49 protein-coding genes, 3 tRNA genes and 2 pseudogenes (2 of these 54 only partly in view) are annotated in these 57671 nt (G+C 63.0%); 31 read left to right on the forward strand and 23 right to left on the reverse strand.

Features of this window, described 5'->3' with window-relative positions; translation table 11 throughout:
- The 6 genes from M9955_18700 to M9955_18725 all read left to right on the forward strand — a co-directional run.
- Positions 1–218, forward strand: partial view of an AI-2E family transporter gene (locus tag M9955_18700; protein MCO5083675.1) — the final stretch only. The gene continues 973 nt to the left of window position 1, outside the view; 218 of the gene's 1191 nt are visible here — the last part of the coding sequence; its start codon lies beyond the left edge, outside the window; the stop codon is at positions 216–218.
- A complete protein-coding gene (gene hdaA / locus M9955_18705; GenBank protein ID MCO5083676.1) occupies positions 215–916 on the forward strand; it encodes a DnaA regulatory inactivator HdaA in 702 nt (233 codons plus the stop codon). The genes M9955_18700 and hdaA overlap by 4 nt, the downstream gene beginning before the upstream one ends.
- Positions 917–953: 37 nt before the next feature.
- Positions 954–1211, forward strand: coding sequence for a glycine zipper domain-containing protein (locus tag M9955_18710; GenBank protein ID MCO5083677.1), 258 nt, complete (start codon positions 954–956; stop codon positions 1209–1211).
- A 156-nt stretch (positions 1212–1367) separates the two neighbouring features.
- Positions 1368–3413 carry an NAD(+) synthase gene (locus tag M9955_18715; protein ID MCO5083678.1) on the forward strand — a complete coding sequence of 682 codons (2046 nt, stop codon included), beginning with the start codon at positions 1368–1370 and terminating at the stop codon, positions 3411–3413.
- Positions 3414–3509: 96 nt separating this feature from the next.
- On the forward strand, positions 3510–3815 hold the full coding sequence (locus M9955_18720) for an ETC complex I subunit (protein MCO5083679.1): 306 nt from the start codon (positions 3510–3512) through the stop codon (positions 3813–3815).
- Positions 3816–3832: 17 nt separating this feature from the next.
- Positions 3833–3909 (forward strand) — tRNA-Arg (locus tag M9955_18725).
- Between the two features lie 17 nt (positions 3910–3926).
- Here the strand turns inward: M9955_18725 and M9955_18730 are convergent.
- The 4 genes from M9955_18730 to M9955_18745 all read right to left on the reverse strand — a co-directional run bounded on the left by M9955_18730 (position 3927) and on the right by M9955_18745 (position 11721).
- Positions 3927–4997, reverse strand: a complete 1071-nt coding sequence (locus tag M9955_18730; GenBank protein ID MCO5083680.1) for a putative zinc-binding peptidase — start codon at positions 4995–4997, stop codon at positions 3927–3929.
- 124 nt (positions 4998–5121) lie between these two features.
- Positions 5122–6003 carry a transglutaminase family protein gene (locus M9955_18735; GenBank protein MCO5083681.1) on the reverse strand — a complete coding sequence of 294 codons (882 nt, stop codon included), beginning with the start codon at positions 6001–6003 and terminating at the stop codon, positions 5122–5124.
- Between the two features lie 7 nt (positions 6004–6010).
- Positions 6011–8410: a circularly permuted type 2 ATP-grasp protein gene (locus tag M9955_18740; GenBank protein MCO5083682.1), complete on the reverse strand. Its 2400-nt coding sequence runs from the start codon at positions 8408–8410 to the stop codon at positions 6011–6013.
- Between the two features lie 2 nt (positions 8411–8412).
- Positions 8413–11721 (reverse strand): transglutaminase family protein, encoded by a 3309-nt coding sequence (locus M9955_18745; protein ID MCO5083683.1) that lies wholly within the window; start codon positions 11719–11721, stop codon positions 8413–8415.
- On the opposite strand from M9955_18745, the gene M9955_18750 reads away from it, so the two are divergent.
- A complete protein-coding gene (locus tag M9955_18750; protein MCO5083684.1) occupies positions 11693–11914 on the forward strand; it encodes a hypothetical protein in 222 nt (73 codons plus the stop codon). The two genes, M9955_18745 and M9955_18750, sit on opposite strands and share 29 nt — an antisense overlap.
- Here M9955_18750 and M9955_18755 read toward each other — a convergent pair.
- On the reverse strand, positions 11891–12322 hold the full coding sequence (locus M9955_18755) for a nuclear transport factor 2 family protein (GenBank protein ID MCO5083685.1): 432 nt from the start codon (positions 12320–12322) through the stop codon (positions 11891–11893). The two genes, M9955_18750 and M9955_18755, sit on opposite strands and share 24 nt — an antisense overlap.
- A 149-nt stretch (positions 12323–12471) precedes the next feature.
- On the opposite strand from M9955_18755, the gene mtnK reads away from it, so the two are divergent.
- Complete coding sequence (mtnK, locus tag M9955_18760; GenBank protein ID MCO5083686.1) at positions 12472–13755, forward strand: S-methyl-5-thioribose kinase; 1284 nt, start codon at positions 12472–12474, stop codon at positions 13753–13755.
- 41 nt (positions 13756–13796) lie between these two features.
- Here mtnK and M9955_18765 read toward each other — a convergent pair whose 3' ends face one another.
- The 4 genes from M9955_18765 to M9955_18780 all read right to left on the reverse strand — a co-directional run bounded on the left by M9955_18765 (position 13797) and on the right by M9955_18780 (position 20758).
- Complete coding sequence (locus M9955_18765; GenBank protein MCO5083687.1) at positions 13797–14813, reverse strand: ABC transporter permease; 1017 nt, start codon at positions 14811–14813, stop codon at positions 13797–13799.
- A 36-nt stretch (positions 14814–14849) separates the two neighbouring features.
- Entirely contained in the window at positions 14850–16316 is a 1467-nt protein-coding gene (locus M9955_18770; protein ID MCO5083688.1) for a sugar ABC transporter ATP-binding protein, read from the reverse strand.
- Positions 16317–16409: 93 nt separating this feature from the next.
- Entirely contained in the window at positions 16410–17444 is a 1035-nt protein-coding gene (locus M9955_18775) for a sugar ABC transporter substrate-binding protein (protein ID MCO5083689.1), read from the reverse strand.
- Positions 17445–17770: 326 nt separating this feature from the next.
- A complete protein-coding gene (locus tag M9955_18780) occupies positions 17771–20758 on the reverse strand; it encodes an Rne/Rng family ribonuclease (protein MCO5083690.1) in 2988 nt (995 codons plus the stop codon).
- Between the two features lie 734 nt (positions 20759–21492).
- Here M9955_18780 and M9955_18785 point away from each other — a divergent pair.
- From M9955_18785 to prfB, 3 genes are all read left to right on the forward strand, one after another.
- Positions 21493–22629 carry an N-acetylmuramoyl-L-alanine amidase gene (locus M9955_18785; GenBank protein MCO5083691.1) on the forward strand — a complete coding sequence of 379 codons (1137 nt, stop codon included), beginning with the start codon at positions 21493–21495 and terminating at the stop codon, positions 22627–22629.
- A 205-nt stretch (positions 22630–22834) separates the two neighbouring features.
- Positions 22835–25273 carry a penicillin-binding protein 1A gene (locus tag M9955_18790; protein ID MCO5083692.1) on the forward strand — a complete coding sequence of 813 codons (2439 nt, stop codon included), beginning with the start codon at positions 22835–22837 and terminating at the stop codon, positions 25271–25273.
- 140 nt (positions 25274–25413) lie between these two features.
- A protein-coding gene (gene prfB / locus M9955_18795; protein MCO5083693.1) for a peptide chain release factor 2 occupies positions 25414–26545 on the forward strand; the annotation gives its coding sequence in 2 pieces (ribosomal slippage) (positions 25414–25479 and positions 25481–26545; 1131 coding nt in all).
- Between the two features lie 37 nt (positions 26546–26582).
- On the opposite strand, the gene M9955_18800 is transcribed toward prfB, so the two are convergent.
- Together M9955_18800 and M9955_18805 are read right to left on the reverse strand one after the other, a co-directional pair.
- Positions 26583–27857 carry a M23 family metallopeptidase gene (locus M9955_18800; protein ID MCO5083694.1) on the reverse strand — a complete coding sequence of 425 codons (1275 nt, stop codon included), beginning with the start codon at positions 27855–27857 and terminating at the stop codon, positions 26583–26585.
- 267 nt (positions 27858–28124) lie between these two features.
- Positions 28125–29318 (reverse strand): peroxiredoxin, encoded by a 1194-nt coding sequence (locus M9955_18805; GenBank protein MCO5083695.1) that lies wholly within the window; start codon positions 29316–29318, stop codon positions 28125–28127.
- Here M9955_18805 and M9955_18810 point away from each other — a divergent pair.
- On the forward strand, positions 29301–32150 hold the full coding sequence (locus tag M9955_18810) for a DUF3971 domain-containing protein (GenBank protein MCO5083696.1): 2850 nt from the start codon (positions 29301–29303) through the stop codon (positions 32148–32150). The genes M9955_18805 and M9955_18810 overlap by 18 nt on opposite strands.
- A 7-nt stretch (positions 32151–32157) precedes the next feature.
- On the opposite strand, the gene tyrS is transcribed toward M9955_18810, so the two are convergent.
- On the reverse strand, positions 32158–33408 hold the full coding sequence (gene tyrS, locus M9955_18815) for a tyrosine--tRNA ligase (GenBank protein ID MCO5083697.1): 1251 nt from the start codon (positions 33406–33408) through the stop codon (positions 32158–32160).
- A gap of 92 nt (positions 33409–33500) precedes the next feature.
- On the opposite strand from tyrS, the gene M9955_18820 reads away from it, so the two are divergent.
- Positions 33501–34655, forward strand: a complete 1155-nt coding sequence (locus M9955_18820; protein ID MCO5083698.1) for an anhydro-N-acetylmuramic acid kinase — start codon at positions 33501–33503, stop codon at positions 34653–34655.
- Positions 34656–34892: 237 nt separating this feature from the next.
- On the opposite strand, the pseudogene M9955_18825 reads toward M9955_18820, so the two are convergent.
- The 3 genes and pseudogenes from M9955_18825 to M9955_18835 form a co-directional block, all read right to left on the reverse strand.
- Positions 34893–35033, reverse strand: a pseudogene (locus tag M9955_18825) (DUF1508 domain-containing protein).
- A 168-nt stretch (positions 35034–35201) separates the two neighbouring features.
- Positions 35202–35855, reverse strand: coding sequence for an FMN-binding negative transcriptional regulator (locus M9955_18830; GenBank protein MCO5083699.1), 654 nt, complete (start codon positions 35853–35855; stop codon positions 35202–35204).
- Between the two features lie 13 nt (positions 35856–35868).
- The gene (locus M9955_18835) at positions 35869–36543 is read right to left on the reverse strand and encodes an alpha/beta hydrolase (GenBank protein MCO5083700.1); all 675 of its coding nucleotides are present in this window, start codon (positions 36541–36543) and stop codon (positions 35869–35871) included.
- A 222-nt stretch (positions 36544–36765) separates the two neighbouring features.
- Here M9955_18835 and M9955_18840 point away from each other — a divergent pair, with 222 nt between their 5' ends.
- The 6 genes from M9955_18840 (at position 36766) to M9955_18865 (ending at position 43494) form a co-directional block, all read left to right on the forward strand.
- Positions 36766–37926, forward strand: coding sequence for a cysteine desulfurase (locus tag M9955_18840; protein MCO5083701.1), 1161 nt, complete (start codon positions 36766–36768; stop codon positions 37924–37926).
- A gap of 157 nt (positions 37927–38083) precedes the next feature.
- Positions 38084–39604, forward strand: coding sequence for a Fe-S cluster assembly protein SufB (gene sufB / locus M9955_18845; protein ID MCO5083702.1), 1521 nt, complete (start codon positions 38084–38086; stop codon positions 39602–39604).
- 56 nt (positions 39605–39660) lie between these two features.
- Positions 39661–40419, forward strand: a complete 759-nt coding sequence (gene sufC / locus M9955_18850; GenBank protein MCO5083703.1) for a Fe-S cluster assembly ATPase SufC — start codon at positions 39661–39663, stop codon at positions 40417–40419.
- Positions 40420–40424: 5 nt separating this feature from the next.
- Entirely contained in the window at positions 40425–41693 is a 1269-nt protein-coding gene (gene sufD, locus M9955_18855) for a Fe-S cluster assembly protein SufD (GenBank protein MCO5083704.1), read from the forward strand.
- 167 nt (positions 41694–41860) lie between these two features.
- The gene (locus M9955_18860) at positions 41861–43102 is read left to right on the forward strand and encodes a cysteine desulfurase (GenBank protein ID MCO5083705.1); all 1242 of its coding nucleotides are present in this window, start codon (positions 41861–41863) and stop codon (positions 43100–43102) included.
- Positions 43103–43107: 5 nt separating this feature from the next.
- Positions 43108–43494, forward strand: a complete 387-nt coding sequence (locus M9955_18865) for an SUF system Fe-S cluster assembly protein (GenBank protein ID MCO5083706.1) — start codon at positions 43108–43110, stop codon at positions 43492–43494.
- A 51-nt stretch (positions 43495–43545) separates the two neighbouring features.
- Here M9955_18865 and M9955_18870 read toward each other — a convergent pair whose 3' ends face one another.
- The gene (locus M9955_18870; GenBank protein MCO5083707.1) at positions 43546–43860 is read right to left on the reverse strand and encodes a DUF1236 domain-containing protein; all 315 of its coding nucleotides are present in this window, start codon (positions 43858–43860) and stop codon (positions 43546–43548) included.
- Between the two features lie 174 nt (positions 43861–44034).
- On the opposite strand from M9955_18870, the gene sufA reads away from it, so the two are divergent.
- Both sufA and M9955_18880 read left to right on the forward strand, forming a co-directional pair.
- Positions 44035–44418 (forward strand): Fe-S cluster assembly scaffold SufA, encoded by a 384-nt coding sequence (gene sufA / locus M9955_18875; GenBank protein MCO5083708.1) that lies wholly within the window; start codon positions 44035–44037, stop codon positions 44416–44418.
- A 76-nt stretch (positions 44419–44494) separates the two neighbouring features.
- Entirely contained in the window at positions 44495–44752 is a 258-nt protein-coding gene (locus tag M9955_18880) for a DUF2171 domain-containing protein (protein ID MCO5083709.1), read from the forward strand.
- A gap of 34 nt (positions 44753–44786) precedes the next feature.
- On the opposite strand, the pseudogene M9955_18885 reads toward M9955_18880, so the two are convergent.
- Positions 44787–45285 (reverse strand): annotated as a pseudogene (locus tag M9955_18885) (GFA family protein).
- A 68-nt stretch (positions 45286–45353) separates the two neighbouring features.
- On the opposite strand from M9955_18885, the gene M9955_18890 reads away from it, so the two are divergent.
- The gene (locus M9955_18890; GenBank protein ID MCO5083710.1) at positions 45354–45677 is read left to right on the forward strand and encodes a TfoX/Sxy family protein; all 324 of its coding nucleotides are present in this window, start codon (positions 45354–45356) and stop codon (positions 45675–45677) included.
- A 25-nt stretch (positions 45678–45702) separates the two neighbouring features.
- Here M9955_18890 and M9955_18895 read toward each other — a convergent pair whose 3' ends face one another.
- Both M9955_18895 and M9955_18900 read right to left on the reverse strand, forming a co-directional pair.
- Positions 45703–47250, reverse strand: coding sequence for a DEAD/DEAH box helicase (locus M9955_18895; GenBank protein MCO5083711.1), 1548 nt, complete (start codon positions 47248–47250; stop codon positions 45703–45705).
- 173 nt (positions 47251–47423) lie between these two features.
- Complete coding sequence (locus M9955_18900; GenBank protein MCO5083712.1) at positions 47424–48194, reverse strand: NAD kinase; 771 nt, start codon at positions 48192–48194, stop codon at positions 47424–47426.
- 198 nt (positions 48195–48392) lie between these two features.
- Between M9955_18900 and M9955_18905 the strand changes: the two genes are divergently transcribed.
- Both M9955_18905 and M9955_18910 read left to right on the forward strand, forming a co-directional pair.
- Positions 48393–48467, forward strand: a tRNA-Thr gene (locus M9955_18905).
- 89 nt (positions 48468–48556) lie between these two features.
- Complete coding sequence (locus tag M9955_18910) at positions 48557–49213, forward strand: hypothetical protein (protein ID MCO5083713.1); 657 nt, start codon at positions 48557–48559, stop codon at positions 49211–49213.
- Positions 49214–49234: 21 nt separating this feature from the next.
- Here M9955_18910 and M9955_18915 read toward each other — a convergent pair whose 3' ends face one another.
- The gene (locus tag M9955_18915; GenBank protein ID MCO5083714.1) at positions 49235–50104 is read right to left on the reverse strand and encodes a DMT family transporter; all 870 of its coding nucleotides are present in this window, start codon (positions 50102–50104) and stop codon (positions 49235–49237) included.
- Positions 50105–50248: 144 nt separating this feature from the next.
- Positions 50249–51577 carry a DNA polymerase IV gene (locus tag M9955_18920; GenBank protein MCO5083715.1) on the reverse strand — a complete coding sequence of 443 codons (1329 nt, stop codon included), beginning with the start codon at positions 51575–51577 and terminating at the stop codon, positions 50249–50251.
- A 68-nt stretch (positions 51578–51645) separates the two neighbouring features.
- On the opposite strand from M9955_18920, the gene M9955_18925 reads away from it, so the two are divergent.
- The gene (locus M9955_18925) at positions 51646–52221 is read left to right on the forward strand and encodes a GNAT family N-acetyltransferase (GenBank protein ID MCO5083716.1); all 576 of its coding nucleotides are present in this window, start codon (positions 51646–51648) and stop codon (positions 52219–52221) included.
- Positions 52222–52236: 15 nt separating this feature from the next.
- On the opposite strand, the gene xth is transcribed toward M9955_18925, so the two are convergent.
- Positions 52237–53034, reverse strand: a complete 798-nt coding sequence (gene xth, locus M9955_18930; protein MCO5083717.1) for an exodeoxyribonuclease III — start codon at positions 53032–53034, stop codon at positions 52237–52239.
- A gap of 211 nt (positions 53035–53245) precedes the next feature.
- On the opposite strand from xth, the gene M9955_18935 reads away from it, so the two are divergent.
- Positions 53246–53321, forward strand: a tRNA-Trp gene (locus tag M9955_18935).
- Positions 53322–53370: 49 nt separating this feature from the next.
- On the opposite strand, the gene M9955_18940 is transcribed toward M9955_18935, so the two are convergent.
- Entirely contained in the window at positions 53371–54714 is a 1344-nt protein-coding gene (locus M9955_18940) for an aminopeptidase (GenBank protein MCO5083718.1), read from the reverse strand.
- A gap of 197 nt (positions 54715–54911) precedes the next feature.
- On the opposite strand from M9955_18940, the gene secE reads away from it, so the two are divergent.
- From secE to rplJ, 5 genes are all read left to right on the forward strand, one after another.
- A complete protein-coding gene (secE, locus tag M9955_18945) occupies positions 54912–55115 on the forward strand; it encodes a preprotein translocase subunit SecE (GenBank protein ID MCO5083719.1) in 204 nt (67 codons plus the stop codon).
- A gap of 27 nt (positions 55116–55142) precedes the next feature.
- The gene (gene nusG / locus M9955_18950) at positions 55143–55682 is read left to right on the forward strand and encodes a transcription termination/antitermination protein NusG (GenBank protein MCO5083720.1); all 540 of its coding nucleotides are present in this window, start codon (positions 55143–55145) and stop codon (positions 55680–55682) included.
- Positions 55683–55842: 160 nt separating this feature from the next.
- Complete coding sequence (rplK, locus tag M9955_18955) at positions 55843–56271, forward strand: 50S ribosomal protein L11 (protein ID MCO5083721.1); 429 nt, start codon at positions 55843–55845, stop codon at positions 56269–56271.
- Positions 56272–56275: 4 nt separating this feature from the next.
- Positions 56276–56977 (forward strand): 50S ribosomal protein L1, encoded by a 702-nt coding sequence (rplA, locus tag M9955_18960; protein ID MCO5083722.1) that lies wholly within the window; start codon positions 56276–56278, stop codon positions 56975–56977.
- A 376-nt stretch (positions 56978–57353) separates the two neighbouring features.
- Positions 57354–57671, forward strand: partial view of a 50S ribosomal protein L10 gene (gene rplJ, locus M9955_18965; protein MCO5083723.1) — the 5' portion only. 201 nt of this gene lie beyond the right edge of the window; the window shows 318 of its 519 coding nt (coding positions 1–318); its start codon is at positions 57354–57356; its stop codon lies beyond the right edge, outside the window.

The following is a 57671-nucleotide window of genomic DNA, read 5'->3' on the forward strand; positions in this document are numbered from 1 at the left end:
TTGCCCTGTTCGCATTCGGCGCCTTGTTCGGCTTCGTCGGCCTGCTCATCGCGGTGCCGGCTGCGGCGGCCGTCGCCGTGCTGGTCCGCTTCGCCATCTCGCGCTACCTCGAATCGCCGCTCTACAAGGGACACAGCGAGGTTGACGGCGTGGTGATCGAACCTCTGCCGCCAGTCCGCCGCAGGAGCAAGAAGGCGGGCCCGCCGCCTCCGCCATGACGCAGGATCGTTTGCAGCCCAGGCAGCTTCCGCTCGAACTCGGACATGCGCCGGCATTTTCGCGCGATGATCTGATCCTGTCCCGCACCAACGAGGCCGCGGTGGCTTTGATCGAACGCTGGCCGGACTGGCCTTCGCCAGTGGTTGTCCTCGCAGGCCCCACCGGTTCGGGGAAGTCGCATATCGCTGCGATCTGGAGGGAAGAAGCACGGGCAACCGCATTGGACGCCAGCGCGCTTGACGCCCTTGCCATCGAGGCGGCGCGCAGGGGACCGGTTCTGATCGACGACGTGGACGGCGGCGGGATCGACGAGGCCGGCTTGTTCCACCTGATCAACACGGTGCGTCAGGAGAGCGGGCATCTTCTGCTCTGTGCGCGGCAGTTTCCCGCCGCATGGGGCGTGACGCTTCCCGATCTCGCATCCCGGCTCAAGGCTGCCGCAACCGTCGAGATCGGTGAACCGGACGATGCGCTGCTATCGGGCGTCATCACCAAGCTCTTCGCCGACAGGCAGATCGAGGTCGAGCCGCATGTCGTGCAGTTCATCGTGCGGCGCATCGAGCGCTCGCTGTCGACCGCCATCAAGACCGTGGAGGCGCTCGACCGGGCCGCGCTGGAAACGAAGTCCCGTATTTCCCGGGCTCTTGCAGCGGACATCATCTCCGGAATGGAACGCACGGGGAACCAATCTCCGTGACAGGCGTTTCGGCTGGTGTTCAGCAGGAGGTCATTCCATGAAGAGTTTCATCGTCGCGGCTGTCGTTCTCGGGTCTGTGGCAATGCTCAGTGGGTGCAGCCAGACCGAGAAGGGCGCTGCGATCGGCGCTGTGGGTGGTGCGGCAGTCGGTGCAGCAGTCACCGGAAGCGCTGAAGGCGCCGCGGTCGGCGGCCTGATCGGCGGCACGGCGGGCGCCCTTATCGGCAACGCCAACGAACCGGGCAAGTGTTACTATCGCGGTCGCGACGGGCGGCGCTACATCGCCAACTGCTGATCTGCTTGCCGGCGATCGACCGGATGGTATTTGAAGCGCCGCGGATGGTCTCCGCGGCGCTTGTGCGCTGAATGGCTGCTGAGCCAATCCGCCGAAGTTGCCCACTCTGCCAAAATGTGAACAAGTGCCCTCCGCAAGACCATGCCGGACAGGGCGATGAAGGACTTCCATTCCCTCTACAGTCACGACTTCCTGCGCATCGCATCCTGCGTACCCCGCGCACAGGTGGCCGATCCTGAATTTGCCGTTGAGGAGACGTTGCGCCTCGCGCGGGAGGGCGATGCCGACCATGTCGGCCTCATGCTCTTCCCGGAACTCGGCATCTCCTCCTACGCGATAGACGACCTCTTTTTTCAGGACGCTCTTCTGGAGGCCGTGGAGCGTGCGCTCGCCGATCTCGCCAAGGCCTCCGAGCAGCTCTTTCCAGCGCTGGTGGTCGGTGCGCCGCTACGCCGCGACGGACGCCTCTACAACGCCGCCGTGGTGATCCATCGGGGCAAGATCCTCGGCGCGGTGCCGAAATCCTATCTGCCGAACTATCGCGAGTTTTACGAGCGACGGCACTTCACCGCCGGCGCCGATGTGGTCGGCCTGGAAATCACTATTGCCGGGAAGGTCGTGCCGTTCGGGACGGATCTCCTGTTCCGGTCGGAAGGTTCCGTTCCTTTCACGTTCCACGCCGAAATCTGCGAAGATATCTGGATACCGATCCCCCCTTCGACCCGGGCGGCAATGGCGGGCGCGGAGGTGCTGCTCAATCTGTCGGCCAGCAACATCACAATCGGCAAGGCGGACGCGCGCCGTCTTCTCTGCGCCAGCCAGTCGGCGCGGGTGATCTCGGCCTATGCCTATTCCGCGGCCGGGCCTGGCGAATCGACCACCGATCTCGCCTGGGACGGCCATGCCGCGATCTTCGAGAACGGCGATGCGCTTGGCGAAACCGAGCGTTTTCCGAAAAACGGCACATTCGTCACCGCCGACATCGATCTCGGCCGCTTGCGGCAGGAACGCATGCGCATGAACACCTTTGGCGACAGCGTGCAGCGGGAACTGGGTCCTGACCACGCGTTCCGCACGGTGATGTTCACGCTCGATCGTCCAGCCACGACCGTGCCGTTACGCCGGCGCGTCGAGCGGTTCCCCTATGTTCCTGCCGATCCGTCACGTCTGCGCGAGGATTGCTACGAGGCCTACAACATCCAGGTACAGGGTCTTGCCAAGCGCCTTGCCGCCACCGGCCTGAAACATCTGGTCATCGGGGTGTCTGGCGGGCTCGATTCGACGCAGGCGCTCATCGTCGCCGCACGCGCCATGGACCGGATCGGTCTCGACCGGAAGAATGTGCTGGCCTACACGCTGCCCGGTTTCGCCACCTCGGACAGCACGAAATCCAACGCATGGGCGCTGATGAACGCGCTCGGCGTCACCGGGGCGGAAATTGACATCAGGCCCACCGCCCGGCAGATGCTGGAAGACCTCGGTCACCCCTTCGCCAAGGGAGAGCCGGTCTATGACGTGACCTTCGAGAACGTGCAGGCCGGCCTGCGCACGGATTTCCTCTTCCGCCTCGCCAATCAGAAGGGCGGGCTGGTGGTCGGCACCGGCGACCTGTCGGAACTGGCGCTCGGCTGGTGCACGTTCGGCGTCGGCGATCACATGTCGCACTACAATGTCAACGGCTCGGTGTCGAAGACGCTTATCCAGCATCTGATCCGCTTCGTCGCGCGCTCGGGCGACGTGAGCGCGGAGACGGCGCGGATTCTCGATGCCATCCTTGCAACGGAAATCTCACCCGAGCTGGTTCCGGCAGACGCAACCGGCACAATCCAGTCCACGCAGTCGATTGTCGGTCCCTATGCGTTGCAGGATTTCAACCTGTTCTATCTCAGCCGCTACGGTTTCCGTCCGTCCAAGATCGCCTTCCTGTCGCATCATGCGTGGCATGATGTGGAAAGCGGTGTCTGGCCGGTCGATCTGCCGGCAGCCGACCGCCGCGCCTATTCGCTCGCTGAAATACGGGGCTGGCTGGAAGTGTTCCTGAAACGCTTCTTCACCAACCAGTTCAAGCGCTCGACACTGCCGAACGGCCCGAAGATCACCTCCGGCGGCTCGCTCTCGCCGCGCGGCGACTGGCGTGCGCCGTCCGACAGTTCTCCGAAAGTGTGGCTTGAGGAGCTGCGCCGGAACGTTCCCAAGGGCTGAGGCCGCGAAACCCCTGACGATCGGGCGCATTGACGAATGCGCCGCATTGCGCGATGGCTCAACTTAACGAGCAATCGCAGCCAAGGATAGACGCTGATGTCCGCGCGTATCTACAGCCCCGCAAAAACCGCCATGCAGTCCGGCAAGGCCAAGACCGGCCATTGGGTGTTGGAGTTCGATCCCGAGCAGCGCCGCAAGATCGATCCCCTGATGGGCTACACGACGTCCGGCGACATGAAGAGCCAGATCCGCCTCACTTTCGATACCCGGGAGGAAGCGATCGCCTATGCCACGCGCGAGGGCATAGCGTTCCGCGTGCAGGAGCCGAAGGAGGGCAAGCGCCGTCAGATTTCCTATTCCGACAATTTCCGGTATGACCGGAAAACGCCCTGGACGCACTGACCCGTCCCGGGTCCGACGGTCCCGTAGCTCAGCTGGATAGAGCAACAGCCTTCTAAGCTGTGGGTCGCAGGTTCGAGCCCTGCCGGGATCGCCATTTTACCCGAAACCGGATTATTGGTCGCGCACCGAGCTGATGAGTTCGTGGACGAAGCGCAGCTTGACGATGACAGGTTCGGACAGCACGAACGGATAGAAATCCCGCTGGCCCATGCTGCGGTTGATGCTGTTCATCGCCACCGTGACCGGCACCAGCGCCTCGACAAGTTGATCCATGGTCGCCGCGCGATAGGGCCGGAAGTCGAGTTCGGTCGACAGCACTTCGGAGTCGGCGGCGCGCGGCTTGATGCTGATGCCGAAGGCGCGCGCCGTTTCCAGCGCATCGACGATATGCGTGTAGTGCGCCCAGGTTTCGGCAAAATCCTCCCACGGATGCGCGACGGCATAGGCGCTGATAAAATTCACCTGCCAGCCGGGCAGGGGGCCTGTGTCGTAGTGCCGGCGAAGCGCCGCGTCATAGTCTTCCGTTTCATCGCCGAAGACGGCGCGGAAGGCATCCAGCCGGCCGCCGTCACGCACGAGCTTGTCCCAGTAGTAGTGGCCGATCTCGTGACGGAAATGGCCGAGCAGCGTGCGGTAGGGCTCGCCCATCTGGGTGCGGCGGAACTCGCGCTCGGCGTCGTCGGCCTCGGCTATGTTCATGGTGATGACGCCGTCGGCATGGCCGGTCAGCGGCTTGAAGATCGTGCCGTCGGGATTGTTCACATCGGCGACGAAGTCGAAGACCAGCCCGCCATTCGGGTCCTCGATGCGGTCGCGGATTGGCAGGCGCCATAGCATCAGCGAATAGAACAGATGCCGCTTCGCCGCCTCGAGCTTCGCCCAGTTGGCGTGATTGCCCGGGATGGAAAGGTCGGGGATCAGCCGGTTGTGACGGCAGGCCACGCACATACCGGAGGCGTGGCCATCGTCCACCAGCCAGTTGCAGACGTCGAGGTCGGCGTTGCCGCAGAAGAGATAGGAGCTTCCGGGCTCCGCCAGCGCCGTCCATCTCTCGCCGTCAGGGGCCACGGCCGTCATGGTGAATTTGGACGGCAGGTAGCCGAGCCTGTGGCCGCAATGGACGCAGGCGGAATTGATGAAATGAACGATGTTATGGCAATTCTGACACTCGAAGAGTCTCAAGGCGATCCCTCACGAAAACTGCGTTCGGCGAACTTTCGTCCGTCGGCGCGAAGCCGTCATCAACGCGCTTGCCGTGCGGCGGTTGCCCGGACGCCCGATTTCTTGCGCCGTGCGATGATACGCCTCAACCCAGCGGAATGACGTCCACCGACTGCTCCGTCTTCTGGTCGCCCGACGTCCAGAGAACGCCCTTGACCGGCGCGACATCGGAATAGTCGCGTCCGCGCGCGACGACGACATGGTCCTGCCCGACCAGAAGCGCGTTGGTCGGGTCGAACTCGATCCATCCGGCTTCCGATCCGCACCACGCCTGCACCCAGGCATGCATAGCGTCCGCACCCTCCAGACGGGGCTTTCCCTTCGGCGGTTCGGTGCGCAGGAAGCCGCTTACATAGCCGGCCGGCACGCCGATCTCGCGCAGGCAGGCGATCATGATGTGCGTGAAATCCTGGCAGACGCCCTTGCGCGCCGCGAACGCTTCTTCGAGCGGCGTGTCGACCGTGGTGGCGTCGCCGTCGTAGGCAAGGTCGGCGTGCAGCGCGAGATTGAGCGCCCGCACCGCCTCGAAAGTGCTCATTTCGGGTCTGACATGGGCATGCGCATAGTCCGCGATCGCAGTGCTCTGGCCCACCAGAGGCGATGCGCCGATGAAATGATGCGGCGAACGCGCATCGAGAGTGCGCACTGCAGCGACTTCGTCCGGCAACGCCGATAGAAGGGGCGAGAGATCGAATTCGCTGGCTTCGGCATAGCGTTCGACGCGCGCACGGACGGCGAATTCCACCCTGTCGTGGCTGTCGCCGAAAATCACTTCGGTCGTGCGGTTGCCGAAGAAATCGTAGCTATCCATGCGCTCCTTGGCGGCCGGTCTGGTGTCGAAGGAACCGACAATCAGCCGCTGCCCGGCAGAAGCGCCGTCCATCGGCATCAGGCGCAGAAGATGGCGTCCCCCATTGGCGGAGCGATCATATTCGGAGGCGATGGTGAGTTTGATTTCGTAGAGCATCGACCGTTCACAGCAGATAGGCGTCGGTCAGCAGGTCGGAAATTTCCATCAGCCGCCGGCCGTAGTCCCGAAGCTCGCGGATATCGACTTCCTCCGGGCGCTGCACGGCAAGATCGGTATGCAGGCGCAGCACCGCGCGCGAGAGAAGCGAAAGATGGCCGCCCTCTTCGGCCTGGGGAAGCCTCGCCACCTGGTCCCGGATCTCGGTCAGGTGATAAAGAACCGCGCGCGGGTTGAGCTCGTCGAGCGCCAGAAGATCGACCACCGTCGCGCGGGTCGTGTTCACGGCGTAACGGCGGCGGTGGGACATCGTGCTGTCGCCGACCTCGATGGCGAGGTCGAGCGAACCGCTGGGCGCCTTCCTGTCGGTCAGGCTGGCGAGTATCGCGCACATGGCGACGGCGCGTTCCAGCGAGCGGCCGATGCTGAGGAACCGCCAGCCGGTGAAGCGATACATGTTCTCGTGCACCAGACCGGAAAAGCCCGTGATCTTGCGCAGGAGCACGCCCATGGCGCGTGCATTGTCGTGACCGGGGGTCACCGTCCGCGCCAGCTTGGCGGCGGTATCGGCGAGATCGTTGAGCGCCATCCAGCCGTCGATCGAAAAACGGTCACGGATCTTGCCGGCGCTGATGAGCGCCGAAGCGAGATCGGCGCGCAGGGCGCCCGGAATGCTCTGCTCAGGGTCGATGCCGGATTGTTCCATCAAGGCGGCGAGATGGGCGATCAGCGGCGTTTCCGTGAACCCCGCCTCCGCCAGCCTGATATGATAGGCGCGCAGCAGCCTGAGCGTCCCCTCGGCGCGTTCCACATAGCGTCCGAGCCAGTACAAATTGTCGGCCGCGCGGCTCGGCAGGCTACCGTGTTGGGGCCGGACATAGGGAGCGGTCTCCTCGGGAAGCATCGTTTCCGGTTTCACCGGACTGTCGCTCACCACCCAGACGTCGGCCACCGAGCCGCCGCGCTGCATGGCCATGGCGCTCGGGTCCTGCGACTTGCCGATGCGTGCGAAGCCGCCCGGCATGACCTGCCAGCCTTCCGACGTACGGGCAAGGAAGATGCGCAGGCTCGCGGGACGGGGTGTCAGCGCTCCGTCGACCATGACGGGAGTCGTGGACAGGGTGACGGCCTCCTGCGCCACGATCAGGGCGCCGGCGCGATCGGACAGCGCTCCGATGGCACTGCCCGCCTCGTACGTCGTGACTGCCCCAAACTCGCGCGATGCGCCGTTCATACTGCCTGGCGAATTGGCGAAAGCCGACCCCAGGATCAGCCGATGCAGGTTGGCGGCCACTTCTGCCCGGGCGGATGCTGCGCCGCACCACCATGTGGCGATGTTCGGCATGGCAAGCGGCTCGCCGCGCAGATACTGCGCGATGCGGGGCATGAAGGCGAGGAAACCCGGCGTCTCCAGAACGCCGCTGCCCAGCGCGTTCACGAGCGAGACATTGCCGCGCCGCGCCGCGCCCATCAGGCCCGCGACGCCGAGTTTCGACGTGCCGTTGAGCTCCAGCGGGTCCGCATAGGCGGCATCGAGGCGCCGCCACAGGACGCTGATCGGATGATTGCCGGAAACCGTGCGCACCATCGCCTTGCCGTCGGCGACGGTGAGATCCTCGCCTTCGAGCAGCATGAGGCCGAGATAGCGCGCGATGTAGGCGTGCTCGTAATAGGTGTCATTGTGCTGTCCCGGCGTCAGGATGCCGACGCGACTGCCGTCTTCGGCGCGCATGTCGTTCAGCGCATCGCGGAACGCGCGGAAGAAGCCAGCGAGGCGCAGGATGCTGGCATCGGCATAGAATTCGCTGAAGACGCGCGACGTCGCCACGCGGTTCTCCAGCGCGAAGCCGGCGCCGGACGGTGCCTGCGTCCGATCCTGCAGCACCCACCAGCCGCCCTCCGGTCCGCGTCCGATGTCGAACGCGACGAAATTGAGGAAGTGGCCGCCGCGCGGCACGATGCCGACGGCGGGTCGAAGCCATTCCGGGTTGAGCGCGACCAGCGAGGGCGGCAAAAGCCCGTCCCGCACCAGCGCGTTGGGGCCGTAGAGATCGGCGGCCACCGCTTCCAGAATGTCCGCGCGCTGGATGAGCGCAGCCGAGATCGCCTGCCATTCGCTCTCGTGGATCAGGACCGGAAGATGACTCAGCGGCCATGCGCGCTCGGCGGAATCCTTCTGACCGTACTGACGGAAGAACACCCCGGCGTCATGTAGATACTCGTCGCCCCGCGCGAAACGCCGGGCAAGCTCGTCCGGTGAAAGGCGCGTCAGGTGGCGGATGAACGACCGCCAGACGGGGCGGATCGCGCCCTCGGCGGTCATCAGTTCGTCGGTTGCGCCCGCGAGCGGGCGATAATCGATGGACGGCCTGGCGCGATCGGCTTTGGAAAGGCCGCGTCCCGACATGGTCAGACTCCGATTGGCCGTCTGAGGTCGAGCGTCATCGGGAACTCGCGGCTCGCGATCTCCGGCATCGCCTCATAGGGCGCAGGCGTATGGCCCGACGGCTGGAAACGTGCAAGACGACGGGCCTCGGCCTCATTGCTGTTGACCGGAAAGGTCTCGTAGTTGCGCCCGCCCGGATGCGCGACGTGATAGACGCAGCCGCCGACTGCGCGGCCGCTCCATGTGTCGAAGATATCGAAGGTGAGCGGCGCGTCGATCGGCAGAACCGGATGCAGCGCCATGGCCGGCTGCCATGCCTTGAAACGCACGCCGGCGACCGACACGCCGTTGTCTCCGGTGGGCTGCAACGGCACGCGGCGCGTGTTGCAGGTCACGATATAGCGATCAGGCGTCGAGGCTGACAGCTTCACCTGGAGCCGCTCGACGGAACTGTCCGTATAGCGCACCGTGCCGCCAATGGCGCCTGTTTCGCCGAGAACGTGCCACGGCTCCAGCGCCTGCCTGAGCTCCAGATGCACGTCTTCGTAGGCGATCTCGCCGCAGAAGGGGAAACGGAACTCCGCCTGCGCCTCGAACCATTCGGAACGCAGGTCGAACCCGTACTGGCGAAGATCGGCAAGCACGTCGAGGAAATCCTGCCAGAGGAAATGCGGCAGCATGAAGCGGTCGTGCAGCGTCGTGCCCCAGCGGACGAGATCGCCGGTGATCGGCGCCTTCCACATGCGCGCGATCAGAGCGCGGATCAACACCTGCTGCGCAAGACTCATGCGCGGGTCCGGCGGCATTTCGAAACCGCGGAACTCCACCAGCCCGAGCCGCCCGGTCGGCCCATCCGGCGAGAACAGCTTGTCGATGCAGATTTCGGCGCGATGCGTGTTGCCGGTCACGTCTGTCAGCATGTTGCGCAGCAGGCGGTCGACCAGCCAGGGCAGGAGCGCGCCACCGTCGTCCGGCGGCGGGATCTGCGCCAGCGCCGTCTCCAGTTCATAAAGCGTGTCGTGACGCGCCTCGTCGATACGAGGGGCCTGGCTGGTGGGGCCGATGAAGAGACCCGAGAACAGGTAGGAGAGGCTCGGATGCCGCTGCCAGTGCAGGATGAGACTGCGCAGGAGATCTGGACGGCGCAGGAACGGGCTGTCGTTCGGCGTCTGGCCGCCGACCACGACGTGATTGCCGCCCCCCGTGCCGGTGTGGCGGCCGTCGATCATGAACTTGTCGGCGCCGAGGCGGCTCCGCCGCGCCTCTTCGTAGATCGCCTCGGTCGTGGCGACGCATTCGTCCCATGACGAGGCTGGATGGATGTTGACCTCGATCACCCCCGGATCGGGCGCGACGCGGATGACGTTGAGCCGGGGATCGTGCGGTGGCGTATATCCTTCGATATGAACCGGAATGCCGAGCGACGCCGCTGCCGTTTCCGCGGCCGCGATGAGTTCGAGATAGTCCTCGACGCGTTCGACCGGCGGCATGAACACGCAGAGCCGTCCGTCGCGCGGTTCGACGGCAAGCGCGGTGCGCACCGCGCTGCCCGCTTCGGTGATGATCTGCTCCGTCTGCACCTCGCCGGGTTCTGCCACCGCGAAGAAGGCCGCAAGCTGTGGCCGCTGGCCCGGCTCGGGCAGCGGACCGCGCTCTTCCGTCGGGTCCTGCGGGTGGATGTAGGGATAGCTGGATGCGGGCACGTAGGGCAGGGCCCCCAATGGCAGGCGAAAGCCGACCGGACTGTCACCCGGAGCGAGGAAGAGCTTTCCGCGCCGAAGTTTCCAGGCTTCGGAGTGCCAGCGCGATCCCTCGGCGCGCGCCTGCCAGCGCTGGATCGGCAGAACGTAGCCCGACGGCTTATCGAGGCCGCGCTCGAACACTCGTGCGAAGCGGTTGCGCTCCTCGGGGTCCTTGAGCTTGGAGTCTTCGGGCGTCACGTTTGCCGGAAGGTTGCCCTCACGCAGCATCCATTCCGCCGGGTCCTCATAGGCCGGTACGACGAAGTCCGCGTCGACGGCAAGCTTCTGAGCTATTGCCTGCAGAAGCTGTTTCGCCTGTCCGGCATCGGGTTTCGCGTCGCTGCTTTCCTGCGCCACAAGATCGGGATTTTGCCAGACCGGCTTGCCGTCGCGGCGCCAATAGAGCGAAAAGGTCCAGCGCGGCAGCGTCTCGCCCGGATACCACTTGCCCTGCCCATGGTGGAGAAAGCCGCCCGGTGCGAACCTCGCGCGCAGGCGCCGGATCAGCGTGTCGGCCAGAGCGCGTTTGGTGGGGCCTACAGCATCCGTGTTCCATTCGGGCGATTCGAAATCGTCGATCGACACGAAAGTCGGCTCGCCGCCCATGGTGAGCCGGACGTCCTTCTCTTTCAGCGATGTATCGACCTCATGGCCCAACGCATCGAGAGCCGCCCAGGATTCTTCTGAGAACGGCTTGGTGATGCGCGGGTGCTCCGCCACCCGATCCACCTTCATGTCGAAAGCGAAATCGACATTGGCGAAGCTTGCCATGCCCGAGATCGGCGCGGCGTTGCGATAATGCGGTGTCGCAGCCAGCGGAATGTGGCTTTCGCCGGTCAGCAGGCCCGATGTGGGATCGAGGCCGATCCAGCCGGCGCCGGGTATGTAGACCTCCGCCCATGCGTGCAAGTCTGTGAAATCGTGGTCCGTACCCTTGGGGCCGTCCAGCGCGATCAGGTCAGGCTTCAACTGGATCAGATAGCCGGAGACAAACCGCGCGGCGAAGCCGAAATGCCGAAGCGCCTGTACGAGGAGCCAGCTCGAGTCGCGGCATGAACCTGCCACGCGTTCCAGCGTCTCCTCCGGTGTCTGCACGCCGGGCTCCATGCGTATGACGTAGCTCACATGGCCGGCAATGCGCGCATTCAGGTTCACGACGAAATCGACGGTGCGGACACGCTCGCGGGGAACCGTATCAAGAAATCCCTTGAGCAGCGGCCCGGCAGGGTCGCATTGACGATAGATGGCAAGGTCCGACGCAATGTCCTCAGGATACTCGAACGGCCAGTACTCGGCCGCTTCCTCGACGAAGAAATCGAACGGATTGTAGACCGTCATATCGGCGACGAGTCCGACCTCGATCTTCAACTCGTTGACCGGTTCAGGGAAAACGAAACGCGCCAGCCAGTTGCCGTAGGGGTCCTGCTGATGGTTCACGAAATGATTTGTCGGCGTCACCGTCAGTGAGTGCGACAACACCGCCGTGCGGCTATGCGGGGCCGGGCGAAGACGGATGATCTGGGGGCCGAGCACGACCGGCCGGTCATAACGGTAGTGCGTGATGTGGCTGATCGCGGCTTTGATCGACATGCTCTACCGGGTGGCTCCTGATATCCGCGCTTTCGAGGAGCTTGGCCCCCGCGTTGCACTGCACCATAGAAAGCGGACGACCGCCAGCATTTTCCTCCCGCGATTGTCGGAACTGATCATCCGACCGATCGCGATGGACGAGCTTTCACTGGACGCACAGAACGGGCTCTCAGATGATGCCGTGCTGTCTTAGAAGCGCCTCTTCATCGCCTGACACCCACCCGAAGACCTTTGGTTCCCCATTCAGCTTCTGGACGAGATAGTGAACATCGAAATCTATCGCCGCGTCCGGCTGGCCCTTGCGAGCGTAGGTCGCCGTCCAGGCGACATGGGCCACGCAATGCAGTTCGTCTACTGGTGAGATGCGGACATTGCGTATCCGCATTTCCTTCATTCCCATCGCCCGATAGCGCGCATAACCTTGCGCCATGATCTGCTTGAGCTGATCGTCGTTCTTGCCGGTCTTAACCCCGGCGGGCGAGGCTGCAACGAACTCGGAAGCATACAGCGTTGCGACTTCGTCCATGTCCGCGTCGCCGTCGAGCGATCGCTTGAAAACGCTCGCGTATCGTTCGAAAAACTGTCTCACGCCGGCTTCCATTGTCCGCTCTCCAGATGCGGCCATGGCACCTATGGTGCGCAGGCCGAAATTCAAATCGAGATGCTGCCCTTTTGCGTGGCGCTTTGCGGAGCAATGCACTAACACTCCACCGCCGAGAAGACAGAATGTTCGCGGGAGGGCGATTGGACGTGAGCAGCGCAGGGCAGGGTACTGGCGGTTTTGCGGCGTTGGATCTGGCGACGTTGGGCAAGCGCCTGGAGAGCATTCCGGAAGTCGCCGAAAAAGTCGGGCCGGACAGCGCGAGATGGAAGATTCGCGAGGTCGGCGACGGCAATCTGAACCTCGTCTTCATCGTGGAAGGACCGAAGGGCGCCGTCGTCGCCAAGCAGGCGCTGCCCTATGTGCGGCTGGTGGGCGAAAGCTGGCCCCTGCCGCTCAAGCGCTCATTCTTCGAGTATCACGCACTGACGCGGCAGGAGCGTCGCGCGGGAGCCGGCACCGTGCCCGCAATCTACCATTTCGACGAGGCGCAGGCGCTGATCGTGATGGAGTATCTGTCGCCGCATGTCATCCTGCGCCGCAGGCTGATCGAGGGGGCGATTCTGCCGAAGATCGGCCGCGACCTCGGCCTTTTCTGCGCTCGAACCCTGTTCCGAGGCTCGGACCTCTCCATGCCGACACGCGAGCGCAAGCAGGATGTCGCTCTGTTTTGCGACAATGTCGAGCTCTGCGACATCACCGAAAATCTCGTCTTCACCGATCCTTATTTCGAGGCCACGCTGAACCGGCATACCAGCCCGCAACTCGACCCGATCGTGGCGGAACTGCGGGCCGACCGCGATCTCAAGGTCGAGGCGCAGCGGCTGAAGCATCTGTTCGCGGCCAAGGCCGAGACGCTGTTGCACGGCGACCTGCATACCGGCTCGGTGATGGTGATCGAGACCGATACGCGTGTGATCGACCCGGAGTTCGCCTTCTACGGTCCGATCGCCTTCGACGTCGGCATGCTGCTTGCCAATTTCTGGATGAGTTTCTTTTCGCAGAAGGGACACGAGAAGAATGGCGATCGTGCCGAGATGCGCGAATGGCTTCTCGGGGTCGCGGACGAGATTTGGTCGGTCTTCCGCGCCGAATTCGCGCATCTGTGGCGCACAGAGCGCAAGGGCATCCTCTACGCCAGCAGCATCTTCGAGGATCGCGGCGACCCGCTTGGATCGGAGCAGGCCCTCAACACGGTGCTCGCCGAAATCTGGCCCGATCTGCTTGGCTTCGCCGGTGTCGAGTGCCACCGGCGCATCCTCGGCCTCGCTCATAACGCCGATTTCGAGACCATCGAGGACCTTGAACTGCGCGCCGGCTGCGAACGCCCGGCCTTGATCTTCGGGCGTCAGCTTGCCGTCAACCGCAGGCGAATCCACTCGATGGACGAGGTGAACGAGATGGCCCGGATCATCGCCAGCGATGCGTCATAACGCTGCGCGCGACCTCCCTCGAGGGGAGGTCTGGCGGCAGTTTATTCCCTCGCGCTCTCCCTGAGCTTCTGCGCGTAGACGTTGATCACCAGCGCCGCCAGCAGGATCAGGCCGCGGATGAGGATCTTCAGGAAGCTGTCGATCTGGATATGATCGAGCCCGTTGTTGAGCACGCCGAGCACCAGCAGGCCGATGATCGTGTTGCCGATGCCGCCGCGTCCGCCGAACAGGCTGGTGCCGCCCACCACCACCGCCGCGATGGCGTCGAGCAGGAACGTGTCGAACTGGTTCTGCTGGGCCGAGCCGAAATAGGCGACGCCGAGCATGCCCGCGATGCCGGAGCACATGGCCGCAATGATCATCACGGCCGCGATGATCATCTTGACGTTGACGCCGGAATATTCCGCCGCCTCGCGGTTGCCGCCCACCATGTAGACGTAGCGCCCGAACCGCGTGTAGGTCAGCACGAGATGGCCGACCAGCAGGAAGATGAGGCAGATCACGATCGTCCACTTGATGCCGAAGATCGTGCCGGAGCCGAGCGTCGTGATGATCTCGGGATAGTTGTAGGCGATCTGGCCGCGGACCAGCATGGCCGAGATGCCGTTGGCGATCTGCATCATCGCAAGCGTCATGATGAATGACGGGATGCCGATGCCGACGACCCCGAATGCGGTGACAAGCCCCAATGTGAAGCAGGCCGCCAAAGTCAGGATGATGGCGATCCAGCCTTGCACCGGCAGGTTGGCGATGTTCACATATTCGGGCTGAATCGTGAAATATGCCACCAGGATGCCGATAGCGTTGGCGATGGCCGCGACCGACAGATCGATCTCCGCCGTCAGAATGACGAATGTCAGGCCGACGGCGATGATGCCGGTGATCGACGCCTGGCTGAGGATGTTCATCATGTTGTCGACCGTGCGAAAGCTGGGCGCCTGCGCGGAGAAGAAGATGATAAGCACGATCAGCGTGAAGACAGGCGCGATGTTGCGCATCTGCTCCGCCATGAACCGCTTCACATCGAAGGGCCGTGCGGCTTCGGTCACCGTGCTCATTGCATCTCCCCGATACCCGGATGTTGTGCTGCCGGATCACGCTGCATCGAGCAGATCCGCCTTTTCCAGCCGCCCGCTGGTGAATTCCTTCGCCACCGTCCCGCGCTTCAGCACCGTCACCCGGTCCGCCAGTGTCAGGATGGTTTCAGGCTCCGTCGAGAGGACCAGGATCGCGACGCCCTTGTCGCGCAGCGACTTGACGATCCGGATCACGTCCTCCTTGGCGCCGACATCCATGCCGCGCGTCGGTTCCGACAGGATCAGCACCTTCGGAAGATGCGTGAGCCATTTTGCCAGCGCCACCTTCTGCTGGTTGCCGCCCGAAAGGTTGCCAAGCGCGATATCCGTCTTCGGCGGGCGGATCTGCAGGTCCTTTATGTGGATCTCCGTGATCTCGCGTTCCCGCTTCGGTTTCAGCAGTACGCGATGAATGCGCCCTAGAATGGCGATCGACGCATTCTTGAATACGGGCTCTGTGCGGAACAGCATCATGCCGCGATTCTCCGGCACGTAGGCGATGCCGGCGCGGCGCGCCGCCGCGGTGGAGCGCAAGCGTACGGGCTTTCCGTCCAGAAGGATGGACCCGCCGGTGAGGCTGCCCTTGCCGAACAGCGCGCGCGAAAGCTCCACCTGGCCGCATCCCATGAAGCCGTAGACGCCGGTGATTTCGCCAGCGCGCAGCTTCAGCGAAATATCCTTCATCATGATGCCGTCGCTGAGGTCGCGCGCTTCCAGCACGACGTGGCGCGAATCGTCGCCGGTGAGCTCGGTGAATTCCCCCATATGCATTTCAGCCGTGCCGCGGCCGATCATATGCGAGATGACGCTGTCCTTGGTCAGCGCGGAGGTGTTTTCGGTAATTACCTTGCGCCCGTTCCGGAACACGGTGATACGGTCGGAAATTTCCAGCACGTCGTCGAGGAAGTGCGAGATGAAGACGATGGTCCGGCCCTGATTGCGCAGTCTGCGCAGTGCGTCGAACAGCCTTTTCACTTCGGGTGGCGACAGGGCGGAGGTCGGCTCGTCAAGGATGATGATCCGTGCGCCTGAAAAGAGCACCCGGGAAAGTTCGATCAGCTGCTGAAGGCCGACCGGCAGGCTGCCCATGCGTGTGTTCGGGTCGATATCGAGGCCGAGGCTCGCCAGTTGCGCCTTGGCCTCGCGCTTCATACGGCGCCAATCGATCACGCCGCCGGCCATCATCGGCTGCACGCCGAGGAACACATTTTCGGCGACCGTCAGGTCGGGAATTATGGAAAGCTCCTGGTGGACCATGCCGATGCCGGCGGCCAGCGCATCCGCCGGCGAGCGCAGGTGAACCGGCTTGCCGTCGACGCGCATCTCGCCTTCGAAGCCGTGATAAACGCCCGCGATGATCTTCATCATCGTCGACTTGCCGGCGCCATTCTCGCCAACCAGTCCGTGGATTTCCCCCGGAATCAGGTCGAAATCGACTTCGCGCAACGCCTGCACGCCGCCGAATGTCTTTGTCACGCCGATCATCTGAAGGACGGGCGTATCTGCGATCGAATTGGCCGGAGGGTTGTTATGCCCTCCGGCCGTTATGGTATTTGCGTCAGCCAAGTGTGCGGCCGATCAAATCAGGAAATTCTTCTGCAGCCAGAGATGGCCGGGAGCTGTTTCCTGCGTGATGACCGGACCATCGGCCCAGATGTAGTTGGGGATGCCGCCGGCGCCGGTTTTCTCGCCGCCTTGGACTGCGGCAACGCCCGCTGCGACCGCCCAGCCATGGATGCGGCAGGACGGGTTGCGAACAGTGGCCACCATCGTGCCGTCGAGAACGGCGTTCACGGCAGGCGGCATGGCGTCGACGCCGCCGATGAAGATGCCCTCGCGGCCCTTCGCCTTCATGACGTTGTGCGCGGCGAGCGCCATGTCGTCATTGTGGAAGAACGCACCGGCGATATCGGGATACTTCGTCAGCAGCGATTCCCAGATACGCGCCACCTTGGTGACGTCCCAGTCGGCAGGCTGCTCGTCGACGACCTTCACGTCGGGGAAGTTGGCGACGACTTCCTTGAAACCCTTGGCACGACCCTGGGCACCGGTGTGGCCCAGCGCACCCTGAGTCATCACGACGTTGCCCTTGCCGCCAATCTTCTTCATCAGTTCATTCGTCACCACCGAACCCATGAAAACGTTGTCCGGGGCGATGAAGGTATGCAGCGCGAGCTGGCCTTCCGGCGCCATCATCGTGTCCATGGCGATCACGGGCGTGCCTGCGTCGATCATCTTCTTCACCGGGTCGTTCAGCGTTCCGATGCCGAAGGTCTGGATGGCGACAAAGTCCCACTTCTGGGTGGCCATGTTGTCGATGGCGGCGCGTTGTTTTGGTGCAGCGAGTTCACCGTCGAACCAGGTGATCTCCACGTTCATCAGCTTGCCCCAGGCCTCGGCCGTCTGCTTGCCCTGGGCGCACCAAGTCGCCTGCAGGCCGGCATTGCTGAAGGCTGCCTTCATCGGCTTGCCCGAAGGTTTCAGCTCCTGGGCCATGGCCGGGCTGAATCCGGCGGAGCCAAGCAGCGCACCGGCCAGCGCGGTCGTGCCGATTGCTTTGAAAATATCGCGACGCGTCCTAGACTCTTCGATCAGATCATCGAGCATATTCATCCTCCCAATGGCCGGCGACTCGCACCGGAAAAGTTTCCTTCCTGAGGTCCGACTCGAGAAAGGGCGTCCTCCCGTTCACCCTGCCGGCTCCCCAAGCACCCGAACGATAGGCGTTAAAACGGTTGAACGTCAACACGATCGGAAGCATTTGTCAGACAAAAAAACATCCACCTTGCAAAGCGCCGGCGAATGCCACCTCCGGTCTGCGATTTTCATACGGAACTGCTTGGTTCCTTTGAGGAAAACACTCTGCCCAAAAAAGCAGCGACCCGCGCGATTGCACGCGCGGGTCGCTTTTTCGTGAGTGTTGATTGGTGTTTCGCAGCCTAGAAGAAGCTCTTGCCGCGCTGCCACCAGCCGCCCTTTTTGGGCTTGGCTTCCGCTTCCGGCTCCGTGGCGGCCGGCGAAGAAACAGCCTCTGCCGGTGGCGTCTCCACGACAACCTGTTCTGCCGCGACGGATTCTTCTTCGGCCGGCACGCTGGCATCGTTGAAGGTCTCCGCGGCTGCCGGGGTCTCAGCCACGGCTTCGGTCGCCTCCGTCTTCTTGCGGCTTGCGCGCGGCTTTCGGGCGGGCTTCTCTGTCGCCACGCCATCCGCCGCATCCGACTTGCGCGCGCGAGGCTTCCGTTTCGGCTTTTCAACGACAGGTTCCGCAATCGCCTCCACGGGTTCGACGGTCTCCACAGGCAGATCGACTTCGGAAGTCGAAGGCTCCGAACCCGCCTCTACCGCCTCCTGGGCGTCGAAATCGGAGATGGCTTCGGCTGGCGCCGCAGCCAGATCTCTGCCATCGGCGGATTCCGCGTCGGCTCCGTTGTCGTCCGCTCCTTCCGCACCGTCTTCACGGCGGTTGCGCTTGCCGCCGCGCTTGCCGCGCCGCCGCTTCTTGCGCTCGCTTTCCGAGGTCGCGGATTGCTCGGCTGTAACGACGACATCGTTCCCCCACGCCTCATCGTCGGAGCCGTCTTCGCCATCCGTATCGTCTACGCCGGCAACAGCATCGGCGTCGTCTGACGCTGCCTGTTCGGCAGGCGAGCGATGTTCGTCGTCACGGTCACGACCGCCGCGACGACGCCGGCGGCGCCGCTTCTTGCGGTCGCGATTATGCTCGCCGTCATGGGCATGCTGGCCGTCGCTCCGCTCGTTGCGCTGCGCCGGCTTGCCGTCGTTCTCGAGTTCCGAATCGTCTTCCTCGACGATCTCGTCCTCGATGAGATCGGGCTCTTCGTAGGCCGGCGCGGGCAGGCTGGCCGGTTCGACGAAATCGGCAGGCTTCTCCGCGATTGCGCCACGCAGGATCGCATAATGCTGGGAGCCGAGCGTTTCATCGACCTCGATGGTGACCGTCAAGGCGAAACGACGCTCCAGTTCCGCCAGCGTGCTGCGCTTGTGATTGAGCACATAGAGCGCGGTCGCCGTCGGCGTGCGGACGATCAGATGATGATGCGAATCCTTGAGCAGCGATTCTTCGATGGCGCGCACCACCATCAGCGCGACGGAGGAGTCCGAACGCACATGACCGGTTCCGCCGCAATGCGGGCAGGGCTTCATGGTCGATTCGAGCACCGATGCGCGGATGCGCTGGCGGCTCATCTCCATCAGGCCGAAATGCGATATCCGGCCGACCTGGATTCGTGCCCGGTCGTTTTTCAGATGATCCTTCAGCCGCTTCTCGACCGCCCGGTTGTTCCGGTTCTCCTCCATGTCGATGAAGTCGATGACGATCAGGCCGGCGAGGTCGCGCAGCCTGAGCTGGCGCGCCACTTCCTCCGCCGCTTCCAGATTGGTCTGGAGCGCGGTGTCCTCGATCGAGTGCTCCTTGGTCGAGCGCCCCGAGTTCACATCGATCGAAACCAGCGCTTCGGTCTGGTTGATGATGATGTAGCCGCCGCTCTTCAGCGTCACCTGAGGCTGGAGCATCTTGTCGAGCTGTGCTTCGATGCCGTTGCGGGCGAAGATCGGCGTGGTGTCGCGATAGGGCTGAACCACTTTTGCGTGGCTGGGCATCAGCATGCGCATGAAGTCCTTTGCCTCGCGATAGCCTTCGTCGCCGGCAACCAGGATTTCGCTGATGTCCTTGTTGTAGAGGTCGCGCACGGAGCGCTTGATCAGCGAGCCTTCCTCGTAGACGAGGGCAGGGGCGGTGGATTGCAGCGTCAGATTGCGGACATTCTCCCACAGCCGCATCAGATATTCGTAGTCGCGCTTGATTTCGGCCTTGGTGCGGTTCTCGCCGGCCGTGCGCAGGATCACGCCCATGCCTTCTGGCACTTCGAGATCCTTCACAACGTCCTTAAGGCGCTTGCGATCCTGCGCATTGGTGATCTTGCGCGAGATGCCGCCGCCGCGCGCGGTGTTCGGCATCAGCACGGAATACCGGCCGGCAAGCGACAGGTAGGTGGTCATCGCGGCGCCCTTGTTGCCGCGTTCCTCCTTTACGACCTGAACCAGCAGGATTTGCCGGCGCTTGATGACTTCCTGGATCTTGTACTGGCGGCGGAGCGGCTTGCGGCGCGCGCGCACTTCCTCGAGCGCATCCTCGGCGCCGACCGATTCGATTTCGCCTTCCTCGGCCGAAGAATTGCGGATTTCCTCGACTGTGCCCCGATCTTGGCTATCGTCCGAGGTCGCTTCCGCGACCGGTTCCGAAATCAGGTCGCCTTCGATCGATGCAGCCAGAGGGCGACCGCTTCCGGCGGGGTCCTCGTCATCGTCTGCGGTGTCGGATTCGGTCGATGCGCCGGCGTCGTCGGAAACGTCGACGGCTTCCGCAGCCGCGCCGTTTTCCTCCTCGGTCCCGTAGGAGCCGGTCGATTCGCCGAGGGTTTCGACGATCTCGACCTCGTCCAGCTCGACCAGGGAGCCGCCGCTTTCGCCCTCGGATTCGGCCTGGTGCTGATCCTCGGCGCCGCGGGCCGACTGTCCGTTCCTGCCCCGGGCCCGGCGCTTCCGCCGCCCGCGGCGATCATTGCGATCGCCGTTTCCGTCTTCCTCGTCCTCGTCGTCATCATCTTCGGCGCGGGCCTGCGCTGCTTCCGCCTTCAGGAGTGCCTGACGGTCGGCGACGGGGATCTGGTAGTAATCGGGATGAATCTCGCTGAAGGCGAGAAAACCGTGACGGTTCCCGCCATATTCCACGAAAGCTGCCTGAAGCGATGGCTCCACCCGCGTCACGCGGGCCAGGTAGATGTTTCCTCTGAGCTGCTTCTTGTCCTGGGATTCGAAATCGAATTCTTCGATACGGTTACCGCGTACGACGACGACGCGCGTTTCCTCCGGGTGGGAGGCGTCGATAAGCATTTTGTTGGGCATTATTCATTGTCTCCCCGGCGTCCGCGAGTTCTCTCCGGGAGAATCTTGGGAAACCCGCTGGTAAAGCGCCGGACCAAATTGCGTCCGCCGGTCGCAGTTCACCCCGCGCCACAAGCATGCTGCCGGCGTCGCGCCGATTGGCGTCGGGCCGGGCTGCCATGCTGGGATGTGCGCTGAGAGTCATCGCGTATCCTTGCGGACAATTTCAACTAAGGCCCGGCGTGGCCGGACCAGCTCGTGCTCACGAAGAGCCGGCGCGAAACATACGTTCCGGCCGTTTTCCTTAACATCAAGGTTCCGCGTCACCGGAACGCCTTGAAGAAATCTTTCGGGTCTACGCGCCGCGCCTGCCGCATCCGTGACGGGAACCGCCGCTTCCTCACCTTCACCACAATCCTGAGTGTAGGCGGACACGTGCGAGAGCATTGCAGTGATCCAGTGTCGCTTTTATGATTTGCCGGCATTCATGGCAACCCAAAATCGGCTGGCTCGGTCGAGCTGGCTTCCTTTACGGAAGGCGCCCGCGAAAAGGCTTGGTTAACCTTACGAAGCTACCAATCGTTAATCGCTTGGCGGCCGGCGCATTTCGCAAGGCCAAGGGGTCTGCCGGCGGAACGGCGCAGTTCGGCTTTTATGTGGGAATGATCTTGTCGAAAGGGAAGTGCACGGACGGTCTTCCCGCCAGCAGGCTGCTTCTGGCGTTTGTCCTGTTTGCGACGTGGCTGCTCGCCGCGATGGGGCCTGCCGGGGCGGACACGCTGACGGCGACGGCGTTTCGCGTGGCCGGCGACGCGAACCATGTGCGCATCGTCATGGAATTCGACAGCGAGCCCGAGCCGCGCTGGTTCATGCTGCGTGCGCCGCACCGGCTGGTCGTCGATCTGCCGCGTACCGAATTCCGGCTCGACCCGACCGACCTCAAATCGCGCGGACTGCTGGCGAATGTGCGACTGGGCCATGTGGACGAAACGTCTTCGCGCCTGCTGGTGGCGGCGAAAGGACCTTTTGCTATAGACAAGGTCGATATCCTGAAAAACGAGGATGCGCCCGGCTATCGCCTCGCCATCGATCTCTCGTCCACCTCGGAGACCGCCTTCGAGCAGGCGCTCGCCGACCAGGCCCTGACCACGGCGTCCAGCCAGGCGACGCCGAAGACCGACCGGGTCAAGGATGTGCACAAGCCATTCGTCGTGGTCATAGATCCCGGTCACGGCGGGATCGACGGCGGCGCGAAAGGCACGAGCGGCGCCGTGGAGAAGGAGGTCACGCTGGCTTTTGCACGCGAACTGCGTGACTTGCTGGCGGCGACCGGCAAATATCAGGTTTCTATGACGCGCGACGGCGACGAGTTCCTGCGCCTCGACGACCGCGTCCGGATCGCGCGCGAACGAGGCGCCGATCTGCTGGTCTCGATCCATGCCGACACGATCAGCGTAAAGGGGCTGCGCGGCGCCACCGTCTACACCGTCTCGGACAAGGCGTCCGACCCCGAGGCCGAAGCGCTGGCCATTCGCGAAAACCTCGCGGATCAGGTTGCCGGCATCGACATCCAGGACGCCGACACGGAGGTTGCCGACATACTGGTCGATCTCATCCGCCGCGAAACGCACAGCTTCTCAATCCGGTTCGCACGCACTTTGGTCGGCGAGCTTTCGAATTCCATCGGCGTCATCAACAATCCGCATCGCTTTGCCGGATTCAAGGTGCTAAAGGCGCCCGACGTACCTTCGGTGCTGGTCGAATTGGGTTATCTTTCGAACCCCAAGGATGAGCAGCTCATGCAGGATGCGGGTTGGCGCAGGAAGGCGGCGGAAAGCATCGCCAAGGCGGTCGCGGATTTCGCCGGGGCCCGCGCCGGTGCTGGCGGATGAAGGCTCTGCGCGGCGGCATGACCGTTGCCTTGCGGGCACACCTTCGCAAATGTTCGCCTTTTGGACGGGCAAAGTGCCCGTTGCCGCATTTTGCACACATGGGCGGACGATGGATGGACATATTGAAGTCGCAATCTGAGGCGCGGGAAGCTCTCCGCTCCGGCAAGCGGCCGGGCGGGATTGCGGAATACGGACTGGAGCGGGCATGATCAGGCTGATCGGCTATTTCTTCGGCATCGGCGTCGCGCTGGCGCTGTTGGCGGCCGCCGGCGTCGCGGCCTATGTCGGCCATCTGACCAAGGACCTTCCCGACTACGAGGTGCTGGCCAATTACGAGCCGCCGGTCACCACCCGCATTCATGCCGCCGATGGCGAACTGATGGGCGAATTCGCGCGCCAGCGCCGCCTTTATCTGCCGATCCAGGCAATCCCGGATCGCGTCAAGGCAGCCTTCCTGTCGGCTGAGGACAAGAATTTCTACAAGCATCCCGGCGTCGATTTCGAGGGTATCGTCCGCGCCGCGCTCGTCTATGCGAAGGGCGGGCCGATGCAGGGCGGCTCGACCATTACGCAGCAGGTGGCGAAGAACTTCCTGCTCACCAACGAACGGTCGCTGGAGCGCAAGATCAAGGAGGCGGTGCTCTCCTTCCGCATCGAGCAGGCCTATTCCAAGGACCGTATCCTCGAACTCTATCTCAACGAGATCTTCTTCGGCCTCGGCGCCTACGGCATCGCCGGCGCGGCGCTGACCTATTTCGACAAGTCGGTCAACGAACTGACCGTGGCTGAGGCCGCCTATCTCGCGGCCTTGCCGAAGGGGCCGTCGAACTACCATCCGTTCCGCTATGAGGAGCGCGCCATCGAGCGCCGCAACTGGGTCATCGACCAGATGGTCGAGAACGGGTACGTGACCAAGGAAGAGGGCGACAAGGCCAAGGCCAGCCCGCTCGGCGTCTCGCCCCGCCGCAACGGCACCTATCTCTTTGCCGGGGAGTATTTCACCGAGGAGGTGCGCCGCGAGATCATTTCCCGCTACGGCGAGGATGCTCTCTACGAGGGCGGCCTGTCCGTCCGCACTACGCTCGATCCAAAGATGCAGCTCATGGCCCGCAAGGCGCTGCATGCCGGCCTGGTCAAGTTCGACCGCCTGCGCGGCTACCGCGGGCCCAAGCAGCACGTAGATATTTCCGGCGACTGGGGCGAGGCTGTCGGCGAGGTGAAGGGCCTCTCCGATATCCCGGAATGGCGTCTGGCAGTGGTGCTGGACGGCTCCGATTCGAGCCTTTCGATCGGACTCCAGCCGGCGCGGCTCGCCTCCGGCGCGCTGGAGGAGAAGCGCGAGACCGGCACCATCTCCGCCGAGGACATGGGCTGGGCCATGCGTCACGTCGTCGACGGCAAGCGCGTCAAGGCGAAGTCGCCTGCCGATGTGCTGAAGCCCGGCGACGTCGTTTTCGTGGAGAAAAAGGAAGGCTCCGACAACGCCTACGAATTGCGGCAGCCGCCGGAAGTGTCGGGCGGCATGGTGGCGATGGACCCGCATACGGGCCGCGTGCTCGCCATGGTCGGCGGCTTCTCCTATGCCGAATCGGAATTCAACCGCGCCACGCAGGCGATGCGGCAGCCGGGTTCGTCGTTCAAGCCGATCGTCTACGCCGCCGCGCTGGACAATGGCTATACGCCGGCTTCGGTCATCATGGACGGCCCGATCACCATCACCTCGGGCGGACAGAGCTGGACGCCGAAGAACTATGACGGGAAGGCCGCCGGTCCGTCGACGCTGCGCAACGGCATCGAGCGTTCGCGCAACCTGATGACGGTGCGTCTCGCCAACGACATGGGCATGAAGATCGTCGCCGAATATGCGGAGCGCTTCGGCGTCTACGATCATCTTGCGCCTTATCTGCCGATGGCGCTGGGTTCCGGCGAGACGACCGTGATGCGCATGGTGTCGGCCTATTCGATCATGGCCAATGGCGGCCGGCAGATCAAACCGTCCATGATCGACCGTATCCAGGATCGCTATGGCAAGACCGTGTTCAAGCATGACGAGCGCGGCTGCGAAGGCTGCGTCGCGACCGAATGGACGGGACAGGCGGAGCCTGAACTGATCGACAATTCCGAGCAGGTGCTCGATCCGATGACCGCGTACCAGATCACGTCGATGATGGAAGGCGTGGTGCAGCGCGGCACGGCGGTGACCATCTCCGAACTCGGCCGCCCGATCGCCGGCAAGACCGGCACGACCAACGACGAGAAGGACGCGTGGTTCGTGGGCTACACGCCGAACCTCGTGGTCGGTCTCTACATGGGCTACGACAAGCCGCAGAACCTTGGCAAGGGCGCCACCGGCGGCGGTCTGGCGGCTCCGATCTTCAAGGAGTTCATGGCCGATGCGCTCAAGGATACGCCGGTCGTGGACTTCAAGGTGCCGGAAGGCATGAAGCTGATCTCGATCAACCGTAAGACCGGCATGCGCGCCGGCGAAGGCGAGGGCGGCACGATCGTCGAGGCCTTCAAGCCCGGCACAGGTCCGGCCGACAGCTACTGGGTGATCGGCATGGAAGGCGAGGGCACCACCACCGGCGAAATCTCCTCGGAAGCTCGCAAGGCGGTCACGGAATCGCCGGGCGGCCTCTACTAGGCGAAAGCCCGCGTAAACCGTGAATGGGCCGGCAATGCCGGTCCATTTTGCTTTACAGCCCGATGCCGGCTCCCTATGTTCCGCGCCGATCGAAGGCCCGCGTCGTCCGACGCGCCGTAAATTCAGGACATCGTTAGGAAATGCGCACCGAAACCGAGAATCTGGTCGACGAAATCAAGCAGGCCATCGCCCTGCTGAGGAGGCATCTTTGACTGGGACCAGGCGCTGAAGCGACTGGACTATCTCAACATGCGCGCGGAAGACCCCGCGTTGTGGAACGATCCGCAGGAAGCGCAGAAGCTTATGCGCGAGCGGCAGACACTTGAAGACAACACCAAATTTATCAAAGGGTTGTCGCGGTCGCTCAACGACAATATCGAACTCATCGAACTCGGCGAGGCCGAAGGCGATGAAGGCATCGTTTCGGAAGCCGAGGCGGCCATCCGTTCACTGTCGGGCGAGATCAAGGCTCGTCAGGTCGAGACAATGCTCTCTGGCGAGGCCGACGCCAACGACACCTATCTCGAAGTCCACGCTGGCGCCGGCGGGACCGAGAGCCAGGACTGGGCGAACATGCTGCTGCGCATGTATACGCGCTGGGCGGAGCGCCGCGGTTTCAAGGTCGAGGTTCTGGAAGTCCATGACGGCGAAGAGGCCGGCATCAAGTCCGCCACCATTCTCGTCAAGGGACACAACGCTTTCGGCTGGCTGAAGACCGAGTCCGGCGTGCACCGGCTCGTGCGCATTTCGCCCTACGACAGCAACGCCCGCCGCCACACCTCGTTTTCGAGCATCTGGGTCTATCCGGTGATCGACGACACCATCGAGATCGAAATTCCGGAATCGGACGTCCGCATAGACACCTATCGTTCGTCGGGCGCTGGTGGCCAGCATGTCAACACCACCGACTCGGCCGTGCGCATCACGCACATCCCGACCGGCATCGCGGTTGCCTGCCAGGCAGGCCGGTCGCAGCACCAGAATCGCGCCAAGGCGTGGGAGATGCTGAGGTCGAGGCTTTACGAGGAGGAGCTGAAGAAGCGTGAGGCTGCGGCCAACGCGACGGAGGCCACCAAGACGGATATCGGCTGGGGCCACCAGATCCGATCCTATGTTTTACAGCCTTATCAACTGGTGAAGGATCTGCGCACCGGCTTTGAAAGCACCAGCCCGTCTGACGTGCTGGACGGCGACCTGGACGAATTCATGGAGGCCTCGCTCGCCCATCGCATCAAGGGCGGCGGAACAGAGGCGGTCGCTGACATCGACTGATCGGCTGCGGCCGGATTCCAGCAAGCCGCGAAAGGCTCTAAGATCGCGCCAGATACTTCGCGATCTTTTTTCCCGCTTTCACGAAAGGCAGCGGGTTCACCGCTTCGCCGTTCTTGCGCACTTCGTAGTGCAGGTGAGGGCCGGTTGAGCGGCCGCTATTGCCTGAATTGCCGAGGAGATCGCCGGCATCCACTCTCTGGCCGACGCCCACGGAAATGCTGCTCATATGGGCGAAGCGCGTTGTCCAGCCGCCACCATGGTCGACCTCGACCATGCGGCCGTAGCCTCCGTTCCAGCCGGCATGGATGACGATTCCCTTGCCGGTGGCCCGAACGGGTGCTCCGATGCTCGAACGGAAATCCATCCCCGAATGCATGGCGAGCGTTCCGAGAAGCGGGTCGCGCCGCACGCCAAAAGTGCTCGTGACAGCGCGCCCGGGCGCCGGATTGGCGATCGGCAGTTTCAGCGCGGCTGCCTTTACCGTTTCCAGCTTGGATAGCGCCTCGTCCAGTTCCTTGACCTTCGTGTCGAAGGCTGAGGCTGGATCGTAGGGAACGAAGGGTCCGCCGACCGCCGAGCGTGCGTCTTCGTTGTCGACGGAGAGACCCGCATCCTCGAGCGCATCGGAAATCTCGTCGGCTGTGCGATAGGCATTCTCGGCCAGCCTGCTGACCCGGTTGAGCTGCTCGCTTTCGATGGAGCGCAGAGACTTGTTGATCGCGATGAACAGCTTGTCGGCCTGGTCCGCGGCGGAATCGCCTTCGGCAGGAGCTTCGCGGAGAGGCCATAGTGACAGGGCCGCTACCGGCGCGGAACTCGTCGTATGCGCCAGCAGCGGGTTGCGGCCGGACAGTTCCGCCTTGATCTCCGGCTTGGGCTGCGGGACAGGGACGGCATCCGTTCCCGGGTCGAGATCACCGGCGCGGTCCAACAGCGGACCCAGCTTGCCGTGCCGCTGTGTCAGCTGTGACTGGCGCTCCAGAAGCTCCGACACCTTGCTTTCGACAAGTTGCTGATCGAGCAACTGTCGGCTCGTGATACGATCGACCTGCGCGCGGAGTGCGGATATGCGATCCTCATAAGCCTGCTGAATCCGGGCCTGCCGCGCGACGGTTGCTCCGATCAGATCGTCGCGCAGGACGAGATAGGACGTGGCAAGGAGATAGCCGATGGCGATTGCCGCGAACGCGGAGCCCGCAACGGCCGCCACCCATGGTTTGATCGTGAAATGTCGAATTTCATCACCGCGCGCAATGATGACGGTGTGCGGCTCCTTGCGCCGCCCGAATGTCGCGGGCTGTCCGGCTTGCATTACGAGACACGCCTCTTCCGAAAGGCAGTTAACGCGTCGCATTAGATATTATTAAGGTTAACAAACCGCTGCCGGGACTTCGGTGTAGCGGTTTGTCAAGTGCGCATGGAGGTGAAAGCTCAGTCCAGGAAAAGCCAGAGCAGGATGATGATCGGGATCGGAATGCCAAGCATCCAGAGAACGATCGAACGAAGCATGCTGAACCTCCGATAGCTGTTGATCGTAGTTCAAACGCCGCACCCTGCATTCAGTTCCGGGTTGCGTTGCTCATGCCCTCTCGGGGGATGCGGTCAGGGCGGTCGCTGCCTCCAGCACGGCGTCTGCGTGCCCGGCAACCCTGACCTTGCGCCATGCTTTCGCTATCCTGCCTTTTGCGTTCACGAGGAAGGTCGCGCGCTCGACACCCATGAAACTGCGGCCATACATGCTCTTCTCCACCCAGACACCCCACCGTTTGATGATGTCCAGTTCGGGATCGGACACGAGGTTTGCCGCGATGCCCTGTTTCTCGGCGAATTTTGTAAGCTTCGCGGGGCCGTCGGGGGAGATGCCGATTACCTCCACGCCGAGTTTCTCGAAGTCTGCCTGGCGTCGGGAAAAATCCACGACTTCGCTGGTGCAGGCCGGCGTCCCGGCGCGGGGATAGAAATAGATCACGAAAGGGGCGTTCTTGAACAACAAGGAGCCGTTTTCAGCACCCTGAATTGTCGTGAAGTTGAAATCCGGCGCCTTTGCGCCAACTTGCAAATCAGTCATATCGCTGCCGTGGTTGAGAGATACGCGCGGGTTGCGGTTATAAGGGAAGAGAAGGATTCGTCTACGGGCTGCAACGCGGCGGGAAGGTGCGTGAAGCTGGAGATCCAAAGACACGAGAAGATCCGGTTCAGGCGCGATGAAATCTGCGACCTCAACGCGTTGCCGTCGGCTGTTGGTCGGGAGGTGCCCCGCGCGGCCGGATTGAGCAGGCGTCCCGCGCACGCGCCTCTTGTCTCGCGGGCCTTGCGAACGGCCGCGAAGTCGGTCGCGGTCATCCTCGGATTGTTTCTGTTTGTAGTTCTGGGCGTCTATGCGATTGGCGCCTCCGGTATCGGGACGGAGCGCCTGCGGCTGGAGGCGGAGGCGGCCCTGCGTCGCGCTGTCGGTCCGGATGCCGCCGCCTCGATCGGTCCGGCGCGGATAACGATGGACGGAGCCCAGTTTCTGGCGCTTCGCATCGAAGACTTCAAGCTTGACGCTGACGGACGCTCGCAAGTGGAAGCGGGGACTCTGCAATTCGGCGTTCGCCTGCTGCCGTTGCTTGGCGGGAGCCTGAAACTTGGAACGGCGAGGATTTCGGACGCGCGCATCCGGGCTTCGGCTCTGGCGCTTGGACGGACGGGCGACTGGACGCTGAGCCTGCGCAACGAGGATGGCCTGATTGATCCCGATCTTGCCGGTGCAGCGTTGTTCGATGCGCTGCATGGCGCGCTCGATCTGCTTGAACGTGGCGGCACCAGCCGCATCGCGCTCGAGAACACCGAAATCGTGCTCGCCGATACCGGCCGCATACGCAGCCTGCTGATTGGGGAAGCGTCGCTCTCCGACAACGGGGCGGATGGCCTGGCGCTTTCCGCCGATGGCACGCTGGACGGTCGCGAAGTTTCTTTGAGGGGCAGGGCGACCCATGAGGGCGGGACGCAGCGCATCACGGAACTCCATCTTACCGTGGCGATAGCGCCCTCCGAGCCACTTGTCCTCGATTCCAGCGGAATGCTCTCGACGGACGGCAGCAAGAGCAGGATGGGCGGCGCGAGAATCGAGATACGCGGCGCGGAAACCGACGGTTCGACGCCCACGAAACTCACGCTTGCTGCCGACATCGACAATTCGGTCATCGATCTCGGTCGTCGCGGCGTGGTGCCGGGCGACGCCGATCTCGACGCCACCCTTCTCATCGGTTCGAACAAGGTCGAGATAGACCGCCTCTCCTTCGCGACGGGCCGCTCGCGGATCGAGGCCACCGGCGCCATAGGCCCGCAGCCGCGGGAAGCTGCAAACGGGGCGCAGCCGGTATACCGCTACGAATTCGTGACTCAACGCGCGCTTCTTGCGCCGCTCGATTCGCCGGATTCCCCAACGGAATTCTCCGCCCGCATGGCGGGTCGCTTCGACGAGGCGACGCGCCAGCTCACCGCCGACGAGCTTTCCGTGCGCACCGGCGAGGGGCAGATGGCGGGCGTGGCCTCGGCGGAGTTTGTCTCCGGCAAGACGCCCGGCCTTTCCCTTGCCCTTTCCGCCAAGGACATGCCCGTCGCGCAGGCCAAGCAATTCTGGCCGTGGATGGCTGCGGGGCGTGCGCGTCAATGGGTGATCGAGAACTTTTTCGGTGGTCGCGTCGTCGAAAGCGAGATCCGCTACCGCGTGGCGCCGGGCCGCATCGGCGACGGCATTCCGCTGAAGAGCAACGAGATTTTCGGCCGTTTCGTGGTGCGCGATTCCCGCTTCGATACAACCGGCGAATTACCGCCGATCCGGGATGCGGAAGGCGTCATCGAGTTTCGCGGCAATGATGTGGACATATCCCTGTCCTCGGGGACGGCTTATCTGCCGAGCGGCAAGGCCGTGGCCGTCTCGAACGGCGTGCTGACCTTCCGTGACGCCAATCGTCCTCCCGTCATCGGCGACCTCGATCTCGACCTGAAGGGCGAAGCCATAGCGGTGGCGGAACTCGCCTCGTTGAAGCCTATCGACGCCATGCGCCGCCTCAACATGGATTTTTCCGATTTCAGCGGCACCGTGTCGGGACACGTCAAGACGCAGCTGCCGCTCCAGAAGTCGACCGACCTTTCCAGTCTGGAATGGCAGGTGAAGCTCAACGTCAGCGACCTCGCGGTCGCGAAACCGTTCGACAACCAGAAGCTCAGCCGCGCCAGGGGAACCATACAGGTCGATCCCCGCAGGGCGGTCCTCGATCTCGACGGCCAGTTGAACGAGATCCCGGCCGAACTGAAGATCGTCGAGCCGCTTCGCGAGGGCGGTCCCGCGCGCGTGCGCGACATCAAGCTGACGGTGGACGACAAGCGGCGCAACCAGCTCGCGCCAGGGCTGAGCGACATGGTCGCCGGCACCATGGTGCTGAATATCGATGCCTCCGACAGCGCGCGGCAGAAGGTGACCGCGGATCTCGGCAAGGCCCGGCTCAGCATACCCTGGGTCGGCTGGAGCAAGGGAGCCGGCATTCCCGCCAAGGTTTCCTTCAACATGGCGCGGTCAGGCGCCAATTCGACGCTTTCAAACTTCCAGCTTTCCGGCGACACGTTCGGCATCTCCGGAGATGTGAAGCTTGCGGATGGCGGGCTGGCTTCAGCCCGTTTCGATCGCGTGAGACTCAACCGAAACGACAATGCCCGTGTAGACATCACGCGGCGCGGCAAGGGCTATTCCGTCTCGGTCAACGGAGAGTCCTTCGACGCCCGCTCGCTGATCAAGCTGATCCTGGGCGACGGCGAAAGCGGAGAGGGCGGTTCGTCGGACACGGGAACCGCCGTCTCTGTCAAGGCGTCGATCGCCCGCCTCGTCGGCTTCGGCAACGAGGCGTTGTCAGGGGTGGAATTGAGCTACGCCGGCTCGGCAAAGGGGGCCGCGACCTATTCCATGACCGCCACCACGGCCGGCCGAGGCTCCGTCAACGTCTCCAGCGATGCCGAGGGAAACCGGCAATCCATGCGCGTACGGGCGACGGATGCCGGCGCTTTCGTGCGTTTCCTCGATATTTACGACAAGATGCAGGGCGGTCAGGTGGACGTGACGCTGAGCGGCGCGAGCGGCGGCGCCTTGCGTGGGCAGATCAACGCAACCGGTTTCCAGATCGTCAACGAGCCGCGGCTTGGCTCGATCGTCTCGACCAAGCCTGCCGGCAGCGACCGCAGCCTGAACGAGGCCGTGCGACGCGACATCGATACGGCGCGGGTCGAGTTCCAGCGCGGCTTCGCACGCATCGAGAAGGGCGCGGGTTACCTGACCATCGATGGCGGGGTGCTGCGCGGCCCCATGGTCGGCGCGACCTTCCAGGGCACGCTCTACGACGCCCGGGGAAACATCGACATGACCGGCACCTTCATGCCCGCCTATGGCCTCAATCGCCTGTTCGCCGAGCTTCCCATCATCGGCATCATCCTTGGAAACGGACGCGACCGCGGCCTGATCGGCGTCACCTTCAAGCTGGAAGGCAAGGCCGCCAAGCCGCAACTGCAGATCAACCCGCTTTCGGTGATCGCGCCGGGTATCTTCCGCTCGATCTTCGAGTTTCAGTGACGGGCGGTCAGACCGGCCGCACCAGAACGTGCTTCTTCTTGCCAACGGACAGTTTCACCACGCCGCCGACGAGGTGACCGTCATTGACGACGCCGCGCTCGTCATTGACAGGCTGGTCGTTGACCCGCACCGCGCCACCCTGCACATGCCGCCGCGCCTCGCCATTCGAGCCGGCAAGCCCCGCGCGCACCAGAAGCGTGAGCAAGCCGATGCCGGCCGCAAGTTCTCCGCCGGATACTTCTATCGAGGGTAGATCGTCGGCCAGCGCGCCTTCCTCGAAGGTCTTGCGCGCGGTTTCGGCGGCCGCATCGGCTGCTTCCCGCCCATGCAGCATCGCCGTGATCTCGGTGGCGAAGATCTTCTTCGCCTCATTGATCTCCGAACTCTTCAGCGCCGCAAGCCGTGCCACTTCATCAAGCGGAAGCGTCGTGTAGAGTTTCAGGAAGCGCTCGACGTCGGCGTCCTCCGTATTGCGCCAATATTGCCAGAAATCGTACGGGCTGAGCATGTCCGCATCCAGCCAGACGGCGCCTGACGCGGTCTTGCCCATCTTGGCGCCGGAAGCGGTGGTGAGCAGCGGCGTCGTCAGCGCGAACAGTTGCGGCGTGCCCATGCGGTGGCCGAGGTCGATGCCGCTGACAATGTTGCCCCATTGGTCGGAGCCGCCCATCTGCAGTCGGCAATTATAGCGCTTCGACAACTCCACGAAATCGTAGGCCTGCAGGATCATGTAGTTGAATTCGAGGAACGATAACGACTGCTCGCGGTCGAGCCTGAGCTTGACCGAATCGAACGACAGCATGCGGTTGACGGAGAAATGCCGGCCGACGTCGCGCAGGAAGTTGACGTAGTTGATGGTCATCAGCCAATCGGCGTTGTTGACCATCAGCGCATCGCCGGGCCCGTCGCCGAAGCGCAGATAGCTGGCGAAATTTTTGCGGATGCCGACAAGATTGTCGTCGATGTCCTCCGGGGTGAGAAGTTTGCGCGCCTCGTCCTTGAAGGACGGATCGCCGATCATCGTCGTGCCGCCGCCCATCAGCGCTATCGGGCGATGGCCGGTCTGCTGCATCCAGTGCAGCATCATGATCTGGATCAGCGAGCCGGCATGCAGGCTCTTCGCCGTCGCATCGAAGCCGATATAGGCGGTGACGCGTTCCCTCAAGAAAAGCTCGTCGAGGCCGGCCTCATCCGAGATCTGGTGGATGAAACCGCGCTCGGACATGACGCGCAGGAAATCGGACTTGAAGGCAGGCATGGCGCTCTCTTGGCTGACATTCCCGCAACGTTGGCATTGCGGGACGCGGCGCTTTAGCATCCGGAGCCAAGGAATCACAAGGCGGAGCGGGAATGAAGCGCGACGGACCCCTGACGGCGATCGGCCTGATGAGCGGCACCTCCATGGACGGCATCGATGTCGCGATGCTGACGACGGACGGCGTCGATCATCTGGAATTTCGCGGCAATCTGTTCGTTCCCTATGACGCTGCCTTCCGGCGGCGGCTGGAAGGCGCACTTGAAACTGCTAAGACGATCACCGCACGGGAACAGCGGCCGGGCGATCTGGCGGATATCGAGCGCGAGATTTCCCGACGCCACGCGGAAGCCGTCGACACCTTCCTTCGCAACAATCGCGTCGACGCCGCCTCGGTCGATCTGATCGGCTTTCACGGCCAGACGGTGCTGCATCGGCCGCAGCAGGCGCTCACCGTCCAACTCGGCGACGGAGGCAAGCTGGCGCAACTGACAGGAATTCCTGTCGTCTACGACATGCGCGCCAACGACATGCGGCACGGCGGACAGGGCGCGCCGCTGGTCCCGGCCTATCATACCGCGTTGGCGCGCTCGCGCGGCGAAGACCTTGCCGGGAAATTCCCCGTCTGTTTCGTCAACATCGGCGGCATATCCAACATTACCTACGTGTCGGAAACGGACGATCCGGTTGCCTTCGATACAGGACCCGGCAACGCGCTGATCGACCAGTGGGTATCGCGTCAGGGCGGCATTCCGTTCGATGCGGATGGCGCGATCGCCAGCGAGGGCACGACGGTGCGTGCTGTGGTCGATCGCTACCTCGCCAGGCCCTTCTTCGAAAAACCGGGGCCGAAATCGTTGGACCGCAACGATTTCACCCTCGCGGAGGCGGAAGGCCTGGAACTTGCCGACGGCGCACGAACGCTTGCCGCCGTTTCAGCGGAAGCGATCCTTAGATGCGTTGAACACCTTCCGAGGCCGCCGAAGCTCTGGATCGTCTGCGGCGGCGGGCGCAAAAACCCCCACATCCTGCGCGACCTGCACGCAGGAGCCGAAAAAACGCACGCGAAAGTGCTTACCGCCGAGGATGTCGGCATGAACGGCGACTTCACCGAGGCTGAAGCCTGGGCACATCTCGCCGTCCGCTCAGCGCGCGACCTGCCGCTCACATTTCCGACAACCACAGGCTGCCGTCAGGCTGTAACCGGCGGCGTACTTGCCTTTCCGCCACGCGGTGACGCGACGCGGTAGAAGGGCTCGAACGGATCAGGCCTTGGCGGCGGCTTTCGGTTTCGCTGCCGCTTTCGGCTTTGCCGGAGGCTTGGACTTCGCCGCTGCCTTTGGCGCTGCTGCAGGCTTCGCGGCGGCCTTTGCCGAAGCTTTCCCGTTGGCGGCCTTGGCAGCGGGCTTTGCGGCAGCCGCTTTTGCCGGCGCCTTCGCAGGCTTGGCGACCACGGTCTGATCCTCGATTTTCGCCTCGGCGACGCCCTTCTTAAGGGATTCGATGGACTTCAGCGCTGAGGCCTTGGCCTTGTATCCTTCCGAACTGAAAACGATCTCCCCGTTGTTCGCACGGTAGCGAAAACGGGTTTCGCCCTTCTTATCCTTGTAGACCTCGAATGTGCTCATTTTGATCCCCTGTCGCAGGCACTGATTCGACTGCAAGGATAACGCTGACATTCGTCAACTGGCCTGTCGAGCAAAGATCGCTCGCCGGCGAATGACTGCACAACATCTTGTGGGTTGGAGCTCTTGCGGCGGCCGATTCGGTAGCGCGCCACCAGTAGCCGAACTCGTTTACCGCTTGTCGCGACTGCCGTAGCCGGCGACGAGTTCGGCCATCGTCTTCGATATGTGATCGTCCGCTGCGGCGAGACCTTCGGCGACGCCCGCCCGATCCTCCGCGGGACGGTTCTGGCTCGCCTTCCATTTGCCGTTCAATTCCGCGATTTCGATCTCGATGCCCACGATCCCCTTCATCTGGCCGGCAATGAAGGCGTCCGGAGCGTCGGAGACATGCCACGGCTCCGCACGCGGCGCTTCATGTGCGTTCGTGAGCGCCGCAATCTGCTGGCCGAGCCACGCCGCGTCTTCCCTGACGACAGCCCGCCCGCGCGCCTGAACCATGGCGTAGTTCCAGGTGGGCACGACCTTTCCCGTCTGCCGCTTGGTCTCGTACCACGAGGGCGTCACATACGTATCCACGCCCTGGAAGACGACAAGCACCGGTATTTCGGCCAGCGCCCGGATCGCCTGCCATTGCGGATTGGCGCGCGACAGGTGGGCGCGGAGAACGCCCTTGGGCGCGGCGTCCGCGTCGAGAAGAAAGGGCAACGGATTCGCAACCGGTCCGTCCTCGCCATTGCAGATCAGCAGGCCGAGCGGATGGGCTCGGATCAGTTCGTGAAGAACCTCCAGCCGGGTCTCCTGGAAATGGGGAGGCTGGTACACGGCCGGTTCCCGCTCAGCGAAGCCGTTTGGTTCTCTGGTCTGACAGTTCGCCGGCAAGCCGGCGGTCGAGATAGTCTGCACACTCGTCGAGCAGCAGTTGCGCATCATTGGCGAAGAAGTGGTTCGCGCCGGGCAGCGTCTTCTGCGTGATGGTGATGCCCTTTTGCGTATGCAGCTTGTCGACCAGCGTCTGGACGTCCTTCGGCGGCGCGACCTTGTCCGCGTCGCCGTGGATGATGAGGCCCGAAGAGGGACAGGGGGCGAGGAACGAGAAGTCGTAGATGTTGGGTTGCGGCGCGATCGAGATGAACCCCTCGATCTCGGGACGGCGCATCAGCAGCTGCATGCCGATCCACGCGCCGAAGGAATAACCTGCCACCCAGCAGGTCTTGGAATCGGGATGCAGCGACTGCACCCAGTCGAGCGCGGCCGCGGCATCCGACAACTCGCCAGCGCCATGGTCGAACTCGCCCTGGCTGCGGCCTATGCCGCGGAAGTTGAAACGCAGCGTCGTGAAGGCGCGTTTTTGGAACATATAGAAGAGGTCGTAGACGATCTTGTTGTTCATCGTCCCGCCGAACTGCGGATGCGGGTGCAGCACGATGGCGATCGGCGCGTTCTTCTCCTTGGAAGGCTGGTAGCGACCTTCCAGCCGACCGGCAGGACCGTTGAAAATAACCTCGGGCATCTATACTCCGTGCGCTTCGAACTCAGGCCGGGCCCGATCCGGCCCCTTCGGCCTTGACGGAGCCCCCGGGCCTCCCTAGAAGCTAGTTTAGAACGGTTCAAAACTGGCGGCCCGCGCCGCCGCTTGACAAGGCGGGTAAATAGGACGCCTGCGTTCGTCATTTCAAGGAAATAACGCGCCGAGGCCGGGCAAGGCGCAGCAACAGGGTGAATTGACGGCGAAATGGCCGTGGAGCGCGCATATCTCGACCACAATGCAAGCGCTCCGCTGCGGGAGAGCGCTCGCTCGGCTATGGTCGATGCTCTGGCCGCGGCCAATCCGTCATCCGTCCATGCCGAGGGCAGGGCGGCGCGGGCAATTGTCGAGGAAGCGCGGCGTGGCGTGGCGGCGCTGGTCAGCGCGAAGCCCGACCATGTGGCGTTCACGTCGGGCGCGACCGAAGCCGCATCCACGTTGCTCTCGCCCGGGTGGCGGATGGGGCGCGGCGCGGTCCGCATGTCGCATCTTTACGTCTGCGCATCGGACCATCCCTGTCTTCTGGGCGGCGGCGGGTTCGACGGGACAGCCGTGACGCGCGTCGGTGTCGACCGAAACGGCGTCGTAGACCTTGGCGCTCTTGAAGCGGCCCTTGCCGGGCACGAAAAGGATGACGGGCTGCCGCTCGTCGCGCTGCACCATGCCAACAATGAGACCGGCGTGATCCAGCCTGTCGATGAAGTCTCGCGCATCGCGCGGACCGCAGGCGCTGTGATCGTGCTCGACGCCGTTCAGGCCGTAGGTCGAATTCCCGTGGATATATCGGCCGGTTACGCCGATTACCTGATTCTCTCTTCGCACAAGATCGGCGGGCCGAAAGGCGCCGGCGCGATTGTGGCGGCTTCCGATCTGATGATGCCGCTGCCGCTCGTTGCCGGTGGCGGGCAGGAAAAGGGCCATCGCGCCGGTACGGAGAACGTGGCGGGAATTGCCGGCTTCGGAGCGGCTGCGCGTGAGGCGCTGGCTGAACTGCCGTATGTTGAATCGATACGTGAGCGGCGTGATTCGATTGAGGGGCATCTGCGGGCAAGCGATTCCGCCGTCGAGATTTTTGGCGTTGGCGCATCGCGGCTGCCCAACACGACCTTCTTCGCTTTGCCTGGCATAAAGGCCGAAACGGCGCAGATCGCCTTCGATCTGGCTGGGGTGGCGCTCTCGGCGGGTTCCGCTTGTTCGTCGGGAAAAGTAGGCCCCAGCCATGTGCTGAAGGCCATGGGTTTTGGCGACCGTGCAGGCGCGCTGCGCGTCTCCATCGGCATGTCTACGACCGACAAAGACGTCGAACTGTTCAAGGCGGCGCTGGCCGGCATCCTGTCGCGTCGCCGCGAAGTCACCAGGGCAGCTTAGGCGGCTTTGGTCAGGACGCATATCTGGACTGCGCGATTGCGCGGTCCTGCCGGGGTGAAAGCCGGCGCGAGAGGCACTATATGGAGCGCACGCCGCCCCATGGTGCCATAGTTTGAAAACGGCCGGGCCTTGAACCCGGCATGGATGGAGAACGCCGATGCCTGCCGTGCAGGAGACGATCGATCGCGTCAAGAAGATCGACGTCGACCAATACAAATATGGATTCGAGACCGAGATCGAGACGGACAAGGCCCCCAAGGGCCTGAACGAGGACATCATCCGGTTCATCTCCAGCAAGAAGAACGAGCCGGACTGGATGCTCGAATGGCGTCTGGAGGCGTTTCGCCGGTGGCTGACGCTGGAGGAGCCGACTTGGGCGCGCGTCGACTATCCGAAGATCGACTTCCAGGACATCCACTACTACGCAGCGCCGAAGAACCAGACCGGACCGAAGTCGCTGGACGAGGTCGATCCGGAACTGCTCAAGGTCTACGAGAAGCTCGGCATTCCGTTGAAGGAGCAGGAGATTCTGGCGGGTGTGAAGAAGGCGGCGCCTGCCGACGGCGAGAGCGCCGACAACGACAACATCTACAAGACCGGCCGCGTGGCCGTCGACGCGGTGTTCGATAGCGTGTCGGTTGTCACCACCTTCAAGGAGGAACTGGCCAAGGCCGGCGTCATCTTCTGCTCGATCTCGGAAGCCATCCGCGAGCATCCGGAACTGGTGAAAAAATATCTCGGCTCGGTCGTGCCGACCACCGACAATTTCTACGCCACGCTGAATTCGGCGGTCTTCACCGACGGTTCCTTCGTCTTCGTGCCGAAGGGCGTGCGCTGCCCGATGGAACTCTCGACCTATTTCCGTATCAACGAGAAGAACACCGGCCAGTTCGAGCGCACGCTGATCATCGCGGAGGAGGGGGCCTACGTCTCCTATCTCGAAGGCTGCACCGCGCCGCAGCGCGACGAGAACCAGCTTCACGCAGCCGTCGTCGAATTGATCGCGCTGGATGATGCCGAGATCAAATATTCGACCGTCCAGAACTGGTATCCCGGCGACGCGCAAGGCAAGGGCGGCATCTACAACTTTGTCACCAAGCGCGGCGATTGCCGTGGCGACCGCTCCAAGATCTCGTGGACGCAGGTGGAGACCGGTTCGGCCATCACCTGGAAGTACCCGTCCTGTATCCTGCGCGGCGACGATTCACGCGGCGAGTTCTACTCCATCGCCGTCTCGAACGGTTACCAGCAGGTCGACAGCGGCACCAAGATGATCCATCTCGGCAAGAACACGTCGAGCCGCATCATCTCCAAAGGCATTGCGGCGGGCTTCTCGCAGAATACCTATCGCGGACAGGTCTCGGCGCATCGCAAGGCCGCCAATGCGCGCAACTTCACCAATTGCGACTCGCTTCTGATCGGCGACCGGTGCGGAGCGCATACCGTTCCCTATATCGAGGCGAAGAACTCCACGGCGCAATTCGAGCACGAGGCGACCACCTCCAAGATTTCCGAAGACGCCAAGTTTTACGTCATGCAGCGCGGCATCCCTGAGGAAGAGGCGATCGCCCTCATCGTCAACGGCTTCGTGCGCGAGGTCATCCAGGAGTTGCCGATGGAATTCGCCGTCGAGGCGCAGAAGCTGATCAACATCTCGCTTGAGGGGAGCGTGGGATAGTCCGCCGACTGGATCACGTGTGACTTTCGCGAAACGGATTTGAAAGCCAAAGAACAATGCTTGAAATCAGAAACCTTCACGCCAAGATCGCCGATACGGACACGGAGATCATCCGTGGCCTGAACCTGACCGTGAACGCGGGCGAGGTGGCTGCCATCATGGGGCCGAATGGGTCCGGCAAGTCGACGCTCTCCTATATTCTCGCCGGCCGCGATGACTGTGAGGTCACCGAGGGCGACATTCTTTACAATGGCGAGTCTATCCTCGATCTCGATCCGGCCGAGCGCGCCGTCAAGGGCATCTTCCTCGCCTTCCAATATCCGATGGAGATACCGGGCGTGGCGACGATGGAGTTTTTGAAGGTCGCCATGAACGCGCAGCGCAAGGCGCGCGGCGAGGAACCGCTCAAGGTTCCGGATTTCCTCAAGCGCGTGAAGGAAGCGACCGCTTCGCTCGACATGGACATGGCCATGCTCAAGCGGCCGCTGAATGTCGGCTTCTCGGGTGGCGAGAAGAAGCGGGCCGAAATCCTGCAGATGAAGCTCCTGGAGCCGAAGCTCTGCGTTCTCGACGAGACCGATTCCGGCCTTGACATCGACGCGCTCAAGATCGTTGCGGATGGCGTGAATTCGCTGCGCGCGCCGGACCGTGCGGTGATCGTCATCACCCACTACCAGCGTTTGCTGGACTATATCGTGCCGGACACCGTGCACGTCCTCTACAGGGGGCAGGTCATCAAGTCCGGCGACAAGACGCTGGCGCACGATCTCGAGGCCCATGGCTATGCCGGCTTCATCCAGGAGGCGGCGGAGTGAACGTCATGAACATGCACGCAGCACCGCCGCGCACGAAGGCGGAAAGCGCGCTGATCGATGCTTTCGGCGCCCGATTGGCGGATTTGCCGGGCGATGGCGTCGTCATGATCAAGCGCGACAACGCGGTGGAGCAACTGAAGCTCGGCCTGCCGACCAAGCGGATCGAGGCCTGGCACTATACGGATCTGCGCCGGCTGTTGACGACGGTGCCGGAATTCGACGGTACTTTGACCGCGAAGGTGGTGGCGCCGGTCGTTGAAGGTTCGACCGTTCTGCCGCTGCTCAATGGCGTGTCGTCGGCAAAGTTGCCCAAGGTTGAAGGATTGTCGATCGAGCGCGTTGCCGACAAGCTGATCGACGGCTCGCTGGCCGCGGCGCTGGAGCCGCAAGGCTCCGACGATACGATCGGCGCACTGAATGTGGCATTCGCCGCCGACGGTTACTTTGTTGACATCGCGGCCGGTACCGAGATGGACGCGCCGGTCGAGATCCAGAATGTGCAGGCCGGCGGGCAGGTGCATGTGCGCGTGCCAGTGCGCGTCGGCGACGGCGCCAGGGCGGGCATCGTCGAGCACCATACCGGAACCGATGCGGCGCTGGTTTCCTCGGTAGGCAATCTGCTGGTCGGCGACGATGCCGAGGTGCTTTACGTCATCGTGCAGGCGCAGCCCGATGGCGCGACGCATCTTGGCCAGTTCAATGCCTGGATCGGCAAGAACGCGAAGCTGACGCTGTTCGTCATGAATGCCGGCGGCAAGCTGGTGCGTCAGGAGATCCGGGTCACCACGAAGGGCGAGGGATCGGATTTCCAGCTTCGCGGCGTCAACCTTTTGGCCGGCAACACCCACACCGACGTCACCATGGTGCTCGACCATGCCGTGCCGAACACGGGCTCTCGCGAACTGGTCCGCAATGTCGTGACGGGGCGCGCGCAGGGTGTGTTCCAGGGCCGCATCAACGTGCATCAGGTCGCGCAGAAGACCGATGCCAAGATGGCCTGCAACACGCTGCTGCTTTCGGATGACGGCGAGTTTTCGAGCAAGCCCGAGCTGGAAATATTCGCCGACGACGTCGCCTGCGGCCATGGCGCGACCGTCACCGAGATCGATCGCAATCATCTCTTCTACATGATGGCGCGCAGCATCGACGAGAAGACGGCGCGGGGCCTGCTGGTAAAGGCGTTCCTCGCCGAGGTGATCGAGGAACTGGAAAACGAGCCGGTTGTCGAGGCGCTGGAAGCGCGGCTCGAGGACTGGTTCGCAACGCATGGGTGAGCAGGTAGGTTGACCCTTCTCCGCCTCGCTTCGCTCGGTACCTCTCCCCAGAGAGGCAAGGAACTAAAACTGAAAGAGCGCCGGCATCGCGGCAGCGGTTCCTCTCCCCTTTGAGGAGAGGTGGCCCGAAGGGCCGGAGAGGGGTGATTTTGGCACGGGCTTTGAAGATGGACCAGTCATCCGTAGCACTTCCCTACGACGTCGAGGCGATCCGCCGCGACTTCCCGATTCTGTCTCGCGAAGTCTACGGCAAGCCGCTGGTCTATCTGGACAATGGTGCGTCCGCCCAGAAGCCGCAGGCAGTGCTCGATGCCATCCAGAACGCCTACGCCAACGAATATGCCAATGTTCATCGCGGTCTGCATTTCCTGTCGAATGCCGCGACCGACGCCTACGAGAAGGCGAGGGAAACCGTTCGCCGTTTTCTGAACGCTCCTTCGGTCGACCAGATCGTGTTCACATCGAATTCGACCTCGGCCATCAACACGGTCGCTTATGGCTGGGGCATGCCGAATATCGGCGCTGACGACGAGATCGTCCTCTCCATCATGGAGCATCACTCGAACATCGTGCCGTGGCATTTCATCCGCGAGCGGCAAGGCGCGAAGCTCGTCTGGGCGCCAGTGGACGATCAGGGCACCTTCCATATCGAGGATTTCGAGAAGTGCCTGACGGAGCGCACGAAGCTCGTCGCCATCACGCATATGTCGAACGCGCTGGGCACGGTCACGCAGATCAAGGAGATCTGCCGCATCGCTCACGAGCGCGGCATTCCCGTGCTGGTCGACGGCAGCCAGTCGGCCGTCCATATGCCGGTTGACGTGCAGGACCTCGACTGCGACTGGTTCGTCTTCACCGGTCACAAGGTGTATGGCCCGTCCGGCATCGGCGTGCTCTACGGCAAGAAGGAGCGCTTGCAGGCCATGCGCCCCTTCCAGGGTGGCGGCGAGATGATCGTCGAGGTGACGGAAGACGTCGTGACCTATAACGACCCGCCGCATCGTTTCGAGGCTGGCACGCCCCCGATCGTGCAGGCCATCGGGCTGGGAGCGGCGCTCGATTATATGGACTCTGTCGGGCGCGATCGGATCGCGGCGCATGAGGCGGAGCTGAAGCGCTACGCCCACGATCGCTTGCGCGCGATAAACTCGCTGCGCATCTTCGGCGACGCGCCGGACAAAGGGGCAATCATTTCCTTCGAGCTTCAGGGCATCCACGCGCATGACGTCTCGATGGTCATCGACCGAGCCGGCGTCGCGGTGCGGGCAGGCACGCATTGCGCGCAACCGCTGTTGAAACGGTTCGGCGTCACCTCCACATGCAGGGCATCCTTCGGTATGTACAACACGCTGGCCGAGGTTGACGCCTTGGCAGAAGCGCTGGAAAAGGCGCGGAAGTTCTTCGGGTGAGCGATATGGACGACGCATCCGCAAACATCGACCAAGCCACGGCTTCGCAGTCCGGGGCATCGGTTTCGGCTATACCGGCCGACGAGCTGGCGCGTTTGACGGACGATATCGTGGCGGCGCTCAAGACCGTCTACGATCCCGAGATTCCTGCCGATATCTACGAACTCGGACTGGTCTATAAAATCGACATCGAGGACGACCGTTCCGTCAAGATCGATATGACCTTGACGGCCCCCGGATGTCCGGTGGCGGGCGAGATGCCGGGCTGGGTGGAGAATGCCGTCAGCGCCGTCGAAGGCGTTTCCGGCGTGGACGTGAAGATGGTGTTCGATCCGCCATGGACGCCCGACCGCATGTCGGAAGAGGCGCAGGTCGCCGTCGGCTGGTATTGAGGGCGGGCGCAGATCGCCAGCCCTTCGCGTTGTGGCGATTTACTGGTGCGATCACTCGCGCCGCAATACGTCGACGATCCGGCGGGTCCCCGGCTCGACGAGCAGGATGTCGTCGCCTACCGCGACGTATTCGTATTGCATTGTCAGACCCGGCGCTGCCAGCGGCGTCAACGTGATCGTATCGGGCAATTCGGCACCGACGACGATGTCATAGTCGCTCGGCAGTTCCACCACAGCGGGCGGCTGCTTCACGACATATTCGCGGATAATAATCTGATCTTCCGGGCTGACGACGACCGCTTGTGCCCAGGCCGCGCCCGAAAACAGGAGTGCTGCCGCGGTGACAACGGGAATTGCTTTCTTCATGGGTTCATAACTCCGTGGTCCCTCACTTCCAGAAACTGCCGGATCGGACAACGGTTCCTGACGGATGTGATGACGCATAAGCGGCGGACTTGCGGGCGGTAGGAATCTTCACCATCTTCAGCTAGAGTCACGATATTGCGCAGGCCTTGAACCTGCCGCGAGTGGAGTTTTGGAATGGGACGTTTCGCCGTCATCAGCCTGACAGACAGGGCCGCCGAGCGTGTGCGGGAGATTGTCGAAACCCGCGACAGCGCGGTCGGCATCCGTGTGGGCGTTAAAAAAGGCGGCTGCGCCGGCATGGAATACACGATCGACCTTGTGACCGAGCCAAATCCGAAGGACGATCATGTCGAGCGCGACGGCGCGCATGTCTATGTGGCACCCGAGGCCGCGCTGTTCCTGCTCGGCACCGAGATGGATTTCGAGACGACGACGTTGCGGACAGGCTTTACCTTCCGCAATCCGAACCAAAGCTCGGCCTGCGGCTGCGGCGAATCGGTGGAGCTGAAGCCGGCTGACCTCAAGGCGCTTGCGGAGGCGAGGGCGGCAGCCGCCTGAACGCCGACTTTGCCTATGTCACGCATCCTTATTCGGACTTCAGCGTTTCCTGCGCAGTCCGGATGGGAGCGACATCATGATCGAGCACAGCAAGATAAAGGAACACGCCGAGATTATCGGGGCCGATGGCGTGCATGTGGGCACCGTCGATCGCGTCGAAGGCGACCGCATCAAGCTGACGAAGGCCGATAGCGGCATGGGCACGCATAAAGGCCATCATCATTACATCCCCCTTGCCCTCGTCGCCGAAATCGAGGCCGGCAAGGTTCGCCTGTCGGCGAATGGCGACGTAGCCGTGACCTTCGAGGAAGAAGGCGATCACTCCGCCGCTTGATTGCAGGTCGGACAGTCGCCGCTGCACGATCTTTTCATGACACCCACATGCCCGTTCGCCGATGCCAGTCGGCGATGGACTCCTCCGGGTAGAGATCGAAGGAGAGATCGCCTTTGGCGATTGCCGGCTGAACCCAGGAAGCCTTGTATTTCAGCATGAGATGCGTGCGCTGCGGCTGCCTTCGGCAGCTCCGTATCGACGGCGGACGCGAACGGATGCACAAGCTCCGGCCAGGTGGGGTCATAGAGCCACAGCGCCGAACCGCACCGTCGGCAGTAGTTGCGTTCTCCGGTCGAAACCTCGCAAACCGGATGCTCGTCATCCTGAATGGTTGCCCGATAGACACCTATATTCCGCTTGCCCGACACCCTCATGGTTTCGAACGGCGCGCCGAGATTTATGGCGTAGCCCCCGCCGCCCTGCTGCTTGCGGCAAATGGAGCAATAGCAGAGCTGATAGGGCACCGGTGTGTGGCTTCCGGCCTCGAAACGCACGGCGCCGCAGCGGCAGGAACCTTTCAGAAGCATAGGCATGGACGGTTTCCTTCGGTTGCCGGGCCGTGCAAACTGCAGTCCGGCTGTTTGGTTGCGGGAAACGTCTTATGGACAACGAAGCCATAGCGGATCTGTTCTCCGCCTTCGGACCGGTTTCGATCCGCCGCATGTTTGGCGGCAAGGGCATTTACCACAATGGCGTGATCTTCGCGATCGAGATCCGGGGCGAACTGATGCTCAAGGCGGACGCCGAAGCGGCTCCCGATTTCGCGGCGGCAGGCTGCACACAATGGGTCTATACGAACTCGCGGCATGGAAACGCCGTCGCCATGCCGTACTGGACGGTGCCTGACGGAGCGCTCGACGATCCCGACGAGATGCTGCCCTGGGCAAAGAAGGCCTATGAGGCCGGAACAAGAGCGGCAAGATAGCGGCGTCTGCGCCGCCGAAGCGCTGCTAGACCTTCACCGCGATCTTCATGAACGCCGGCATGTCGTCGCCGAAACCGACGACCGTATTGACGTCGTCTTCGTCACGGCCGCGGCGCGGACGATCGTACCGGCCCCCTGGCCGCTGATCGTGGCTGTCCTTGTGCTGGCGGCGTTCGGCATTGTCGGCCCGGATCGCCTCCTTGCGGCTGCGGCGCTCGGCGACGTCCTCGGCGGAAACCAGCGCGGCGGTTTCAACGAATTCGACGGTCTCCGGCTTCTTTTCGCCGCGTGCCTTTGTCCTGTGCTCATCGCGCGGTTTCCGCTCTCCGCGATCCTTCTTGGCGTATCGGTCGCGCCCGCGCCCGCGCTGCGGCCTCTCATCCTCGCCGTCGGGAGAGGCGACGAGCGTCGACAGGTCGCCATCATACCATTCGATCTGCTTGTGGATCAGCTTCTCGATCGCATCGACATACTTCGTGTCGTTGCGCGTCGCGATCGTGAACGCCTTGCCGGACCGTCCGGCGCGGCCGGTGCGGCCGATACGATGGACATAATCCTCCGCATGGATCGGCACGTCGTAATTGAAGACATGGCTGACATCCGGGATGTCGAGGCCCCGGGCCGCAACGTCGGACGCCACCAGAAGCTTCAGCTTGCCGTCGCGGAAGTTGCTGAGCATGGTCATGCGAGCCCGCTGGTCCATGTCGCCATGCAGGGCGCCCGCGTCGAAATCATGCTTCACGAGCGACCGGAAAAGCTCCGAAACCTCGACCTTGCGGTTGCAGAAGATGATCGCGTTCTTGAGATCGGCTTCCTCGGCGCGGATCAGGTCGCGCAGCACCGAGCGCTTATCCCACGGCTTCGAGCCGGATTTCACCAGCCGCTGCGTTACGGTCGTCGCCGTGGAAGAGGCCTTCGCCACCTCGATCCGCACGGGCGAATGCAGGAACTGCTCGGTGAGCTTGGTGATCTCCGGCGGCATGGTGGCCGAGAAGAACAGGGTCTGCCGCGTGAACGGGATCAGCTTGCAGATGCGCTCGATATCCGGAATGAACCCCATGTCGAGCATGCGGTCGGCCTCGTCGATGACGAGGATGTCGACGCCGGTCAGCAGCAATTTGCCGCGCTCGAAATGGTCGAGCAGACGGCCCGGAGTCGCGATCAGCACGTCGGCGCCGCGTTCGAGCTTGCGCTCCTGGTCGTCGAACGACACGCCGCCGATAAGCAAGGCGATGTTGAGCCGGTGGTTCTTGCCGTATTTGACGAAGTTGTCCTCAACCTGCGCGGCGAGTTCGCGCGTCGGCTCGAGGATCAGGGTGCGCGGCATGCGCGCCCGGGCACGTCCCTTTTCCAGCCGGGTGATCATCGGCAGCACAAAAGCGGCCGTTTTGCCGGTTCCCGTCTGGGCTATGCCGAGCACGTCCTTGCCTTCCAGCGCGTGCGGAATGGCGCCGGCCTGGATAGGCGTCGGTACCGTGTAGCCGGCGTCGATGACCGCCGAAAGAACCTTTTCGGAAAGACCGAGGTCTGCGAATGTGATCGCGTCAGGAGCGTTCTGTGTGTCTGATGACAAGTTTTCGCGTCTTTGCGTGTTTGTGCGCGCGGATAAATGGAGCTGCGCCAGGCGCCGCGCGCCCTTGATATTGTGCGCTGCACTAGGGTCAAGATGCCGATTTGTCAACACAATCGGCTGTGAACAGCCACTTTCCAGCATAATTTCCTTAACGGAAGCCGGAATTGGCGGGGTTAATAACGGAATTGCTCCGTGAGAATGCGCTCGTTCCAGGAATGGTCGGGGTCGAAGAGCAATGTGGCAGTAGTGCTCGGGGCCTCGCGGATAGTGACGGAGACCACCGATTTGACCTCCGTGTGATCCGCGACGGCATTTGCCGGCCGCTTTCGCACTTCGAGCAACTCGAATCGCACCTCCGCCTTGTCGGAAAGCAGCGCCCCGCGCCATCGCCGGGGCCGGAAGGGACTGACGGGCGTCAAGGCCAGCAACGGGGCGTCGAGCGGCAGGATCGGACCCTGCGCCGAAAGATTGTAAGCCGTGGAGCCGGCCGGGGTCGCCACCATCAGCCCGTCGCAGATCAGTTCGTTCATCCGCAGTTTCCCGTCCACCCACACGCGGACCTTCACGGCCTGATAGGATTGACGGAAGATAGACACCTCGTTGATGGCGAGGGCGCTGTGCGTCGAACCGTCTTCCGACACCGTATGCATTTCCAACGGCCTGATGGTCTCCGGCTGCGCAGCGGCGATGCGCTCATACAGGCCCTCCTCGCGGAACTCGTTCATAAGGAAGCCGATCGTGCCGCGGTTCATGCCGTAGACGCGGCGGCCGGTGCTCATCGTGTCGCGCAGGGTCTGGAGCAGGAAGCCGTCACCGCCCAATGCCACGACGACATCCGCGTCACGTGGATCGGCCTGACCATAGCGCGCGACGAGGCGTTTGCACGCATCGCGGGCGTCATCGGCGTCGGAAGAAACGAAAGAGAGCTTCAGCTTGGCGGCCATGGAGATCCGGGGGCAGGAAGGGAAGGACGGGTTAGCACGCCGGTACCCGAGCCGAAAGAGCAGCCATCCGCCGAACTTGTCGCGTGCTGCGCGCGGAAGCGGCCTGCCGGGTCGCGTTGACACCGACTTTTATCTTTACTGCGATGTTCAATATGATAATTCCACGCGCGGATCGGCATCCGTATGCGATGCTTTTTGGCCGGTTTAGCTCAGCGGTAGAGCAGCGGTTTTGTAAACCGAAGGTCGGGGGTTCAATCCCCTCAACCGGCACCACCCTTGATATGACCTGCTATCGCTGACTGGACGGATCGCCAGGCCCGTATCAAACTCGCATTTTCCGGAGACGGCCTGACGAGGCGGGCATGGATGAGGAAGCGCGCGCTTTCCACGAGAACTGGCGCAGCTTGGCCAGTAGCCTCGGCCTCGGCGAGGAAACGTCTACCAGCGTCGGAACGTATCTGCTCCGGCAATATTCCGGTCCGGGGCGCCACTATCACGATCTGCGTCACGTCAACTCCATGCTGCGCGGCGCCGACCGGCTTGAGGCGGCATTTCGCGATGCGGATACGGCGCGTCTGGCGATCTTTTTCCACGACGCGATCTACGACCCCGCCCGCCGGGACAATGAGGAGCGTAGCGCCGAGGCAATGCGGGAGATGCTTGCGGGCAGGGTCGACGCCACGGTGCTGGACCGCGCTGCCGCAATGGTGGAGGCGACAAAGACACATCAGGTCGGGCCGGACAGCGATACCGATCTCGTACTTGATCTCGACATGGCCATTCTCGGCCAGCCATGGGAAACTTATCGAATCTACGCCCGCGACGTGATGCGTGAGTATGTGTCCGTCTACGGCGAGGCCGCGTATCGGAAGGGGCGAGTCGCCGCCTTTCTGGAGCCGATGATCGCGCGGGGTTCGGTTTTCCTTACGCCCGAATTTCGCTCCCTCGATGCGCAGGCGCTTCTCAACATGCGCAAGGAAAGGGATATTCTGAACGACGGGAGCGATATGCCCGCATAGCTCCTCGCGATCGGCCTGTCGTCAGGCGGAGGCGACGACAACGCTGCGCCGCCGGAGATTGATCAGATTGCCGACGAGGATCAGCGCCGCGCCGGCGATTGAGATCGAATCGAAGCCTTCATTGTAGAGAACCCATCCGATCAGCGCGGCCAGCGGCAGGCGAAGAAAATCCATCGGCGAGACCACCGTGACTTCCGCATAAGACAAGGCCCTCGTCAGGCAGAAATGCGAAAAGGTGCCGGTGAAAGCGACGACGAGAAGGGCCGGCCAGAGATCGGCAGGCGGCGTCTGCCAGACCCGTACGGCCGGAACGAGGCCGATGATGGACTGGATGATCAGCATCCAGAACAGGATCTGCACGACGCCGTCCTTCATGGTGAGCGAGCGGGTCAGCGCCATCGATATGCCGAAGCACAAAGTGGCCGCGATCATGACGAGATGACCGAACTCTATCTGCGTTGCTCCGGGCCGCACGATGATCAGGACGCCGGCCAGCCCGAGCGCGATGGCGGTTATCTTCCGCCGATTCAGCCGCTCTCCCAGGAACACGGCCGCCAGCACGCCGCTCCAGATAGGCGTAGTGAACTCGATGGAGACAAGTTCGGCCAACGGTATGAGGGTCAGGGCGTATAGCCAGCCGTACTGACCGGAATAGTGGGCGATATTGCGCGCCAGGTGTTTTAGGGGCTGTGCGGTCCGCATGGCGCGAAAGCCGCCGGCATGCATGACGAGCGGCAAAAGCATGATCCAGCCGATAACCGAGCGCAGTTCCATGACCTGAAAGACGTCGAGCCTTTCGGTCACGATCCTTCCGGCAACCGACATGGTGAGGAAACAGGCGATGGAGCCTGCCATCCACATCGCGGCCCGGGGAATCGACTGTTCTGTCATGAGGGGGTTGATGACAAGATGTGCCTTGCGCGGCAATGCCCGCTTCGGACAAAGGGCTGTGCCAAGGCTTCATCGGATGAATTGGCGGCCCTGACCTGTAGAGCGTGACAGGGCAATAAGGTGCCGAGCCGCCAGCGGTATCTTTCACTCCTCCAGCGGCTGCGGCGGGTGGGCGTTGCGGCCCTTGCCGAACGTGTAACCCGTCTCCACCGCACCGCGCCCGAATTTCTCCCGCAATGCGTCCATCGCGCCTTCGGCAAGAGCGCGCTTCTGCGCCTGGTGATCGACGAGGTCCGGCGGATCGGCGCGGTCGGAGCCGGACAGGTCGCTGACGCCGATACCGAGCAGGCGGTATTTCGTGCCGTCCGTCTCCTTGTCCAGCAATTGCAGGCCTGTCTGGAAAATGCGGTCGGCGAGCTGCGTCGGATCGGCAAGCTGGCGATTGCGTGTGCGGATCTTGAAGTCGTGCGTCTTGAGTTTCAGGACGATAGTGCGGCCGGCGAGACCCGACCGTTTGAGGCGCGAGGATACCTTCTCGGCAAGCGCTCTGAGCACGGGCACCAGGTCGGCCGCCGAAGCCAGATCGGTATCGAAGGTCGTTTCCGCCGAGACGCTCTTGGCGTCATGATCGGCGTGGACGCGCCGGTCGTCCTCGCCGCGCGAAAGACGGTAGAGGCGATCGCCCATCGTGCCGTATCGGCGCATCAGTTCGGCCCGCTCCAGCTTCTGGATCTGGCCTATCGTCCGGATTCCATCATGCTCGAGCACGGCGGCGAATGCCTTGCCGACGCCCCAGATGAGCGTCACGGGCTGCTGTGCGAGGAAATCCATCGCCTCCATGCGGCCGATGACGGAGAAACCGCGCGGCTTGCGGAAATCCGACGCGACCTTGGCGAGGAACTTGCAGTAGGAGAGGCCGGCAGAAACACTGATGCCGATCTCCTTTTCCACGTCGCGGGCGAAGCGCGCCAGGACGATCGCCGGCGGCAGACCATGCAGCCGTTCGGTACCGGCAAGGTCGAGGAATGCCTCGTCGATGGAGATCGGCTCGACCAATGGCGTCAGCGACTGCATCATCGCCCGGACCTCGCGCCCGACGCGTACGTATTTCTCCATGTCCGGCTTGATCACCACCGCTTCGGGGCAGGCTTCCAGCGCCTTGAACATCGGCATCGCGGAACGGACGCCGTTGATGCGGGCAATATAGCAGGCGGTGGAAACGACGCCACGCTTGCCGCCGCCGACGATCACCGGGCGGTCGCGAAGCTCCGGCCGATCGCGTTTCTCGATCGACGCATAGAAGGCGTCGCAGTCGATATGTGCGACATGCAGATCGTAAAGCTCGTCGTGACGTATGATGCGGGGGCTCCCGCACGCCGCGCAACGGGCCACGGTCGAGGCCTGCCGGCCGAGGCAGTCGCGGCAGAAACCATGCTTCGGATCGTTGACAGCGTCGCCCATCTTTGCGAACATAAAGAGAACAAGCGGAATGCTACGTCACTCGACGTGCCCCGGCAAGGCTGGGCGCGGAGGATACTGCCATGGCTGTCACCATATTGCCGCTGACTCCCGATCTGTGGCCGTCTTTCGGGGATCTCTTCGGCAAGCAGGGCGCCTGCTACGGCTGCTGGTGCACATATTTCCGCATGCCGCCGAAGATGCGACAGAATCATACGGGCGAAGAGAAGAAGCAGTTCATCAGGGCCCGGATCGAGGAAGGACCGCCGCCGGGATTGCTTGCCTTCGATCAGGATCGTGCCGTCGGCTGGATGCAGATCGGCCCACGCGGCGACGTCCCGCAATGGAACAACGTCGCCAGAAGCTCGGCGCCGCTCGACCGGGCCGACGCCACGGACCCGGCAGTCTGGGCGATCTCCTGCTTCTTTCTCAGGCGCAATGCGCGGGGCAGGGGCCTGACACATGCGCTGGTCAACGCCGGCGTCGGCTTCGCGCGCGACAACGGCGCTCGCAGGCTGGAGGCGTGCCCGATGGTTCTGTCGAAGGATGCCAGTTCGCTCGGTCTGTTCGTCGGCTCGAAACGCGTCTTCGACAGGGCGGGATTCGCTGTGGTGGCGCAGAAGACAGCGAATCGACCGCTCATGCGTCTCGAATTGTGAGATTGCGCCAGCAGGTCACGCCGGCTTGGCGAGGTCGAGCTCGACGGCTACCGGCACATGGTCGGACGGCTTTTCCCAGGCCCGGACGTGCTTTTCTATGGAGGTCGACACGAGACGGTCAGCAGCTTCCGGCGACAGCATCAGATGGTCAATGCGGATTCCGTTGTTCTTTTGCCATGCGCCGGCCTGATAGTCCCAGAAGGTGAACGTGTCGCCGCCATCGGTCGCGCTGCGCACCGCATCGAGGAAGCCGAGACCGGCCAGCCTGCGAAACGCCTGCCGCGTCTCGGGCTGGAAAAGAGCGTCATTGACCCATTGCTCCGGGTGTTTCGCGTCGATCGGTTCGGGGATTACGTTGTAGTCGCCGGCCAGAACCAGCGGCTCTTCCAGAGCAAGGCGCCTCGCTGCCCAAAGCTCCAGCCGCTCCATCCAGCGGAGTTTGTAGCCGAACTTGCGCTCCTCGTTGATCGGATTGCCGTTGGGAAGATAGAGCGAGACGACGCGCAACGCGCCGCGATCGGTCGAGAACACGCCTTCGATGAAGCGCGCCTGCTCGTCCTCATCGTCGCCTGCAAGGCGCCGGTTCACCTCGTCGAACTTCAGCTTCGACAGGATGGCGACGCCGTTGAAACCCTTCTGGCCATGGGTTTCGACGTGATAGCCGAGGGACTCCACCTCGGCGCGCGGAAACTGCTCGTCGACCGTCTTGATCTCCTGGAGGCAGGCGATGTCGGGCGCGCTTTCCCTGAGCCAATGCAGCAGATTGTCGAGGCGCGCGCGCACGCCGTTGATGTTCCAGGTCGCGATCTTCATGACGGCTGCGTAGCATGGCAAGCGCGATGCGGGCAGGGGAAAAAGCCGCCGTCGCCGCGGTCGCGTGCGGGCAGCCGCCAGAAGCTGTCAGGAGTCGCCGCGTGATTTTCAAGCCCGCGACGGGGGCGGAGGCATCCGAGGCGGCAACGCCGCGGAAACGAAAACGGTGCTTGAATCCCGCCTGCGTCTATGAAATAGCAGTGCCGCCTGTAGGGGTATAGCTCAGTTGGTAGAGCGGCGGTCTCCAAAACCGCAGGTCGCGGGTTCGAGCCCTGCTGCCCCTGCCAGGAATTTTCAGGACCATAAGACAGACAAGCTTTCCGGACGGTTCCTGCTTCAACTCGAACCGTCGCCGACGGAACAGGAATCCGCGCTCATAAGGGCGTTGGCGCGCACAGCCTTGTCCATGGTCGCCAGCTTCTCCACCGCCGCGTAAAAGCGTCTATGGTTTCCGGAACAGAGGTCCAGAAGGCGCAGAAATGCCCCGGCCTGATCGCTGTAAACGGAAACCGCTGCTAGTCGTGCATTGTTTATCGGCGCATCGAACCATGCATCATAACCTCCGTATCCATGCCAGCGGTTATCGCGAAGCGCCCTGTAGCGTGCGCGCAGCCGTTCGATCGTCGCAGCCTTTGCTGCCCGCTTCTGCTTTACCGTGCCGGAGCTGGCGTAGACCTGCATCAGCTCACCGCGCGCCCGCGACACCAGAGCGAGGAATTCGATGCGGCGTAGCCTTTCCGCTTCGTAGCGGCGCAGTCTGGCAAAATCTCCGGTCGACCTCAGCCATTTTCTGACGCCGCTCGTTTCCACCGCGACGGCAAACGCCTCGTTGAACGCGGAATCATCCCGGACGTAGACGCGCTGGTGGGCGAGTTCGTGAAAGACAAGCCCTGCCAGGTAGGTTTGGTTCTGGGTGAACATGGTGCTGACGAGCGGATCGCTCGACCAGCCGAGCGTCGAATAGGCCGTCACGCCCGTCACATAGACCTCAAAACCCTGCTTTTGCAGGTCAGCGGCCGTTTCAATCGCGGATGTCTTGGAAAAATACCCGCGATAGGGAACGCAGCCGAACACCGGGAAACACCATGTGTGCGGCGTAAGCGAAAACTCCGGCGCCGCGAAGACCGCCCACGTCACTGCCTCCTGACCGACATCGGCATAACTGCGATAGCTGGTATTGTCGGGCAATCCCAGTTCGTCGCTCGCGAACTGCCGGATGAGGCGGGCGGACACCATCTGGGTGCGGAGCTTTTCAGGCGTTGACGGATCGTCGATCAGCCTTTCGACGTTCCGGCGCGAGGCCATGACATTCAGGTGGCCATTGAGGGAATATGCGTAATAGGAGAGGCTGGTGCAGCCCGAAGCGCCGATAAGCGTCACCGCCGCTGCGATCAAACGCGACAACGAGCGTAAGATCGCGCGCCCACTGTACGGGGCGTGCGCGTGGCGAACGCTGCCATTTTCCCTTGTCTTCAAGAGCGGCGCCAATTCCTTCACGAGACCGTGGGAGGTGTAGGATATGCGCTCGCCATCGGCAAGATTGCGCGCGAAGGGGCGACCATCGGCTATGTGCTTGCCAAAAACGGCGCGTTGAGGCATAGGTACCGCCGCACTCTGTCGGGACGAATGGATGGTTCCGCAACCGGTGCGCATGCGTAAACGGATCGCGACCCCTTGCATGTGTCGGGAATCGGTTTTATGTAGGCGGCACGGAACGCGTGGCGCGTGGAGCTGAGGGATCGGCTTGACGCGCCTTGCTGGCATGGCGAAAAGTAAGCGATGATTCGCTGGCCTTCGTCGCAGCATCCGGGGTGATAACCCCTTGATCGGAAAATAGAAGATCCGGATTTACGGGTCCTCGCGAGACAGAGCGGCAGATGGCATCGAAGACCACGAATCCTTTTACCTTTCTGCAGCAGGTGCGGCAGGAAACCGCCAAGGTGACCTGGCCGTCCCGTCGCGAGACGCTGATCTCCACGGCGATGGTCTTCGGTTTTGCCGCGCTCGCCATGATCTTCTTTTTTGCAGCCGACCAGCTCATGGCGTTTGGCGTCGAGCTGATTCTCGGCCTCGGGCGTTAGTACCGGCCTCACGGAGACATTATCGAGATGACTGCCCGGTGGTATATCGTCCACGCCTACTCGAATTTCGAGAAGAAGGTCGCCGAGGAAATCCAGAAGAAGGCCGAGCAGAAGGGCCTGAGCCAGCATATCGAGCAGATCGTCGTCCCGACTGAAAAGGTCGTCGAGATCCGTCGTGGCAAGAAGGTCGACGCGGAGCGGAAGTTCTTTCCGGGCTATGTGCTGATGAAGGCCGATCTGAACGATCGGGTCATCAGCCTTGTCAAGAACACGCAGCGCGTCACCGGCTTTCTGGGCGAGGACAAGCACACCGCCAAGCCGATGCATATCAGCGAGGCGGAGGCGCAGCGCATCCTGAACCAGGTGCAGGAGGGTGTGGAACGGCCGAAGCCGTCCATCACCTTCGAGATCGGCGAGCAGGTGCGCGTCTCGGACGGTCCGTTCGCGTCGTTCAACGGCTTCGTTCAGGAAGTCGACGAGGAGCGGGCGCGGCTCAAGGTCGAGGTGTCGATCTTCGGGCGTGCGGTGCCGGTCGATCTGGAATTCGGTCAGGTCGAAAAGAGCTGATCGCGAAAACTCGCGGCCGGTTCGCCGGCCGGGAGAGGGCAAGGCGCTGATGCGCTGCGCCGAACGGGTGGGAGGCGAGGCGGCTTAGCCGGCCGCGCGAGCCGAACCACCGGACTGCAACCGCCGGCATCTTGCCGGCACGAGAAGAAGGCAGAGAGATATGGCTAAGAAAATTGCAGGCCAGCTCAAGCTTCAGGTCTCCGCGGGCTCCGCGACTCCGTCGCCCCCGATCGGTCCGGCGCTTGGTCAGCGTGGCATCAACATCATGGAATTCTGCAAGGCGTTCAACGCGCAGACGCAGGAGATGGAAAAGGGATCGCCGGTTCCGGTCGTGATCACCTACTATCAGGACAAGTCGTTCACCTTCGTCATGAAGACGCCGCCGGTGAGCTATTTCCTGAAGAAGGCCGCCAACCTCAAGTCGGGCTCCAAGGAGCCGGGTAAGGTGAAGGCCGGTTCGGTGACGAAGGCGCAGGTGCGCGAGATCGCCGAGAAGAAGCTGAAGGATCTGAACGCCAACGACGTCGAGGCAGCGATGCTGATGGTCGAAGGCTCCGCCCGTTCGATGGGCCTGGAAGTGGTGGGCTGAGATCATGGCGAAGATTGCAAAGCGCGTAGCCAAGTCCCGCGAGGGCATCGACCGCAACAAGGCCTATTCGCTCGACGAGGCCGTGAAGATCCTCAAGGAGCGTGCGACGGCCAAGTTCGATGAGACCTTCGAGGTCGCCATGAACCTCGGCGTCGATCCGCGTCACGCCGACCAGATGGTCCGCGGCGTCGTGAACCTGCCGAACGGCACGGGCCGTACCGTCCGTGTCGCCGTGTTCGCCAAGGGTCCGAAGGCCGACGAGGCCAAGGCTGCCGGCGCCGACATCGTCGGCGCGGAAGACCTGGTCGCCACGGTTCAGGGCGGCACGATCGATTTCGATCGCTGCATCGCCACGCCGGACATGATGGGCTTGGTCGGCCGTCTCGGCAAGGTGCTTGGCCCGCGCGGCATGATGCCGAACCCGAAGGTCGGCACCGTGACCATGGATGTCGCCGCCGCCGTCAAGGCGTCGAAGGGCGGCGCGGTGGAGTTCCGCGTCGAGAAGGCGGGCATCGTGCATGCCGGCGTCGGCAAGGTGTCGTTCGACGCCGCCGCCATCGCCGAGAACATCCGCGCCTTCACCGATGCGGTGACGAAGGCCAAGCCGTCCGGCGCCAAGGGCAACTACGTCAAGAAGGTCTCGCTGACCACGACGATGGGCCCGGGCCTGAAGCTCGACCCGGCCTCGCTGACGGCCGTGTCGTAATTCGTATTCTGGCGCCGGCCGTGGCTGGCGCCATTGAAATTCCGGCTCCCGAGCGATCGGGCGCCGGTTTCCGGGGAAGGAAACGACCCCGGATATCCTGTCCGAGATTGCAGGCGGCCGGGCCTCGCCCGTCCTTAATTCAGATGAGCCTGCATGAGACGGGTGAAGACCCGACAAAGAAGCGTGACGCTTCGATGAAAGGTTCGAACCGTGTGTGCCTTTTGTCAGCGCGCCGCCGGAAACGGCGGAGCGGCGAAAAGGGGACAGGATCCTCGAGCGTCGTTCGGACGATCCTTTTTTGGATGATCCGGTCGGCAAAAGGCAACCCGATCTCCGTTCCCGAACAGTCCGGGCGGAGGTCAACTGGAGATAGGCAGTGGATAGAGCGGAAAAACGCGAGCTCGTCACGAACCTGAACGACGCCTTCAAGGGCGCCGGCTCGGTCGTCGTGGCCCACTATGCCGGTATCACCGTCGCACAAATGAACGATCTTCGTACGAAGATGCGTGCAGCCGGCGGTACCGTCAAAGTCGCGAAGAACCGTCTCGCCAAAATCGCTCTTCAGGGCACGGAATCCGAGAAGATCATCGACCTGTTCACCGGACAGACGCTGATCGCCTACTCGGCGGATCCGATTGCGGCGCCGAAGGTGGCGTCCGATTTCGCCAAGGGCAATGACAAGCTTGTCATTCTC

The organism is Rhizobiaceae bacterium, assembly GCA_023953845.1.
In the GTDB taxonomy this organism is placed as follows: Bacteria; Pseudomonadota; Alphaproteobacteria; order Rhizobiales; family Rhizobiaceae; genus Arvimicrobium.

Bases quoted from the DNA above. Each gene is read 5' to 3' on its own strand.
- M9955_18865 (MCO5083706.1), top strand. From the start codon at position 43,108: ATGGACGACGCATCCGCAAACATCGACCAAGCCACGGCTTCGCAGTCC.
- M9955_18805 (MCO5083695.1), bottom strand. From the start codon at position 29,318: ATGCAGCGCATCGAACAACGCTGCACCGGCAAGATCGGGATCAATCAG.
- sufD (MCO5083704.1), top strand. From the start codon at position 40,425: ATGAACATGCACGCAGCACCGCCGCGCACGAAGGCGGAAAGCGCGCTG.
- M9955_18745 (MCO5083683.1), bottom strand. From the start codon at position 11,721: ATGTCGATCAAAGCCGCGATCAGCCACATCACGCACTACCGTTATGAC.
- nusG (MCO5083720.1), top strand. From the start codon at position 55,143: ATGACTGCCCGGTGGTATATCGTCCACGCCTACTCGAATTTCGAGAAG.
- M9955_18765 (MCO5083687.1), bottom strand. From the start codon at position 14,813: ATGAGCACGGTGACCGAAGCCGCACGGCCCTTCGATGTGAAGCGGTTC.
- M9955_18920 (MCO5083715.1), bottom strand. From the start codon at position 51,577: ATGTTCGCAAAGATGGGCGACGCTGTCAACGATCCGAAGCATGGTTTC.
- M9955_18780 (MCO5083690.1), bottom strand. From the start codon at position 20,758: ATGCCCAACAAAATGCTTATCGACGCCTCCCACCCGGAGGAAACGCGC.
- M9955_18835 (MCO5083700.1), bottom strand. From the start codon at position 36,543: ATGCCCGAGGTTATTTTCAACGGTCCTGCCGGTCGGCTGGAAGGTCGC.
- M9955_18880 (MCO5083709.1), top strand. From the start codon at position 44,495: ATGATCGAGCACAGCAAGATAAAGGAACACGCCGAGATTATCGGGGCC.
- M9955_18870 (MCO5083707.1), bottom strand. From the start codon at position 43,860: ATGAAGAAAGCAATTCCCGTTGTCACCGCGGCAGCACTCCTGTTTTCG.
- rplA (MCO5083722.1), top strand. From the start codon at position 56,276: ATGGCGAAGATTGCAAAGCGCGTAGCCAAGTCCCGCGAGGGCATCGAC.
- sufC (MCO5083703.1), top strand. From the start codon at position 39,661: ATGCTTGAAATCAGAAACCTTCACGCCAAGATCGCCGATACGGACACG.
- M9955_18750 (MCO5083684.1), top strand. From the start codon at position 11,693: ATGTGGCTGATCGCGGCTTTGATCGACATGCTCTACCGGGTGGCTCCT.
- rplK (MCO5083721.1), top strand. From the start codon at position 55,843: ATGGCTAAGAAAATTGCAGGCCAGCTCAAGCTTCAGGTCTCCGCGGGC.
- M9955_18910 (MCO5083713.1), top strand. From the start codon at position 48,557: ATGGATGAGGAAGCGCGCGCTTTCCACGAGAACTGGCGCAGCTTGGCC.
- tyrS (MCO5083697.1), bottom strand. From the start codon at position 33,408: ATGCCTGCCTTCAAGTCCGATTTCCTGCGCGTCATGTCCGAGCGCGGT.
- M9955_18860 (MCO5083705.1), top strand. From the start codon at position 41,861: ATGGACCAGTCATCCGTAGCACTTCCCTACGACGTCGAGGCGATCCGC.
- sufB (MCO5083702.1), top strand. From the start codon at position 38,084: ATGCCTGCCGTGCAGGAGACGATCGATCGCGTCAAGAAGATCGACGTC.
- M9955_18775 (MCO5083689.1), bottom strand. From the start codon at position 17,444: ATGAATATGCTCGATGATCTGATCGAAGAGTCTAGGACGCGTCGCGAT.
- M9955_18890 (MCO5083710.1), top strand. From the start codon at position 45,354: ATGGACAACGAAGCCATAGCGGATCTGTTCTCCGCCTTCGGACCGGTT.
- hdaA (MCO5083676.1), top strand. From the start codon at position 215: ATGACGCAGGATCGTTTGCAGCCCAGGCAGCTTCCGCTCGAACTCGGA.
- M9955_18900 (MCO5083712.1), bottom strand. From the start codon at position 48,194: ATGGCCGCCAAGCTGAAGCTCTCTTTCGTTTCTTCCGACGCCGATGAC.
- M9955_18800 (MCO5083694.1), bottom strand. From the start codon at position 27,857: ATGCAAGCCGGACAGCCCGCGACATTCGGGCGGCGCAAGGAGCCGCAC.
- sufA (MCO5083708.1), top strand. From the start codon at position 44,035: ATGGGACGTTTCGCCGTCATCAGCCTGACAGACAGGGCCGCCGAGCGT.
- secE (MCO5083719.1), top strand. From the start codon at position 54,912: ATGGCATCGAAGACCACGAATCCTTTTACCTTTCTGCAGCAGGTGCGG.
- M9955_18820 (MCO5083698.1), top strand. From the start codon at position 33,501: ATGAAGCGCGACGGACCCCTGACGGCGATCGGCCTGATGAGCGGCACC.
- M9955_18940 (MCO5083718.1), bottom strand. From the start codon at position 54,714: ATGCAAGGGGTCGCGATCCGTTTACGCATGCGCACCGGTTGCGGAACC.
- M9955_18925 (MCO5083716.1), top strand. From the start codon at position 51,646: ATGGCTGTCACCATATTGCCGCTGACTCCCGATCTGTGGCCGTCTTTC.
- M9955_18735 (MCO5083681.1), bottom strand. From the start codon at position 6,003: ATGCTCTACGAAATCAAACTCACCATCGCCTCCGAATATGATCGCTCC.
- xth (MCO5083717.1), bottom strand. From the start codon at position 53,034: ATGAAGATCGCGACCTGGAACATCAACGGCGTGCGCGCGCGCCTCGAC.
- M9955_18790 (MCO5083692.1), top strand. From the start codon at position 22,835: ATGATCAGGCTGATCGGCTATTTCTTCGGCATCGGCGTCGCGCTGGCG.
- M9955_18740 (MCO5083682.1), bottom strand. From the start codon at position 8,410: ATGTCGGGACGCGGCCTTTCCAAAGCCGATCGCGCCAGGCCGTCCATC.
- M9955_18715 (MCO5083678.1), top strand. From the start codon at position 1,368: ATGAAGGACTTCCATTCCCTCTACAGTCACGACTTCCTGCGCATCGCA.
- M9955_18710 (MCO5083677.1), top strand. From the start codon at position 954: ATGAAGAGTTTCATCGTCGCGGCTGTCGTTCTCGGGTCTGTGGCAATG.
- M9955_18755 (MCO5083685.1), bottom strand. From the start codon at position 12,322: ATGGAAGCCGGCGTGAGACAGTTTTTCGAACGATACGCGAGCGTTTTC.
- M9955_18785 (MCO5083691.1), top strand. From the start codon at position 21,493: ATGGGGCCTGCCGGGGCGGACACGCTGACGGCGACGGCGTTTCGCGTG.
- M9955_18915 (MCO5083714.1), bottom strand. From the start codon at position 50,104: ATGACAGAACAGTCGATTCCCCGGGCCGCGATGTGGATGGCAGGCTCC.
- M9955_18840 (MCO5083701.1), top strand. From the start codon at position 36,766: ATGGCCGTGGAGCGCGCATATCTCGACCACAATGCAAGCGCTCCGCTG.
- M9955_18770 (MCO5083688.1), bottom strand. From the start codon at position 16,316: ATGATCGGCGTGACAAAGACATTCGGCGGCGTGCAGGCGTTGCGCGAA.
- M9955_18720 (MCO5083679.1), top strand. From the start codon at position 3,510: ATGTCCGCGCGTATCTACAGCCCCGCAAAAACCGCCATGCAGTCCGGC.